This is a genomic window from Pseudomonas sp. DR48 (genome assembly GCF_019823085.1).
Taxonomy (GTDB): Bacteria; Pseudomonadota; Gammaproteobacteria; order Pseudomonadales; family Pseudomonadaceae; genus Aquipseudomonas.
Genome location: NZ_CP081946.1, coordinates 4,214,423 through 4,270,262, shown reverse-complemented (window position 1 = coordinate 4,270,262; position 55,840 = coordinate 4,214,423). Strand labels below are relative to the sequence as shown.

Annotated in this window: 57 protein-coding genes, 1 tRNA gene and 2 pseudogenes (1 of these 60 only partly in view); 24 read left to right on the top strand and 36 right to left on the bottom strand. The window is 56.9% G+C overall.

Features of this window, described 5'->3' with window-relative positions; translation table 11 throughout:
- The 7 genes in view from K5K95_RS19380 to K5K95_RS19350 are tightly spaced (at most 7 nt apart) and all read left to right on the top strand, a layout consistent with a single transcriptional unit that may run on beyond the window.
- A protein-coding gene (locus tag K5K95_RS19380) for a TIGR03745 family integrating conjugative element membrane protein (RefSeq protein ID WP_222585619.1) crosses the window boundary here: on the top strand, positions 1-94 show its end. Its footprint begins 278 nt before the window's first position; the window shows 94 of its 372 coding nt (coding positions 279-372); its start codon lies beyond the left edge, outside the window; its stop codon occupies positions 92-94.
- A gap of 7 nt (positions 95-101) precedes the next feature.
- Positions 102-515, top strand: coding sequence for a TIGR03750 family conjugal transfer protein (locus K5K95_RS19375; protein ID WP_222585618.1), 414 nt, complete (start codon positions 102-104; stop codon positions 513-515).
- Complete coding sequence (locus tag K5K95_RS19370) at positions 512-1,153, top strand: PFL_4703 family integrating conjugative element protein (protein WP_222585617.1); 642 nt, start codon at positions 512-514, stop codon at positions 1,151-1,153. The genes K5K95_RS19375 and K5K95_RS19370 overlap by 4 nt, the downstream gene beginning before the upstream one ends.
- Positions 1,150-1,962, top strand: a complete 813-nt coding sequence (locus K5K95_RS19365) for a TIGR03749 family integrating conjugative element protein (protein WP_222585616.1) — start codon at positions 1,150-1,152, stop codon at positions 1,960-1,962. Before K5K95_RS19370 ends, K5K95_RS19365 begins: the two co-directional genes overlap by 4 nt.
- Entirely contained in the window at positions 1,952-3,469 is a 1,518-nt protein-coding gene (locus K5K95_RS19360) for a TIGR03752 family integrating conjugative element protein (protein ID WP_222585615.1), read from the top strand. Before K5K95_RS19365 ends, K5K95_RS19360 begins: the two co-directional genes overlap by 11 nt.
- Positions 3,432-3,848: a TIGR03751 family conjugal transfer lipoprotein gene (locus K5K95_RS19355; protein ID WP_222585614.1), complete on the top strand. Its 417-nt coding sequence runs from the start codon at positions 3,432-3,434 to the stop codon at positions 3,846-3,848. Before K5K95_RS19360 ends, K5K95_RS19355 begins: the two co-directional genes overlap by 38 nt.
- Complete coding sequence (locus K5K95_RS19350; protein WP_222585613.1) at positions 3,848-6,601, top strand: conjugative transfer ATPase; 2,754 nt, start codon at positions 3,848-3,850, stop codon at positions 6,599-6,601. Before K5K95_RS19355 ends, K5K95_RS19350 begins: the two co-directional genes overlap by 1 nt.
- Positions 6,602-6,636: 35 nt before the next feature.
- On the opposite strand, the gene K5K95_RS19345 is transcribed toward K5K95_RS19350, so the two are convergent.
- The 3 genes from K5K95_RS19345 to K5K95_RS19335 form a co-directional block, all read right to left on the bottom strand.
- Positions 6,637-7,371, bottom strand: coding sequence for a zeta toxin family protein (locus K5K95_RS19345; RefSeq protein WP_222585612.1), 735 nt, complete (start codon positions 7,369-7,371; stop codon positions 6,637-6,639).
- A complete protein-coding gene (locus K5K95_RS19340) occupies positions 7,368-7,616 on the bottom strand; it encodes a hypothetical protein (RefSeq protein WP_020300912.1) in 249 nt (82 codons plus the stop codon). Before K5K95_RS19340 ends, K5K95_RS19345 begins: the two co-directional genes overlap by 4 nt.
- 364 nt (positions 7,617-7,980) lie before the next feature.
- Complete coding sequence (locus K5K95_RS19335; protein WP_222585611.1) at positions 7,981-8,238, bottom strand: LasR-specific antiactivator QslA; 258 nt, start codon at positions 8,236-8,238, stop codon at positions 7,981-7,983.
- 168 nt (positions 8,239-8,406) lie between these two features.
- Here K5K95_RS19335 and K5K95_RS19330 point away from each other — a divergent pair, with 168 nt between their 5' ends.
- From K5K95_RS19330 to K5K95_RS19310, 5 genes are all read left to right on the top strand, one after another.
- A complete protein-coding gene (locus K5K95_RS19330) occupies positions 8,407-8,661 on the top strand; it encodes a helix-turn-helix domain-containing protein (RefSeq protein WP_222585610.1) in 255 nt (84 codons plus the stop codon).
- 105 nt (positions 8,662-8,766) lie between these two features.
- Positions 8,767-9,723 carry a TIGR03756 family integrating conjugative element protein gene (locus K5K95_RS19325; RefSeq protein WP_222585609.1) on the top strand — a complete coding sequence of 319 codons (957 nt, stop codon included), beginning with the start codon at positions 8,767-8,769 and terminating at the stop codon, positions 9,721-9,723.
- Positions 9,720-11,102: an integrating conjugative element protein gene (locus K5K95_RS19320; protein WP_222585608.1), complete on the top strand. Its 1,383-nt coding sequence runs from the start codon at positions 9,720-9,722 to the stop codon at positions 11,100-11,102. The genes K5K95_RS19325 and K5K95_RS19320 overlap by 4 nt, the downstream gene beginning before the upstream one ends.
- A gap of 3 nt (positions 11,103-11,105) precedes the next feature.
- A complete protein-coding gene (locus K5K95_RS19315) occupies positions 11,106-11,414 on the top strand; it encodes a hypothetical protein (RefSeq protein ID WP_222585607.1) in 309 nt (102 codons plus the stop codon).
- A gap of 10 nt (positions 11,415-11,424) precedes the next feature.
- Positions 11,425-12,966 (top strand): conjugal transfer protein TraG N-terminal domain-containing protein, encoded by a 1,542-nt coding sequence (locus K5K95_RS19310; protein WP_222585606.1) that lies wholly within the window; start codon positions 11,425-11,427, stop codon positions 12,964-12,966.
- Here K5K95_RS19310 and K5K95_RS19305 read toward each other — a convergent pair.
- From K5K95_RS19305 to K5K95_RS19290, 4 genes are all read right to left on the bottom strand, one after another.
- Positions 12,955-13,353 (bottom strand): DUF3742 family protein, encoded by a 399-nt coding sequence (locus tag K5K95_RS19305; protein ID WP_222585605.1) that lies wholly within the window; start codon positions 13,351-13,353, stop codon positions 12,955-12,957. The genes K5K95_RS19310 and K5K95_RS19305 overlap by 12 nt on opposite strands.
- Before the next feature lie 279 nt (positions 13,354-13,632).
- Positions 13,633-14,118 carry an ester cyclase gene (locus tag K5K95_RS19300; RefSeq protein WP_261398000.1) on the bottom strand — a complete coding sequence of 162 codons (486 nt, stop codon included), beginning with the start codon at positions 14,116-14,118 and terminating at the stop codon, positions 13,633-13,635.
- A 66-nt stretch (positions 14,119-14,184) separates the two neighbouring features.
- Positions 14,185-15,663, bottom strand: coding sequence for an APC family permease (locus K5K95_RS19295; RefSeq protein WP_222585604.1), 1,479 nt, complete (start codon positions 15,661-15,663; stop codon positions 14,185-14,187).
- Between the two features lie 87 nt (positions 15,664-15,750).
- The gene (locus K5K95_RS19290) at positions 15,751-17,244 is read right to left on the bottom strand and encodes an aldehyde dehydrogenase (RefSeq protein ID WP_222585603.1); all 1,494 of its coding nucleotides are present in this window, start codon (positions 17,242-17,244) and stop codon (positions 15,751-15,753) included.
- A gap of 279 nt (positions 17,245-17,523) precedes the next feature.
- Here K5K95_RS19290 and K5K95_RS19285 point away from each other — a divergent pair, with 279 nt between their 5' ends.
- A complete protein-coding gene (locus K5K95_RS19285; RefSeq protein ID WP_222590372.1) occupies positions 17,524-18,258 on the top strand; it encodes a FadR/GntR family transcriptional regulator in 735 nt (244 codons plus the stop codon).
- A 105-nt stretch (positions 18,259-18,363) separates the two neighbouring features.
- Entirely contained in the window at positions 18,364-19,107 is a 744-nt protein-coding gene (locus K5K95_RS19280; protein WP_222585602.1) for a cache domain-containing protein, read from the top strand.
- Positions 19,108-20,025: 918 nt separating this feature from the next.
- Here the strand turns inward: K5K95_RS19280 and K5K95_RS19275 are convergent.
- The 4 genes from K5K95_RS19275 to glaH form a co-directional block, all read right to left on the bottom strand.
- Positions 20,026-21,447: an aspartate aminotransferase family protein gene (locus K5K95_RS19275; RefSeq protein ID WP_222585601.1), complete on the bottom strand. Its 1,422-nt coding sequence runs from the start codon at positions 21,445-21,447 to the stop codon at positions 20,026-20,028.
- Between the two features lie 100 nt (positions 21,448-21,547).
- On the bottom strand, positions 21,548-22,996 hold the full coding sequence (gene gabD / locus K5K95_RS19270; RefSeq protein ID WP_222585600.1) for an NADP-dependent succinate-semialdehyde dehydrogenase: 1,449 nt from the start codon (positions 22,994-22,996) through the stop codon (positions 21,548-21,550).
- A 13-nt stretch (positions 22,997-23,009) separates the two neighbouring features.
- A complete protein-coding gene (lhgO, locus tag K5K95_RS19265; protein WP_222585599.1) occupies positions 23,010-24,284 on the bottom strand; it encodes an L-2-hydroxyglutarate oxidase in 1,275 nt (424 codons plus the stop codon).
- Positions 24,285-24,371: 87 nt separating this feature from the next.
- On the bottom strand, positions 24,372-25,349 hold the full coding sequence (gene glaH, locus K5K95_RS19260) for a glutarate dioxygenase GlaH (protein ID WP_222585598.1): 978 nt from the start codon (positions 25,347-25,349) through the stop codon (positions 24,372-24,374).
- A gap of 194 nt (positions 25,350-25,543) precedes the next feature.
- On the opposite strand from glaH, the gene csiR reads away from it, so the two are divergent.
- The gene (gene csiR / locus K5K95_RS19255; RefSeq protein WP_222585597.1) at positions 25,544-26,242 is read left to right on the top strand and encodes a DNA-binding transcriptional regulator CsiR; all 699 of its coding nucleotides are present in this window, start codon (positions 25,544-25,546) and stop codon (positions 26,240-26,242) included.
- A 192-nt stretch (positions 26,243-26,434) separates the two neighbouring features.
- On the opposite strand, the pseudogene K5K95_RS19250 reads toward csiR, so the two are convergent.
- Positions 26,435-27,206 (bottom strand): annotated as a pseudogene (locus K5K95_RS19250) (IS5/IS1182 family transposase); the annotation flags it as partial.
- Between the two features lie 430 nt (positions 27,207-27,636).
- Between K5K95_RS19250 and K5K95_RS19245 the strand changes: the two are divergent.
- Positions 27,637-27,966, top strand: coding sequence for a hypothetical protein (locus K5K95_RS19245; protein WP_222585596.1), 330 nt, complete (start codon positions 27,637-27,639; stop codon positions 27,964-27,966).
- Positions 27,967-28,102: 136 nt separating this feature from the next.
- Positions 28,103-29,065: an ArdC family protein gene (locus K5K95_RS19240; RefSeq protein ID WP_222585595.1), complete on the top strand. Its 963-nt coding sequence runs from the start codon at positions 28,103-28,105 to the stop codon at positions 29,063-29,065.
- Between the two features lie 135 nt (positions 29,066-29,200).
- Here K5K95_RS19240 and K5K95_RS19235 read toward each other — a convergent pair.
- Positions 29,201-29,385, bottom strand: a pseudogene (locus K5K95_RS19235) (hypothetical protein).
- Positions 29,386-29,608: 223 nt separating this feature from the next.
- On the opposite strand from K5K95_RS19235, the gene mobH reads away from it, so the two are divergent.
- Positions 29,609-31,333, top strand: coding sequence for a MobH family relaxase (mobH, locus tag K5K95_RS19230; protein WP_222585594.1), 1,725 nt, complete (start codon positions 29,609-29,611; stop codon positions 31,331-31,333).
- A gap of 74 nt (positions 31,334-31,407) precedes the next feature.
- On the opposite strand, the gene K5K95_RS19225 is transcribed toward mobH, so the two are convergent.
- From K5K95_RS19225 to thrS, 12 genes are all read right to left on the bottom strand, one after another.
- Positions 31,408-33,201, bottom strand: a complete 1,794-nt coding sequence (locus tag K5K95_RS19225) for a hypothetical protein (protein WP_222585593.1) — start codon at positions 33,199-33,201, stop codon at positions 31,408-31,410.
- Positions 33,202-33,203: 2 nt separating this feature from the next.
- Entirely contained in the window at positions 33,204-33,629 is a 426-nt protein-coding gene (locus K5K95_RS33620; protein ID WP_409999704.1) for an ABC-three component system middle component 2, read from the bottom strand.
- Between the two features lie 53 nt (positions 33,630-33,682).
- Complete coding sequence (locus tag K5K95_RS19220; RefSeq protein WP_222585592.1) at positions 33,683-34,723, bottom strand: ABC-three component system protein; 1,041 nt, start codon at positions 34,721-34,723, stop codon at positions 33,683-33,685.
- Positions 34,724-35,228: 505 nt separating this feature from the next.
- A tRNA-Pro gene (locus tag K5K95_RS19215) sits at positions 35,229-35,305 on the bottom strand.
- 89 nt (positions 35,306-35,394) lie between these two features.
- A complete protein-coding gene (locus K5K95_RS19210; protein WP_003179985.1) occupies positions 35,395-35,751 on the bottom strand; it encodes a MerR family transcriptional regulator in 357 nt (118 codons plus the stop codon).
- Positions 35,732-36,034 (bottom strand): integration host factor subunit alpha, encoded by a 303-nt coding sequence (gene ihfA, locus K5K95_RS19205; protein ID WP_002553164.1) that lies wholly within the window; start codon positions 36,032-36,034, stop codon positions 35,732-35,734. The genes K5K95_RS19210 and ihfA overlap by 20 nt, the downstream gene beginning before the upstream one ends.
- A 3-nt stretch (positions 36,035-36,037) precedes the next feature.
- Entirely contained in the window at positions 36,038-38,419 is a 2,382-nt protein-coding gene (gene pheT / locus K5K95_RS19200; protein WP_222585591.1) for a phenylalanine--tRNA ligase subunit beta, read from the bottom strand.
- A gap of 26 nt (positions 38,420-38,445) precedes the next feature.
- Positions 38,446-39,462 (bottom strand): phenylalanine--tRNA ligase subunit alpha, encoded by a 1,017-nt coding sequence (gene pheS / locus K5K95_RS19195; RefSeq protein ID WP_007940232.1) that lies wholly within the window; start codon positions 39,460-39,462, stop codon positions 38,446-38,448.
- Positions 39,463-39,571: 109 nt separating this feature from the next.
- Positions 39,572-39,928 (bottom strand): 50S ribosomal protein L20, encoded by a 357-nt coding sequence (rplT, locus tag K5K95_RS19190; RefSeq protein WP_007905879.1) that lies wholly within the window; start codon positions 39,926-39,928, stop codon positions 39,572-39,574.
- A 28-nt stretch (positions 39,929-39,956) separates the two neighbouring features.
- Entirely contained in the window at positions 39,957-40,151 is a 195-nt protein-coding gene (rpmI, locus tag K5K95_RS19185; RefSeq protein ID WP_002553160.1) for a 50S ribosomal protein L35, read from the bottom strand.
- A 60-nt stretch (positions 40,152-40,211) separates the two neighbouring features.
- Positions 40,212-40,763, bottom strand: a complete 552-nt coding sequence (gene infC / locus K5K95_RS19180; protein WP_169857083.1) for a translation initiation factor IF-3 — start codon at positions 40,761-40,763, stop codon at positions 40,212-40,214.
- Positions 40,763-42,685, bottom strand: a complete 1,923-nt coding sequence (gene thrS / locus K5K95_RS19175; RefSeq protein ID WP_123403703.1) for a threonine--tRNA ligase — start codon at positions 42,683-42,685, stop codon at positions 40,763-40,765. The genes infC and thrS overlap by 1 nt, the downstream gene beginning before the upstream one ends.
- Positions 42,686-43,060: 375 nt before the next feature.
- On the opposite strand from thrS, the gene K5K95_RS19170 reads away from it, so the two are divergent.
- Positions 43,061-43,363 (top strand): hypothetical protein, encoded by a 303-nt coding sequence (locus K5K95_RS19170; RefSeq protein WP_222585590.1) that lies wholly within the window; start codon positions 43,061-43,063, stop codon positions 43,361-43,363.
- Positions 43,364-43,655: 292 nt separating this feature from the next.
- Positions 43,656-43,868, top strand: a complete 213-nt coding sequence (locus K5K95_RS19165; protein ID WP_003179963.1) for a cold-shock protein — start codon at positions 43,656-43,658, stop codon at positions 43,866-43,868.
- 72 nt (positions 43,869-43,940) lie between these two features.
- Here the strand turns inward: K5K95_RS19165 and K5K95_RS19160 are convergent, their stop codons facing one another.
- The gene (locus tag K5K95_RS19160) at positions 43,941-44,261 is read right to left on the bottom strand and encodes an I78 family peptidase inhibitor (protein WP_222585589.1); all 321 of its coding nucleotides are present in this window, start codon (positions 44,259-44,261) and stop codon (positions 43,941-43,943) included.
- A gap of 167 nt (positions 44,262-44,428) precedes the next feature.
- Complete coding sequence (locus K5K95_RS19155) at positions 44,429-44,734, bottom strand: hypothetical protein (protein ID WP_222585588.1); 306 nt, start codon at positions 44,732-44,734, stop codon at positions 44,429-44,431.
- A gap of 131 nt (positions 44,735-44,865) precedes the next feature.
- Between K5K95_RS19155 and K5K95_RS19150 the strand changes: the two genes are divergently transcribed.
- Complete coding sequence (locus K5K95_RS19150; protein WP_222585587.1) at positions 44,866-45,078, top strand: hypothetical protein; 213 nt, start codon at positions 44,866-44,868, stop codon at positions 45,076-45,078.
- A gap of 32 nt (positions 45,079-45,110) precedes the next feature.
- On the opposite strand, the gene K5K95_RS19145 is transcribed toward K5K95_RS19150, so the two are convergent.
- The 8 genes from K5K95_RS19145 to K5K95_RS19110 all read right to left on the bottom strand — a co-directional run bounded on the left by K5K95_RS19145 (position 45,111) and on the right by K5K95_RS19110 (position 52,700).
- Entirely contained in the window at positions 45,111-46,139 is a 1,029-nt protein-coding gene (locus K5K95_RS19145) for a nucleoside hydrolase (RefSeq protein ID WP_222585586.1), read from the bottom strand.
- A gap of 44 nt (positions 46,140-46,183) precedes the next feature.
- Complete coding sequence (gene rbsD / locus K5K95_RS19140) at positions 46,184-46,588, bottom strand: D-ribose pyranase (RefSeq protein ID WP_222585585.1); 405 nt, start codon at positions 46,586-46,588, stop codon at positions 46,184-46,186.
- A complete protein-coding gene (gene rbsK, locus K5K95_RS19135) occupies positions 46,585-47,502 on the bottom strand; it encodes a ribokinase (RefSeq protein ID WP_222585584.1) in 918 nt (305 codons plus the stop codon). Before rbsK ends, rbsD begins: the two co-directional genes overlap by 4 nt.
- Positions 47,503-47,524: 22 nt before the next feature.
- The gene (locus K5K95_RS19130; RefSeq protein ID WP_222585583.1) at positions 47,525-48,544 is read right to left on the bottom strand and encodes a LacI family DNA-binding transcriptional regulator; all 1,020 of its coding nucleotides are present in this window, start codon (positions 48,542-48,544) and stop codon (positions 47,525-47,527) included.
- Positions 48,545-48,547: 3 nt separating this feature from the next.
- A complete protein-coding gene (locus tag K5K95_RS19125; RefSeq protein ID WP_222585582.1) occupies positions 48,548-49,525 on the bottom strand; it encodes an ABC transporter permease in 978 nt (325 codons plus the stop codon).
- Positions 49,522-51,075, bottom strand: a complete 1,554-nt coding sequence (locus K5K95_RS19120) for a sugar ABC transporter ATP-binding protein (protein WP_222585581.1) — start codon at positions 51,073-51,075, stop codon at positions 49,522-49,524. The genes K5K95_RS19125 and K5K95_RS19120 overlap by 4 nt, the downstream gene beginning before the upstream one ends.
- Positions 51,076-51,130: 55 nt before the next feature.
- Positions 51,131-52,087: a sugar ABC transporter substrate-binding protein gene (locus tag K5K95_RS19115; protein WP_222585580.1), complete on the bottom strand. Its 957-nt coding sequence runs from the start codon at positions 52,085-52,087 to the stop codon at positions 51,131-51,133.
- 175 nt (positions 52,088-52,262) lie between these two features.
- Positions 52,263-52,700, bottom strand: a complete 438-nt coding sequence (locus K5K95_RS19110) for a hypothetical protein (protein WP_222585579.1) — start codon at positions 52,698-52,700, stop codon at positions 52,263-52,265.
- Positions 52,701-53,047: 347 nt separating this feature from the next.
- Between K5K95_RS19110 and K5K95_RS19105 the strand changes: the two genes are divergently transcribed.
- The 3 genes from K5K95_RS19105 to K5K95_RS19095 all read left to right on the top strand — a co-directional run bounded on the left by K5K95_RS19105 (position 53,048) and on the right by K5K95_RS19095 (position 55,289).
- The gene (locus tag K5K95_RS19105) at positions 53,048-54,136 is read left to right on the top strand and encodes an asparaginase (RefSeq protein WP_090182344.1); all 1,089 of its coding nucleotides are present in this window, start codon (positions 53,048-53,050) and stop codon (positions 54,134-54,136) included.
- Between the two features lie 168 nt (positions 54,137-54,304).
- Complete coding sequence (locus tag K5K95_RS19100) at positions 54,305-54,595, top strand: DUF1654 domain-containing protein (RefSeq protein WP_222585578.1); 291 nt, start codon at positions 54,305-54,307, stop codon at positions 54,593-54,595.
- Positions 54,596-54,599: 4 nt separating this feature from the next.
- Positions 54,600-55,289, top strand: a complete 690-nt coding sequence (locus tag K5K95_RS19095) for an endonuclease (protein WP_222585577.1) — start codon at positions 54,600-54,602, stop codon at positions 55,287-55,289.
- Between the two features lie 152 nt (positions 55,290-55,441).
- Here the strand turns inward: K5K95_RS19095 and K5K95_RS19090 are convergent, their stop codons facing one another.
- Positions 55,442-55,807 (bottom strand): SPOR domain-containing protein, encoded by a 366-nt coding sequence (locus tag K5K95_RS19090; RefSeq protein ID WP_222585576.1) that lies wholly within the window; start codon positions 55,805-55,807, stop codon positions 55,442-55,444.
- Positions 55,808-55,840 lie beyond the last annotated feature (33 nt).

Sequence of the window (55,840 nt, the reverse complement as noted above, 5' to 3'; positions counted from 1 at the left end):
GACCTGGAAGGACTTGGGTGCTGTAGTCGGCATCGGGGCCCTGTTGGTGGTGATCATCATCTGGTTCCTGACCAAGGCTGCCGCGATTCTGTGAGGTCAAGATGAACGACACTATCGAACGCCTTGCCGACGGCACCTTGGTTTTTCTACCAGAGCGACTCAATCGTGATCCTGCCGTATTGCGTGGTTTAACCAATGATGAAATGTGGGTGGCGCTCGGTGCCGGCGCAGTCATTGGCCTGATGCTGGGTGTTCCTCTGGCGATTGCCACCGCCTCCATTGCCGCGGCACCGACAAGCATAATCGCAAGCATGACGGTGGTGTTATTGGCCGGAGGCACGCTACTGCGGCGGGCCAAACGGGCTCGCCCCGAGACGTGGTTGTACCGCAAGCTCGAATGGATACTCGCCAGCCGTTGGCGCCTGGATCGCGGAAGTTTGATTCTCCACTCCGGCGCCTGGACGGTCCGTCGTTCGCGTCGACTGCGCCCTGCCCTGTCTCGGTGGCAGCGATGAGCCGGTTTCGGAACAAGGTGGATGCCCAGAACGCCCATATCTTCAGCCTGCGCCTGGCAGTGCTGATTCTGGCTCTGATCTGTGCCGGACTCTGGTATGGCTGGCGCTCGGCACCGACCGATCTGACCGTGCACGTGCCACCGGATCTGCGCTCGGGCAGCACTCGCAAGTGGTGGGATATCCCCTCAGAGAATGTCTATGCCTTTGCCCTGTACATCTTTGGCCAACTCAACCGCTGGCCCTCGGATGGCGAGCTGGATTATCGACGCGCCATCTATGGCTTGCAGTCCTACCTGACACCCGCCTGCAAAGCCTTTCTCGACGGCGATTATGAGTACCGCAAGGCTGCTGGCGAGCTGCGCCAGCGGGTGCGTGGCGTCTACGAAATTCTGGGCCGTGGCTACAGCGAGGATCCAGAACTCAGGGTCAAGCAACTCGACCGCGACAGCTGGTTGGTCAAGCTCGACCTCAACGCCGATGAGTATTACGCCGCCGAACCGGTGAAACGGGTGGTGGTGCGTTATCCATTACGCGTAGTGCGTTTCGACCTGGATCCTGAGCGCAACAAGTGGGGACTGGCACTGGATTGTTATCAAGGCACGCCGCAAAAAATCTCCCTGCCTGGAGTTGAGCCATGAAGTGGATGTCTACCCTGGGACTCACCGTCGCACTGATGCTATGGGGAGCTGCAGCGCAGGCCGTCGAGCTGATGCGCTGGGAACGCCTACCCCTCGCGGTCCCGTTGGTGATCAATCAAGAACGAGTGGTCTTTATCAATGAGGATGTTCGAGTCGGCGTACCCTCAACCCTCACGGGCAAGCTGCGCGTGCAATCAACTGGCGGCACGCTGTACCTGCGCGCGTCGCAAGCCATTGCCCCGACCCGACTGCAACTGCAATCGGTCGCGACGGGCGAGATCATCCTGCTGGATATCGCGACCACACCTGGTGATCAACCACTGGAGCCAGTGCGTATTCTCAAGAATGCTCAGGTGCAGGCTACCGAGACGGAATCTAGCACCGTCCCTGTTCCAGATCGTACGCCGATCCCAGTCGCTTTGACGCGCTACGCCGCACAGAGCCTGTACGCGCCGCTGCGCACCGTAGAATCCCTGCCCGGCGTACGCCACGTACCGCTCAAACTGCGCAGCGAACTGCCAACCCTGCTGCCGACCGAACATGTGTCCAGCACACCTATAGCAGCCTGGCGACTCGGTGATTACTGGGTGACGGCGGTGAAGTTGCACAATCATGGTTCAGCGACGGTGCAACTCGATCCGCGTCGGCTTCAGGCCACCCTGTTCGCCGCCACCTTCCAGCATGCTTTCCTCGGACCAGTCGGCAGCGCTGAAGACACCACGATTGCCTACCTCGTCACCCGCGGTGCTGGCCTCGAACGAGCCGTGCTGCTTCCGCACCTTGCGCGAGGTGCTGACGATGAAGGCTAACGTCTTGCTCAAATGGCTGGTACCGGCTGCGCTACTGGCCGTGGTGGTGATCATCCTGAAAACCTGGGTCGTGGGGAGTAGCACGCCCTCCCCAGAGCACCCAGTTGATCAGGGCAACCTTCAGTTATCCGCCGAGCAAGCCAAGTCGCTCGGCATTGCTGGCGATACCCCACGCGATACGGTCGCCACCCTGGTCGGTCAGGTGAAGGCCATGCGCAGCGACATGCTCGGGTTGAAGAAACACAACGATTCACTGCAGACGGAGAACAACCGCCTGCGCGAGCGGGAAAACAGCGTCGATTCGCGTATCCAGACCGCGCTTGGCAGCGTGACCCAGCAGGTCGACGAAGGCCGCCGACAAGCCAACGAGGCCCGACTCAAAGCGGAACAAGACAGCCGCCAGGCCCGTGGTCTGCTGACGCAATTGCAGGAACAGTTGTCGGGGCTGACCGGCAAAAGCAAGGACATGCCGATCGGATTGGGGCTTGAGCCTGGCGATGGGGCTCAGTTCGACGGGCAACATTCTGCCAATGATGCGCTGCAGTGGATTGAACCCTCGGATGCTCCGCCCACCGACGCCCGAGGCAAAACCAAGACCTCCTCCGCACTGAGTCTGCCTACCGCCTTCAACTCACTGGAGGGCTTGAAAGATAACGCTATTGATCGCAGCCAGAAACAGCTACGTGCGGTCACCCAGGGTGAACGTGACCTGACACGATCCGCTGATCGTACCGAAGGTGCGAAGCCGGTCTACACCATTCCTGAAAACGCGACATTGATGGGCTCGGTCGCCATGACCGCGCTGATCGGCCGAGTCCCGGTAGACGGCACAGTGAATGATCCCTATCCCTTCAAGGTGCTGGTCGGCCCCGAGAACCTGACCGCCAACGGCATCGACCTGCCGGACGTCGCAGGTGCCGTAATGAGCGGCACGGCGTCCGGTGACTGGACTCTGTCCTGCGTGCGCGGGCAAGTCGAGTCGATCACCTTTGTGTTTACCGATGGCACTATCCGCACGGTGCCTCAGCCAAAGGTGGTAGCCAGCCGTAATGCCTCCAACACCCAGAGTTCGAGCACCGACAAGATCCGTGGCGGACTCGGCTACCTGTCCGATCCGTATGGCATTCCTTGCATCACCGGCGAGCGCCGCTCGAACGCCCAGCAGTACCTCGGCAGCCAGAGCCTGATCACTGCGGCTGGTGCCGGTGTCGCCGCCTTGCTCGGGGATGAGCAGAACAACAGCAGTGTGATCAGTTCGGGTGGCAGTACGCTCGGGGTTACCAGCAGCAGTGGCAATAGCGCACTGAATTCAATCCTCAGTGGTGGGGTCAGCGACATCCGCGAGTGGGTCAACAAGCTTTATGGCGAGGCCTTTGCTGCGGTGTACGTGCCCCCGGCAGCACAGGTCGCACTCCACCTCGACCATGAAATCACCATCGACTACGAGCCCAAGGGCCGGAGTGTTCGCCATGAAAAAGACCATGCCTCTCTGCCTGACATGGATTAGCGTGTTCTGCTGGGTCCTGACGGGGTGTTCCACCGACAAGGGCACGCTTTTGCCCCATGGCGAGCAAACCATGCTGGACATCTGGAACAGTGCCGGTTCGCAAGGCACTCAGCAGCAACTGCTGGATGCTCGGCAACCGTTACGACGCCCGCTGGCTCAGGTAGATTTTTCCTCCTCTCTCCAGGAACCGTACACTCGCACAGCGGCGAACGAGATCCGCAACCTGTTCCCTCGCCTGCCCAATCCCGATTTGGTGTTGTACGTGTATCCGCATTTGAGTGGTACCGAGCAGGTACCGGTCCCGGGTTACTCGACCGTCTTTCCGTTCTACCAACGGGTGCAGTACGCATTGCCTGGTGAACGTCAGGATGACTTGTAGTGCGTACCGGCGATTCGGGTAACCGCACTCCCGCGGGGAAAGCCTGCCGCAACCCATTGCGCCCTCGCGCCACGTTGGCCGATGAAGCTGCACTGTATGCGCACAACCCCAGCTTCACCGATCACCTGCCTTGGGTCGAATACCTCGACACCGAACAGTGTTTTCTACTCGATGACAATCGCTCGGTGGGTGCGGTGTTCGAGTTACTGCCCATCGGCACCGAAGGGCGCGAACCTGATTGGCTGATGGCGGCCCGCGATGCCCTCGAGGATGCCCTGCAGGATAGCTTTGACGAGCTGGATCAAGCGCCTTGGGTGGCGCAGTTTTTCTGCCAGGACGACAACGACTTTAGCCCCTACATTACCCGGCTCACCAATTATATTCAGGACAGCGCGCGAGGCACGATCTTCACCGAGGCCTATTTGGAGCTTAGCCGCTGTCATCTGAAGGCCATCGCCAAGCCCGGAGGGCTGTTTGAGGATAAGGTGGTGACACGCCTGCCCTGGCGTGGCAATAACCGCCGGGTACGCCTGGTGGTCTATCGCTGGCTTGAGTCTGACGGTGAGGAAACGGGGCTCACCCCAGTGCAATTCCTGCAACAGACTTGCGAACGAATTGTGTCTTCGCTACAGACGTGTGGGGTGCAATCGACGCGAGTCGATGGCCGAGGTCTTTATGCCTGGCTGCTGCCCTGGTTCAATCCTGCGCCCAGGCTCACCAATGACGCACCCGAGGAGTTCTACCGCCGCGTGGCCTACCCGGAGTCGGGCGACGGTAAGTCGCTGGATCTGCCCTTCGATCACGATTTCGCCGAGCGCCTATTTTTCAATGAGCCGCATTCGGATGTGCAGCGCGGACTCTGGTGCTTCGATGGTCAACCCCATCGGGTGATGGTGGTGGACAAACTGCGACGGGCACCGTCGATTGGTCAACTCACCGGAGAAACTCGCAAGGGCGACGCGGTGAATGCGCTATTCGACCAGTTACCTGAAGGCACGGTGATGAGCCTGACCCTGGTGGTCAAGCCTCAGGACGTGCTTGAGGATCAGTTGAATCGCCTGGCGCGCAAAGCCATCGGTGAAAACCTGGCCTCGACTCAGACCCGCCAAGATGTTGAAGAGGCTCGTGCGATCATCGGCCGCCAGCACAAGCTGTACCGCGGCACCCTGGCGTTCTACCTGCGCGGTCACGATGAACAACATTTGCACCTGCGCTCGGTCAGCCTTGCCAACGCACTGTTGGGTGCGGGTCTGCAACCGGTACGCGAAGGCGATGAAGTCGCCGCCTGCAACAGCTACCTGCGTTGGTTACCAATGGCTTACAACCCGGCCCGCGACACGCGCAATTGGTACACCCGCCTGATGTTCGCCCAGCACCTGGCGAACCTGGTTCCAGTCTGGGGCCGCAGCACAGGCACCGGCCACCCGGGCATCACCCTGTTCAACCGCGGCGGTTCGCCGCTGAGCTTCGATCCGTTGTCACGCCTAGACCGGGCCATGAACGGCCACCTGCTGTTGTTCGGCCCGACCGGCGCCGGCAAGTCGGCCACATTGGTCACCCTGCTGATGCAGGTCATGGCCGTGTACCGCCCTCGCCTGTTTATCGTCGAAGCCGGCAACTCATTCGGCTTGCAGGGCGACTACTTCGCGACACAGGGCCTGTCAGTCAACAAGGTCCAATTGAAACCTGGTGCCTCGGTCAGCCTCGCCCCCTTTGTCGATGCTTGGCGTCTGGTCGAGCAGCCAGATCAGGTGGCAAGTCTGTCGGTTGATGAGTGGGACGATGAGGCGGTAGCCAGTCGCGAAGACCAGCGCGATATTCTCGGCGAATTGGAGATCACCGCCCGCCTGATGATCACCGGCGGCGAGGCCAAGGAAGAGGCGCGTCTGAGCCGAGCCGATCGCAGCTTGATCCGTGAGTGCATTCTCGATGCGGCGCAGACCTGTACCGCAGCAGGCCGTCAAGTACTTACCCGCGACGTGCGCGACGCCTTGCTGCGCGTCGCTGCTAACACACACTTGCCGGAGAAACGTCGCGAGCGCGCCCAGGAAATGGGCGAGTCCTTCGACTTGTTTTGCCAGGGTTTCGAGGGCGAACTGTTCGATCGCGAGGGCACGCCTTGGCCCGAGAGCGATGTGACCATTGTCGACCTAGCCACTTACGCTCGCGAAGGCTACGAGGCACAGATGTCCATCAGCTACATCAGCCTGATGAACACCGTGAACAATCTCGCCGAGCGCGATCAGTATCTGGGCCGGCCTATCATCATGGTCACCGACGAGGGTCATATCATCACCAAGAACCCGTTGTTGGCGCCGTTCGTGGTCAAGGGCACGAAGATGTGGCGCAAGCTTGGCGCGTGGTTCTGGCTGGCGACGCAAAACCTTGCCGACTTCCCCACTGCCGCGCAGACCATGCTCAACATGATCGAGTGGTGGGTTTGTTTGAACATGCCGCCCGCGGAGATTGAAGAAATCGCTCGCTTCAAGAAGCTCACCCCGGCACAAAAAGCCCTGTTGCTTTCCGCTAGCAAGGAACCGGGCAAATACACCGAGGGGGTGGTGCTGTCGAAAAAGCTCGAAACGCTGTTTCGGGCTGTGCCGCCCAGTCTTTACCTCGCCCTGGCCATGACCGAGCCTGAGGAAAAGGCCGAGCGCTGGACACTGATGCAGAACAACGGTTGCTCGGAATTGGAGGCGGTTTACCAGGTAGCTGAACGGATCGATAGAACGCGAGGAATAGAGCCAATATAAGGGGAAGTGACTCCCGGCTTTGGCCACCCCGGCTGCTAGCCGTTGGACACCTTTTCAACGTAGGCATCCATGAACCAGTCAGGGACCTCGTCAACCTTGAATTCAAGGTCAGTCCCATCCGTAACTTCGGCAAGCAGTACCAGGTCAGCTCCGGAGTTATCGAAGATGTAGGCCCGGTTCGAAGCGGCAATGGCCGCAGGCAGTAAGCTCAGGCAACGGCCGTAGCGCTGGACAATTTTCTCTGTGGGAACTGGGTGCCCACCTGCCGCTACACGGTTCCTGACCCTGTTGATATTGATGTCAGGGTCTTCAGTTGCCACGAAGTAGAGGTACGTGCGATATCCAGACGCTCTTGCCTTGAGCATAAAAGCGATTTTATCGTCGCTGGACATCACCGTTTCAAAGGTGAAAGACAGCTGCTCTTCCAGAAGCTTGTTCCGGATGAAGTCAGAGAGCACCGATGCAAAATAGGAGTTCATCGCGACCGTCTGGAAATTCAGGCCGTTGCTACTAAAGCCTATTTTGGCTACCTCCTCATCGAGCTGGGAGGACTTGACCAGTCGATGTTCCCTAAGAAAAGCGAGGACTTCATCGCCCTCAGCTTCCAATTGAAAATCACTAAACTCCAGACGACCGCTCTCTTTGGCAGCCTTCTCGATTTCATCCGGGTTAATGTAGATACCAATCAGATGGGAAGGGATGGCACTTTTCATCGTGCTCTTGCCGGAGCCATTGGGTCCAGCAAAAACCCTCAACCGGGGAACCGTCATGAGCAGCGGCGCACCTTAATTACGCCACCCAGAGTTACTTTGTGCTTGGGTTTTGCCACCCGAATGACTTTGTGCTTACCATCGGCAGTCGTTTCAACAAGCATGCCGTTCATGACTTCCATCACACTGCGGCCGGCAGCCAGCGCGTTGATATAGGCAGTATTGATGGCGCCTTCAGCCATGACCGGGATCTTATCCTCCAGTCGACTCACCAGATCGTCACTCAACACTCTTTTGGCTTTCATATCGCGCTCCACGTTCTCAGAGCGTGCAGAATCTGCACTTAATCAGAATCTTAGCTACGTAAACCTGTTTGTAACAGGGCGAAAGCTACTTCTGTCAGCCCCCATTCTAGAGGAATGGCGTCTGGAACCATACCTTTCAAGAGATTTTCCCGTTCGATGCATAACCGGCGGCATTTGAGGTAAGTACCGCCCTCAACCAAGGGAGGAAAGTGTGATTCCCTGACAAGTCTTTCAGCCGTTGGACAAAACGTGCAGCTAGAAGCGACGATCATTCTTAAACTGCAATCAGCTGGCCTGTACCGATATCGCCAGGTTGAAGGCGAACGGACGATCAATACGATGCAATCGCCTATGAGCAACAGGGTTACTGTGGCACGCTCCGAAGCCGCTGCTGAATCCTCAACAGGAATGCGGCTTCAAACGCATCTTGGCAATCACCGATAGGAAAGGTCTTGCGTGTTTGTGCCAGCTCCCACCACAGTGGAATCTCACCGGGCGCATCAAGCCAAGCCTGGGCGCATTGCACACCACGTTCGATCATTGGGGCGAATTCGTTGCCCCAAGGTGTCAGAAGACTTGGGCAACCATCCGCCGCAGGAATTGCAATATAGTTTTCGTCCATACACACCCTAGATTTCTGACTTTATTATTAGACGCTGGACCCAGCCTCGAAATCATAACGAAACCAAATGAATGCTTGATAACAGACTTCAGCTTCAAATGGCCTAGATCACACCAATGTAGACTATATCCCGTGGATTGAGAGTCCCTCAAGGCGCAATTTGCGCGCATGACTCAAGACTACGAACAGCTTCGTCTTCATCTGGCGGAAAACATCCGCTTGATGCGGCGCGTGAAAAACCTGACCCAGGAGCAACTGGCGCTCATGGCCGAGGTGGATCGCACCTACGTCAGTCAAATCGAACGATGCACGGGCAATCCGTCGCTGCTGGTCCTGTGCAAGCTCGCCAATATTTTCGAAATTACCGCCGATCAGTTACTTGTGGATTCCGATATCCTGCGCAGCGCCCTTCACGTCAAATAATAGTCTCGCGTCTCACAAATCCGATAGATCCACCTTCATAATTTCCACTGACAGTCTTCACTCCCTAACCGAACCTGCCCAGGCCATACACCGAGAGCCTGGATCATGCCTGTTGCCTGCTCGTCAATCCCGCCCACAAAGCTACGGCCCTTGGCGCTGAGCGTCCTGCTGGCATGCGGCCCAAGCATGGCGCTGGATACCGGTAGCATCACGTCCTCCGTGCTTTCTCCAAACTGTCTCGAATACAGGGTCGTCGGCATTTGTTTCTGGCTCCTCTGCACGCCTGTCGGCTGCAAGGTCAAAACCTCGACCAAGGTTCGTCATTTCATTCCGGAACTCGTGGTCTCGAGCTACGCCACAACCGGCGGCAACCCCTGGATAGAGATGGCCGCCCTCTCCTCTCCTATCAGTGGCGCGGAGGGTGGCGGCAATCTGATCACGCCGAACACCCGCCGCAACAACCTGCCCCGCTTCAAGAACGTCGATGGTATCGGCCACCCGGGTGGCTGGGCCGCCACGCAACTGGCCTCGCAATCCGGCTACGCCTGCGCCAGCGGTGCTACTGCGTTCATGCCCTACTACCTGAGCATCCTAGATTCGCTGGCCTGGCGCCATGGCATTCCGGAAGTTTTCTACCCCGAGTCGCTCATGCCGGGGATCCGTGAAATTGGTAGTCAGACCTCGGGAAACATGTGGGGCAACGTCTATCCCCGCCAAGGCTTTCTGGTACAGCCCGACGATTTCAAGGCGGCCGCAGTCATGGCGCAACGGGCCGGCGATGTGATTACCCGTAACGGGCAGCCGCATGTGTATGTACCGCTCACGCCCGCCAAGCACGACGGCTACTGGCCGCCTGGCCCGATCGTTGAAAACGAAGCTTCGACCCACAAATGGCAATTGCTCTACCCTCAGGTTCAGCCCACGTGCGCCATCTTCCCCAGCGATCCGGTACAGAGCGTGGATGGCGGCTACGCCTGGTCGCTGTGGCGTCCTTACAGCTGCTGCAAACGTGAGGGGCAGACCTTTCTGTTCAGCATCGACTTCGAAGGCCGTGCTTCATGAGTCGGCTTCTCACACGACCATGGTTGGGCGTGACGAGTCTGGTGCTCTGCGGACTGTTGACCATGGCCACGCATGTCCCCGCCGCCGAAGGCGATTACCGCCTGGGCACTCAAAGCGAAGTGCTCGACGACCGGGTGATGTACACCATCGGTGGTGGTTCGGCAGCGGGCTCACCGAGCTCGCTCTACCGACCCAGCGGTCTCGGCGTCGGCAGCTCCTGGCGAGCAAACATGATGTGCGGCAACATGAGCCTCACCAACACCCTGCAAAACCAACTGAATGGCGTCACCGAAGGCTTCCAGCAGATCATGGGCAGCATCGTGCAGAACGCGACCCAAGCCGTGATGTCGCTGCCAGCGTTGATCATCCAGCGCGCCAATCCCGGCCTCTATGAGTTGTTGAGCAACGGCGTCATGCAGGGACGTATCGACTTCGACCGCTCCAAGCTGACCTGTCAAGCCATGGCCGAAAAGATGGCGGACAAGGTCGGTCAAGCCGGCTGGGGCGCGCTAGCCAAGAACCAGGAGATGCAGAGTAATCTGGAGCAAACCGGCGGTGATGCAGTGGCCACGGTGAAAAATACCGAGTCCCATAACGGCAATAATGGGGTGTCCTGGGTTGGCGGTTCGAAGGCTGGTGGGAATGGGCAGACACCCATTCGGGTGACCTCCGACGTAGTGCGCGCGGGCTACAACTTGCTGCATAACCGGACGGTAGATGACAGTACGTCGATTAGTAGCAGTGACTGTTTGGGTGGAGCCATTTGCCAGACATGGGCTTCGCCCCAGGAGGAATCCGAATGGGCCGTTCGCGTGTTGGGCGAGAACGAAGTCGCGACCTGCGACACCTGCGAAACCCTGCGTGCTACCGCTGGCAGCGGATTGACGCCACTGATTCAGGAGGCCTACAGCGAGCGGCTGAAAGCCATACAAGGAATGCTGTCAGGTTCACTGCCGCCTACTCCTGACAACCTGGCTAAGGCCTCCAGCCCGATGCTGCCAGTGACCCGCGGTGTGATTGAAGCGCTACGCGACGATCCCGATCAGGATCTGTTAACGCGACGCCTGGCCAGTGAGACTGCTCTGTCCAGCGTGCTCGACAAGGCACTGCTGCTACTGCGCACGCTGCTGGCGGGTAGTCACGAACCGAACATCGCCTCCGCCGAGCCGGCACAAGCCGCCTTGACGAAAAACATCGACGTCTTGGAGCGCGAAATCCGCCTGTTGCAGGCCGAACTGCAGGTCCGGCAGATACTGGCCACCAACACCGCCAGCCTAGTGCTCGATCGGCATGCCGGTGGTGCCGATGCTTCGCGTACCGTCGAGCAAGGCGACCCCGAGCCCGGTCGACTCAATGATGCTGACGCCAGGCGCAAGTAAGCCATGAAACACTCACTGCTATTCACTTTGCTTTCGAGTCTGGGGATTGCCGCGGTGATGATTTTAACCGCTGCGCTGGTCGCATGGATCGGCCGCACTGCGCTGGGTAGTTTCGAGGTCTGGCAGCAGGCATTCGAATCCGTACGGCCCTATCTGCGGTGGTGGCGTGCCCTGCTCTACGGCGCCCTCTTTGTACTCTGGTGGGATCTGCTTCGGCGCTACCGACATCGACCACAGGATCGACTGCGCGTGAAGCGCATCGGAGCAATAGGGCTCGTGCTCTTTACCTGCGTCGAACTCACCCGATTGTGAGGCCACCACGATGCTCATGAGCACCAACAGCTACCTGGAGTTTTACCTCTCCCTGCTGGCCTGGATCATCAACAACGGCCTTTGGAGCATCCTGTCCGATACCGGGCTATTTGCCGCGCCCTTTGGTGCAATCATTTTGCAAGAATGGTTGTCGGCCCGTCAGCAAGGCGCGGATGAAGGCAACAAGGGTCTGCTATCGGTGCCGCGGATCGAGAACCGGCTGTGGCTGGCCTATATCGTCGTATTGTTCGGCTGCGCGCCCGTCTTTCCGTTGAGCCTCACCTCAATAGCGTTCGATGACGTGGCGAGCCAGCGCTGCGGTGTCAGTGTGGCCAAGCCAGCGGAAACTGCTTGGGGGGCGACCTTCAATACCATCGGCGAACGCTCCGCTAACGTGCCGATCTGGTGGTTTCTGGTGCATACCTTGAGCAAAGGCGTGACTGCGGCAGCTACTGCCTCTATCCCCTGCGCACCGGATATCCGGCAGATGCGCATGGAGATCGACAGTTCGCGCATCGACAGCCAGGTACTGCTGCAGGAAGTCGCCGACTTCACTCGCGACTGCTATGGCTATTCACGTTCTCGGCTATTCACCAACCGTCCGCAGTTGAACAAGGCACAAAGTCACGACGCATCTTGGATCGGCTCAAGCTATTTTCTCGACACGCCCGGCTACTACGATACGGATCATTCACGCACACCGCGAGTCAGCTGGCCGTATGACGAAAGCCGCGATGTTTCCTTACCTCGGCTGGAGAATGGCGCGGGCTACCCCACCTGCAAGCAGTGGTGGAGTGATAGCGGTGTTGGGTTGCGCGAGCGCTTGATCCAGCAGGTCGATCCTTCGTTGCTGACTCAGCTGAAAGGTTGGTTGACTGGTCGTTCGAGCAACGAGATCGAGGATGCCACCCTGCGTGAGCTGGTCAGCCCGCGCCAGCAATCGATGTCCATGCCGCCCGGACAGGTGTACCAGGACTATGGCTCCAGCGCTCGTGGCGGCTCGATCAATCAGGGGCTCAATAACCTGGCCACCAATACTGGGCTAGCCCTTGGCTCCTTCAGCAACTTCCCGGCGATGAATGCGTTACGCGCCGCGCTACCGATGGTGCAGGCTTTCCTTATCATGGGCGTCATCATCAGCTTGCCGCTGATTCTGCTGGTCAGTACCTACCAGTTGAAGACCGTCATGACGGTGACGTTCGCACTGTTCACGCTGCACATGTTGAGCTTCTGGTGGGAGCTGGCCCGCTGGGTCGACTCCAGCATGCTCGATACCCTGTACAACCAGGTGTCGGTTTCCAATCAAGTGCTGTTGTCGCTGCCCACATCCGGCTTCATGGATGGGACGGTCACGGCGCAGGTAATTGAGTATGTGATGGGGGCGATGTTCATCGTGCTGCCGATGCTGTTTCTAGGGGCCATGAGTTGGGCAGGATATTCAGTTGGCAACGGAATTCAAGGCATGTTGGCGAACGGTAGCAAAGCCGCAAGTGATTCAGCGAGCAAAGGTACGGATCAAATATTGGATGCTGCTAAGCGCTCAATTAGATGACTTGCTGTCACCTATATAATGCCCATTGTCGTCAAAGTCACCGATGTAGAGATCAGCACCTAGATAGTCTGGCCCTGGATTTTCCTCTTGATTATCGGAACCAATAAAGCCCCTGAACCATAGCAAAGTGATGACAGCCAGCGTCATCACAATAAAAGTAACCAGCCAAACACTAACAAAGAGCAGCCCCCCAACCAACGCCAACTTGGCAGTCAGGAAGCTCCCGCGAACAAGTAATTTACCTGCGGGCATACCTGCCGTCACCGCACGCTCAGCCACGCGGGACTCAAACGCTATCAACTTGAGATACCCGCGTTTTATCAACATGCCACAGGCATACGCCCAGCGGTGGGCACGTGAATTCTGATCCGATTGCTGAGTCGGCATGGTCTCGCCCTCTTCTGAGCGTTTTCATGGTTGAGACAGGAGTAATAGCCTACTACTGAAAGCAGCCCATGCCTGACCGCTTATCAGTTTGCCCAGCCGAAAAACCCTCACTGGACAACGTAAGACAAACCTCGCAACACAGCTTCTCTGCGGAGGTTACCCCACATAAAACGCTCCACTAAATACAAATACGGATCGCTATTATCGACAACACCCTGCCGTGGGCGACGTCACTGCGTAAGCTGGCTGCCGCTAATACTGCAAACTGTAACACCCCCGTCACCACCCCAATTGCTTGTTAAAACCAAGGGCGTCGTAGTAGTCATGCTGCGTGAGAATCTTGCCGTTCTTGAGATGTATGAAACTAACGCCCTTAAAGCTGAGACGGCGCTGAGTGGCCGGGGTCTCGGTACTCCAGGGGCCGGTATTGGTACCGTTGAATTCCCATTCGAAGGCAATGCTCTCGCCGTTGACAATCGGCTCGCCGAACATTTTCCATTGCAGATCTGGCACTGCCTGCATGAACACTTCAATGACCTGAGTCTTGGCGTTTTCGCGACCAACCTGAGGTGTGCCCACCGAGGCGTCGAGGAACTCAACGTTGTCAGAAAAGTACTCGGACGCGGCATCCGCATTATGGGCATTCCAAGCCTTCATGTAGTCATGGACCACATCAAGGGTCGTGTTTTGTCCAGCCGCAAAACTTGCATGACTGGCCAAAACCAGAAGCAGTCCGAACAGCAGTGAGTGGATTCGAAACATCATAGCCTTCAACCTTGTTGTCAGAAGATGGGGTTGCCTGCCGCGCTCAGCGGCAGGTATTGATGTCAATTAGCGGTTTTTCCAAGCATCCGAAGCTGGGGCCCTGCCCTTTTCATAGGGACGAAACAGGCTCATGTATAGGACTCCGACGAGGATGACGATGGCACCGACAAGTGCGATGCCGTAGTTCACGTACCAGGGCGCATCCGGGGTACGCGGCCAGGACATATTGACGATGGCGAACATGCCGTAGCAGAGGGCAGCGATGTTAACTACCCAACCCCAACGTCCCATGGTGAACTGGCCCTTGGGTCTCCACCCACGGATACGGGCGTACAGCGCACCGCCAACAATCATCTGGAACGCCAGGTAGATACCGATGGCGGCAAAGCTCACCACCAGCGCAATAGCGTTCTGAAGGTAGAAGCCCACACACACAATGATCGCCGGCAGCACCCCACACACCACCAGGGCTGCGGTCGGGACGTGCGTCGTAGGCGAGAGCTTTTTCAGCACATTACTGCCCATGAGCATTTCGTCTCGAGCATAGGCATAGAGCAAACGACTGGCAGATGCCTGCAAACTCAGCACGCAGGAAACGAACGAAACTGTAATCACCGCCATAACGACCCGAGAGCCAACAGGACCGAACGCCGCGCCGAATATCGTGGACATCGGGTCCTTGTCTTGTCCGGAAATAACTGCGGCCATGTCCGGCACTGCCAGGATCAATGCCAAGGCCGCAAAGATCGAGGCGGCGCCGCCGATCCAAATAGTCATCCGCATGGCCTTTGGAACCTGGCGGCTAGGATTTGGGGTTTCCTCGGCTACATCGCCACAGGCTTCAAAGCCGTAGTAGAGGAACATCCCCGCCAACGAGGCTGTAAGGAAGGCTGGCCAATAGGCCCCGTCGATGGAAATGTCAAAAGTGTCGAACAATACGCTCAAGGACTGGTGGCGTTCGAAGATCAGTAGGTATCCACCGATCAACAAAGCCCCGACCAATTCGCAAAGAAAACCAAACATCGCCACCCGAGCTAACAGCTTGGTACCACTGAGATTCAAGACCGTCGCCGTGGCCGTCAGAAATAGCGCGACCAATGTATTAGTCACCGGCGACGACTCGAAACCTAGAAGGTTAGCGATGTAGGGACCAGCACCCAGCGCGACGGCAGCAATGGTGACGCATAGAGAGATGGCATAGATCCACCCGACCATCCACGCCCACTTCTTGCCGACCAGACGACGGGCCCAAGGATAGACGCCACCGGAAATCGGGTATTGAGATACCACTTCGCAAAAAATCAGACACACCAGCATCTGGCCGAACCCCACCAGCAGGTAGGACCAAAACATTGGTGGCCCGCCGGCGGCCAAGCACAGGCCGAACAAGGTGTAGACCCCTACCACCGGGGACAGATAGGTAAACCCAAGGGCAAAGTTTTGCCACAGACTCATACTACGTTCGAAATTCGAGGTGTACCCAAGAGCACGGAGTTGCTCCGCATCCTGGTCCACAGCCACATTAGGACTTATTGAGCTGTTCATTCCAACATCCTTCAAAAAGGAATTTGTTTTAGTAGGCGTTGATCGGACGGCGCAATTCCGCCCGTAGCGCAGTTAACGAGCGTTGCCTCAGAGTTGTATCCAGGTGGCCTTGATCTCGGTGTACTTATCAAAGGCATGCAGGGATTTATCACGGCCATTACCGGACTGTTTAAAGCCGCCGAACGGCGCCATCATGTCACCGCCGTCATAGAGGTTGACCCAAACACTCCCGGCACGAAGTGCGCGGGCCATGTTGTGGGCTCGAGACAGGTCAGCCGTCCAGACGGCTGCTGCCAGTCCATAAGGAGTGTCATTGGCAATGCGTATCGCATCCTCGGCTTCGTCAAATTCGATCACTGACAGTACAGGACCAAAGATCTCTTCCCGGGCGATTTTCATCGAGTTGCTGACATTGTCGAACAGGGTCGGCTCGACATAACTGCCGCCGGTTTCTGCCAGTGCCGCATGTCCACCCAGCAATAGCCGCGCACCTTGTACCTGACCCTCTTGGATGTACTGCAACACCCCTTCCAGATGACGGCCGTCCACCAGTGCACCGACATTAGTATCAGGGTCGAGCGGATGTCCCGGCTTCCAGCCCTTCATGGCCTCGACAACCATTGGTACAAAACGCTCCTTGATTGACGCCTGCACGAGCAAACGTGAACCGGCGGTGCAAACCTCGCCCTGGTTGAAGGCGATGGCTGCCGCTGCAGCTTCGGCCGCCACCTGCAGATCAGGGGCATCGGCAAATACAATGTTGGGACTCTTGCCGCCGGCCTCGAGCCAGACCCGTTTCATGTTTGACTCACCCGCATAAACCAGTAATTGCTTGGCCACTTGGGTAGACCCGGTAAACGCCAAGGTATCAACGTCACCGTGCAAGGCCAACGCCTTGCCCACGGTGTTGCCATAGCCCGGCAGAACATTGAGGACACCCGCTGGCAGACCCGCCTCCAGAGCAAGCTGTGCGATGCGGATAGCGGTCAGCGGAGAACGCTCCGAGGGTTTGAGGATCACCGAGTTACCGGCAGCCAGCGCCGGCCCCAACTTCCAGGACGCCATCATCAGTGGGAAATTCCACGGCACGATAGTAGCGACCACCCCGACCGGCTCCCGGGTAACCAGCCCGAGCTGATCGACCGAGGTTGCTGCCACCTCATCGTAGATCTTGTCGATTGCCTCACCGCACCAGCGGATACTGTCAATGGTCCCCGGGAGGTCGACAGACAGCGAATCGGAAATCGGCTTGCCCATGTCCAATGTTTCCAGCAGAGCTAGCTCTTCGGCATGGGCCTGCAACAATTCGGAAAATCGCACCATCACGGCCTTGCGCATTGCAGGTGCTTGGCGTGACCAAACGCCGGACTCGAACGCCGACCGGGCGCTGGCTACCGCCAAATCGGCATCCGCCGCATCGCAACTCGCGACCAGGGCAAGCACACACCCATCGATAGGACTTATGCACTCGAAGGTTGCACCTGAACTGGCCGACACATATTCGCCATTGATAAAGGCTCGCCCTTCGATGCTCAGCGCCTTGGCTCTGGCTTCCCACTCTGATCGGGTCAACTGACTCATGGTTAAAAGTGCTCCTGGGTTCGGATGGATGCGATCTCAAATCGCCTTAAACCTATGGAACCATATCTTTTAATCCATGAGAACCCCAAAAAAGCGGATTGAAGGTGATTTTTTTGACTTTTTATGCGTTAAAACTCTAGAATCACCACACGAACATGTACAAAAACAACATTAAATATGAAATAGAATTTTAAAAGAAACACACATCCGGACGCGCTTGACGCTACATCGGACTATTGCCACAGGCGTAAAACGGCGCCGCCCATGAATGAATCAACCATGAGCCCTACTTCAAGCCTCATACGCCTTAACCAGGAAGGTAAAACGGAGTCTGTCACCCGTCGCCTGATAGAAATGATCGATCTGGGTTTGTTCACAGAAGGCGAACAGCTCCCCAATGAAAGTGTCCTGGCCACACAACTCGGCGTTGCCACGGTCACACTGCGGGACGCGTTGGCGGTCTTGCGCGAGCGCGGGGTTATCGAAACCCGTCGCGGACGCAGCGGCGGGAGCTTCATCTGCGCCGCGCCGCAAACCTCAGATCAGTCTCTGTTCGATCAACTTCGTGAAATCAGTACGCTTGAACTGCGCGACCTCGCCGATGAACACGCTGCCATTTCAGGCGCGGCCGCCCGACTAGCGGCTCAGCGCGCCGGGCCTGAGCAACATGCAAGACTGAGCAGCTTTGTCGACGCTCTGGCCAACGCTCAAGAGCGGCGAGACCGCCGACGAGCCGACGCCAGATTCCATATCGAAATAGCCGTGGCAGCGCAGTCTGTGCGCCTGACTCACAGCGAAGCGCGCTTGCAGGCGGAACTTGGGGAACTGTTATGGCTGCCGTTTGCCGGTCAACCGGATCCACAGACTATCGAACGGGAACATAGAGCTATCCTGGAAGCTATCGTAGCGAACGACGCCAATCTGGCGGGCGCCCTGGCAGAAGCACATGTAACAAGAGGCGTTCGCCGCCTAAGCACCCTACGACTACAACAAATGGCAGAAGGCGACTTATGAATGGAACGAAACTTGCTGAATTACTCGCTCGCTATGCAGCACGGCGTCGCATACCTCGCCGACTGCAGGCACCGCATTGTCTTCTCTGAGTCATGAGGTAGAGCCATGGCTAACGAAATGTCAGCAAACGAGTTGTCCCAATGTGCCACGTTGATCAACGCTTCCATTAGTAACGTATTCAAGGGGCTCAACGATATGAGCGCCCAAGTATTGAGCATTTGGGAACATCTGTGTTGCAACACAAAGCGCCCCAGCCAAGGCGACCTCAAGCCATTGCTGCCTATTATCCGGAAAATCCTGAACTCGGAGAGCCTCAAGTTTCATGGCGCCGGAGTTGTCTTCGCTCCTGGTGAGCTGGAAGATCGCGAGATGCATCTGGAGTGGTGGTGCCGAACCCAAAAAGAAGAGATCCAGCCTCTGACACTGAATTTTAATAGCCGTAGCGACCGTTTTTACGATTACCTGCACATGCCTTGGTACACCCGCCCCCAGCAAACCCGGCAGCCCTCCATAGACGGCCCATTTGTGGATTTGTACGGCACGGAGCAGTACATCGTTGCCTTCTCGGTTCCTATTTTTTTCGCAGATCGCTTCATTGGTGTAGCGGCTGCCGATATTTCTCTGCACTCCCTGGAACCCTTGCTCGTGCGCAGCCTTATGCGGGTCAGTAACGAGGCGTTGTTACTCAATGCCGAAGGTCGAGTGCTGGCGGCTAACACACCGAGTTGGCTGGCCGGTGATTTGATCCGAGGTACCCTGAGCCTGGACAACGAACAGGGTCGCGTCCTGAGCCTTATTGACACATCGTCATATTGGAGCGTCGTGGAGCGGCCTGTGCCAAGGTGCTGATTAAGACTCCATCTTGGTTTGAAGAACCAAATCTCAACCCATGCGTTTCAGGAAGAATCCCGTCGAATGAAAGCTCCTGCCATGGATGGCTGGTGGTCGCCATGCACTCCGCTACCGAAAGCGCCCCCCATCCAGCCGCCTATCCCGTCAAGCTATTGCACCAGAACCAACTCAACCAACTTGGCAAGGCTGTGCTCGCTCGCCGCGGCACTGGAAGAACACCACCTCTAGAAGGACTGTCATTCGCGTAGCCGCAGGTGGTCGCGCAGCCACTGAGGTTCTTCACGAAGCCCGGGAACGACAGAAACAAGAACTTTGATGCGTCATGCCACACGTTTCCTGCCTGTCGGACCTGTCTAAAACCCGCACCGCGGTCAGATCATTTTTCGAAGAATGGAGCCAGAGGACTGAGCTCAAATCGAGGCCGCTGCGGTGAACATGAATACAGCTTTTGACCTGGAGGTTAGCCAGCATTGCCTGAAAGCACGGTAGGCCTACAACCTTTTCTACGGGGTCATCAAATATGGCCGAGCAGTGATCAATCAGGTGCGAGTCGACGAGACCAATCGACTGCATCACAACAAACCTGCCCTATTAGGTTATCAAGCAAACCCGCTGTTTACTGCTGCACAATCCAGAGAACCTGAAGAAGACGGAACAACAGGTTCATCTAGAGGCATTGTGAGCCGGGTTCATTGGTCAATGCACACCGGTCAATTAAAAGGAATAAATCATGGTCATCAAACGGATGGTGTACGGCTACCGGGACAGCGAACTCTTTTTCATGAAGATCAAGAGCGTCTTTCCCGGTAATCCGTGAAGAATCATTTTTTTACTCACGAAACGAAGGTCGTGGCGCGACCAGCACCCTGCGCCGCGCCGATGACCGATACGACTTTATGACACCAAGTGACGCTATCAGGAGTTGTGCGTGTAGCCCTCCCACTGATGCCACATGCTTTGGTTGACACCCAGGCCAAACCAGCGGTCTGTGTCGTCGAGTGCACGGCTGAAAATATCAACCACGAGCTGTATTTCTTCTTTCGTGGAAATCAACGGCGGGCAGAATGCGATCGAGTCTCCCATCGCCCTTGTGATCATGCCGTACTCCTGCGCACGTCCCGCCAGGTAGCGCCCCAGCTTCCCAACCGTATCCATCGGCTCCTTTGTCCGACGATCCGCAACGAGCTCCACAGCAGCGATCAATCCACAGCCCCTAACCTCCCCTACCAACGGATGATCAGCAAATTGAGCCAGTCCGGCTTGAAGTTGTTCGCCCAACTCGCAGGCATGCTCGACAAGCCGCTCTTCTTGGATGATCTTTATGTTTTCCAGCGCAACTGCAGTCGCAACCGGGTGGCCGCTGCCGGTGAACCCATGGCCCAGAGTACCGAAGGTGTGGCTCTGATCGGCAATCCCCTCGAAGACCTTATCGTTGATCAGGACTGCCGCGATCGGTTGATACGAAGAAGATAATTGCTTGGAAACTACCATGACGTCTGGCTTGATGCCGAAGGTTTCGCAGCCAAACATCTTGCCGGTACGACCGAAGCCGCAAATGACTTCATCCGCGACAACCAACACATCATATTTGCGGCACACCGCCTGAACCTTGTCCCAATATGTGCGCGGAGGCACGATCACGCCGCCCGCCCCCATAAGCGGTTCGCCGTAAAAAGCGGCTACGGTATCAGGGCCCTCTCGGAGGATGACATTTTCCAGTTCAGTTGCCAGGCGATCAGCAAATTGTTCATCGGTCTCGCCAGGCTTGGCATTGCGATAGTGGTGCGGACAAGCGACGTGAAAGAAGCCGGGCAGCGGCACATCAAAGCCACGTTGGTTCGCCTGCAACCCGGTCAGACTGGCGCTGACAGCAGTAATGCCGTGATACGCATTGTGACGGCTGATGAACTTCTTTTTGCCAGGCTTACCAATGGCATTATTGCGATACCAGATCATCTTGACGACGGTGTCGTTGGCTTCAGAGCCTGAGTTAGTAAAGAAGACCTTGCTCATCGGCACCGGGGCGAGTTCGATCAGCTTCTCGGCCAATTCGATACTGGGTGTGTGAGCCTTGTGGCTGAAGAGGTGATAAAAGGGAAGTTTGCGTAGCTGCTGCTCTGCCGCCTTGATCAAGCGCTCATTACTGAACCCCAGCGCCACACTCCAAAGACCTGACATCGCTTCGAGATAACGCTTGCCCTGGTTGTCATAGACGTAAATGCCCTCGCCACGCTCGATGATCAGCGGGCCTACTTCCTGGTGCAGACGCGCATCCGTGTAGGGGTGGAGTTGATGCTGAACATCCTTTTCGGCGAGAGAAAGATACGAGTGATTCATGTTAAGGAACTCCGGGGAATGACGGCCATATGGCGTTGTTGCAGGCTTTGGTGGGTGTTCATTTCCACCCCTCTTGACGCTTGATGAATGTCCGCCGTGATCACACGCCGATACAGAGGTATTTGATTTCCAAATAGTCCTCAATGCCGTACTTGGAGCCTTCACGCCCCAGACCTGAGGCCTTGATGCCACCGAACGGCGCCACTTCGTTGGAGATGGTCCCGGTGTTGACGCCGACAATGCCGTATTCCAGGGCTTCGCCCACACGGAACACCCGGCTCAGGTCGCGGGCATAGAAGTAGGACGCCAAGCCGAATTCGGTGTCGTTGGCCATGGCGATCACATCGGCTTCATCCTTGAAGCGGAACAGCGGTGCCAGCGGACCGAAAGTTTCTTCCTTGGCAACGGCGGCGTTGCGCGGTACATCAACCAGTACGGTCGGTTCGAAGAAGGTCCCGCCCAGGGTATGTGGCTTGCCGCCGGCAACCACGCGAGCGCCTTTGCTGACAGCGTCTTCAATGTGCTCCTGAACCTTGGCCATGGCTTTGGCATCAATCAGGGGGCCGGTGGTGATGCCGTGTTCCAGGCCATTACCAATGTTCAACTTGGCCACGGCCGCGGTGAGTTTTTTGACGAAGGCATCGTAGACACCATCCTGGATATACAGACGATTGGCACAGACGCATGTCTGGCCATTGTTACGGTACTTGGAGACCAGCGCGCCCTCGACGGCGGCGTCCAGGTCGGCGTCATCGAACACGATGAAGGGGGCATTGCCACCCAGTTCCAACGAGACCTTCTTGATATCCTTGGCGCACTCGACCATCAACTGACGGCCGATTTCGGTGGAGCCGGTGAAGGTCAGCTTGCGCACGAGCGGGTTACCGGTCAGCTCGCTGCCGACTTCGCCGGCACTGCCGGTGACCACGCTGAACACACCTTTCGGAATACCGGCGCGCTCGGCCAGCTCCGCCAAGGCCAGGGCCGAGTAAGGCGTTTGCGAGGCCGGCTTGAGGACCATGGTGCATCCGGCGGCCATGGCCGGACCGGCCTTGCGGGTGATCATCGCCGAAGGGAAGTTCCACGGAGTGATGGCGGCGGTAACACCGATCGGCTGCTTGAGCACCATCAGTCGCTTGTCGACCTGGTGACCGGGGATCATGTCGCCATACACGCGCTTGGCCTCTTCGCCGAACCATTCCAGAAAGGAAGCAGCGTAAGCGATTTCGCCACGTGACTCGGTCAGCGGCTTGCCTTGTTCGAGGGTCATCAGGCGGGCCAGGTCTTCCTGGTTGACCATCATCAGATCGAACCACTTACGCAGTTTGTTGGCTCGTTCCTTGGCGGTCAGGGTACGCCAGGCCGGCAGCGCCCTGTCGGCGGCTTCGATGGCTCGACGGGTCTCGGTAGCGCCCATCTTCGGCACGCTGCCGATGATTTCACCGGTGGCCGGGTTGTTGACCTTAAGCGTCTGGCCATTGTCGGCATCTACCCAGGCACCTTCGATATAGGCTTGCTGGCGGAACAGTTTCGGATCGTTGAGTTGCACGCGAAATTCCTCATTAGCGGGTTGCGACGGAGGCCGCCATCGGGGCGGTCCGAGTGGAGTTGGCGGATTTGACAAAACTGACGCCTGTGCTGGCGAGCTGCTCTCGGACCTTATCGACGATGTATGCGCCGATCGGGATCGCGGAGGTCGCTGCGGGCGACGGGGCGTTGCAGACGCTGACGCTACGGGCGGTGTTGACGAACAGGAAGTCGTCGATCAACTTGCCGTCCAGCGAGACCGCCTGGGCGCGCACACCGGCCGGGTAAGTGGTGAGGTCGCTCTTGTTGATGCTCGGGCAGTACTTCTGTACTTCCTTCAGGTAGCCGCCCTTGAACAGTGAGTTTTTCATCTCGATCAGGCCGGGACGCAGGTTCTTCATCAGCACCTTGAGAATGCCCGGGGTGGTCAGGGTTTCGAACATGTCCGACAGCGAGAAATCGGTCTTGAGATAGCCTTCGCGCTTCATTGCCAGCACCGCGTTGGGGCCGACGGTGACGGTGCCGTCGATCATGCGGGTCAGGTGCACACCGAGAAATGGCATGGCCGGATCCGGGATCGGGTAAATCAGATGGTTGACGATCTGATTATGCTGTTTGGGCAGCAGATAATACTCGCCGCGAAACGGGCAGATGATGAAGTTGGGCTTGATCCCGAGCATGCGCACCACGCGGTCAGCCATCAGGCCCGAGCAGGTGATCAGGAAACGCCCGTGGTGCTCCAGAGTGTCAGTGCGCACCACTACTTCATCCGGACGCTCATCGATGGCAACCACTTCGCTGTTGTAGCGGATCTCGCCACCAGCGGCTTCGAATTCCCGCCCCATGGCCGCGGTGACCTCGGCGTAGTTCACGATGCCGCTCGAAGGCACGTAGATACCGCCCAGGCCGACGATATTCGGCTCGCGCTCGCGCAGCTCGGCGGCCGACAGCCATCCACGCCTCAGTCCATTGGCTTCGGTGCGGTCCCACAACGCGCTCATGCGCTGCATTTCCAGCTCGTTGGTGGCCACCAGTAGCTTGCCGCACTCGTCGTAACGGATGCTGTGCTTGTCGCAGAAGGCCTTAGTGGCCTCGTTCCCTTCCAGGCAGAAACGTGCCTTCAGACTGCCGGGGGTGTAGTAAACACCGGCATGGATCACTCCACTGTTGTGGCCGGTCTGGTGCTTGGCCGGGCCGGACTCTTTCTCCAGCAGGAGGATTTTTGCGTCCGGGTAAACCTGGGTCAGTTGCATGGCCGTGGACATGCCCACAATGCCGCCACCGATGATGATGAAGTCGTACGCAGCCATTAGTGCACCCACTTGAGTTACATTTTTGTTGGTAGCACGACGAGGGCCGTACGTCGTGGCCCTGGTCGTTTCAGCGTTTGGCAAACCTTATTGGCCGCGTTGGTACATGGTTTTCTGGTAGCTGATGTAGCCGCGCTGGCGCATCAGTTCACGACGCAGGCCCGGGTGGGCGGTGAAGCGATCACGGCCGTGCAACCAGAACATGTTATTGACCAGCACGAAGCTGCCGACCGGCACCGGTATCGAAACCTTCTTCTGGCTGCCTTCCAAGGATTCGCTCATGGCAGTCAGCCAGATGCCTTCCTCGAAGTCCTTAGGCTGCACAAACTGATCGATGTAGCGCATGGTCGGGCGGCCTTCGGCGTCGTTATCGAACACCGCGTGGAATACGTCTTCACGCACGTTCTTACTCGGTGGCGCAGTGAAGCGCATTTCACGGCGGGCCAGTGGGTGCGTGTAGTAGTGGTTGAGGTCTTCCCAGTCGTCCAGGTGCAGCAGCAGGGTGTTGCCGCCTTCCATGTTCTGCTCGTCGATCTTCATCATCAGCACGTAGTCGGTACGTTCCTGAACGAAGGTGCCGTCGTTGTGCAGTTCCATGACCCGGTGTGGCTGGCGCAGGTAACTGTCGGAATTGTCGGTGTTGACCACTGCGAAGCGCGCGTAGAACTGTCCGCTCATGGCATCGAAGTTGGACCGACCGATCAGGTGTGCGACGGCGGAGGAGAACTTGACCATGTCATCGGCTTGGGTCACGTCATTCAAACCTTCAGGCGTGATCAGCATGCCGCCGGTGGTGCGGTCCAGAATGGTGTTGACCAACACCGGGCGCAAGGTGCCTTCGCACAGCTCGTCAAGGATCTGACCGACCCGGAAACGCAGGAACGACTTGTACTCCAGAGCCTGGACCGGCCATTCAGCCACCGCCTTGACGAATGCGTCGACGGTTTCCTTGGCGAATTTCAGCTCAAGCAGGCGCGGCGACTGGCTGGAAGGGGTAAGGATGAAGCCCTTAGTTTCCGATGGGAGTGGCATCACAAGGTCCTGAATCTGAGTAAAGGCGTTCATGGCAGTTCCTAGGCAGAAGGTAGGGATTAGCCCCTCCAGCATTGATCTGGATCAGGCGCAGAGAAAAATATCGCCATAAATTAATAATGTCTACATTTTTATTGTTGATCGACAAAATCACATTCCGTCTTGCATTTCTCGTATGACAGCTGTTTAGGTATGATTGGACCTTGTCGATATCAGGAGCAGTACCTTTGGATAGCCTCGCCCCCAAGCAGAACTCTGCATTTAGCGGGTATGAGCGGCTCAAACAGGACATCATTCGTGGTGTCTTCAAGCCCGGTGAGAAGCTCCTCATGAGCGGGCTCAAGGAGCGTTATGACCTGGGTGTCGGCCCGCTGCGAGAGGCGCTTTCGCAATTGGTGGCCGAGCATCTGGTAGTGGTGATCAGCCAGAAGGGCTACCGGGTCGCGCCCATGTCGTTGCAGGAAATGCAGGACATCTACGACGCCCGCGCCAACCTCGAGGCGATGATCGTAGGCTTGGCTATCGAGCGCGGTGACGACGCTTGGGAGGCGCAGATCCTGGCCCAGTCCCACACCCTGTCCAAAGTCATGGACGTGAAAACCCGAGAGCAGGTCTTGGATGTCTGGGACGAACGGCACAAGGCCTTCCACACGGCCATCGCCGCCGGTTGTGGCTCAAAACACCTGTTACAGGCGCGCGGTTATTTGTTTGACCAGGCCGAACGTTACCGCCACCTTTGGCTGACCCGGACAGTCTTCTCCGAAGAAGCACTAGCGTTGAAGCGCAAGGAACATGCCGCGTTGGTTGAAGCTATTCTGGCGCGCGATGCGCAACGGGCCAGCACTATGATGCGCACTCACCTGATGACGCCGGTGCCGATCATCGCCGAGATCATGCTGGTGCAAGGAATGGGCAGCGCCGCATAAATTTGAGATTAAACGGGTCGGCCAAAGCGAGCATACCCGCCCTCTCTAGCTGAAGCATTGGCGACGCCTGCAACCCCCTTACTTCGCGCAGCCCTCCACGCAGGCTCCCCTGCGGGACAGCACTGCGTGGCTATCAATGCCGTAGCACAACGCCGCACTGCAACCGCATGGCCAGAGCGCATTGCCTGGATCGTAAGAGATGGTGTTGGCTTTGGTGACGTGCGAACGCAGTTTTTTGAAGGCTCGCCATGTGCTGCACAAAGCATTGCCAGTTGGGCAGCGGTATTCCTCAGCCTCTTCATTCCAGTGGAAGTTATTGCTCGAGAGACTGCCGTTGTTGCGCTCCGTTTTGTCCCACACCAGTACATGCTGCTCGACGCTTTTTTCCATCGACGCCGTACCATAGGTGGTGTCGCCGACGAGCTGCTCTGGCTTAATATCGAATGGCTCTTCGACACGCTCAACCATGGTATTGGTACTTTCGACTCAGCCGTTCGATGAGCCGGTGTGGGTTCCACATCCACGATGACACTGTGCTCGGTATCGATCAGGTAGTTCGTAGAGTAGGCGAAAATACTGGGCCGTCCGGAGTGGCGGTCCCGCGGGCTTGAGGATCTGTCCGCGATAGGCGCTTCGGTAGCATTTCGGTCAGGGCCTCCTCATCCAGTGCCTCAAGGTACTCATGCACAGCCCGGGAGCTCAGGGCCGGATCGCTCCAGTTGATCTGTTCATCTCCCGGTACACCGCGCTGCCGACTCGCATCCGCTTTGATGATGCTGGCATCCACGGCAGATCCTTCGCTTTTGGCCTGCGCCCATCTAGCGACGCAGCACTTCATTGGATAACAGCGAAACAGATTGCTGCCCCGAAAACAGCCGTGTCGATTTTTGGAAAAAAGTAGAGTGATTGGGTACTTCATTTCAAGGTTCAACCAGCAAAACCAGCGATACGTCAGATTCAAATGGTCCCCCGTAGTGACCTACTCCTGTTCAGGTCAAAAGCAATTTCACACTTGACCGTCTATCAGTTCACTCGCCTGGAAAATCCACTCTGGAAACGAGTAGACAACTTTCGTGAGATAGCTCCTCTGAAGTGGTTGATCCGCATAACCCCCTAAGCTAAATATGAGTACGGATCGCTGTTATCGACAGCACCTGCCCAGGTAGCCAGAGCCTTCAAGGCTACGTCACTTCCGTGGTGGTTCTCCCCAAGTGCGATTAGCGTTCGGTGGCTCGCACGGTGACCGTTTCTACGGTGATGAACGCCTACTGCTCTCCAGAGCGCCTTTCGAGCGCTGCTCGCCAAGCAAACCTTCTTGTTTTTCTTCAACCCACTGCCGGGAAATTCTTTCCCGCACGGGACAGGTTTCTTCGCGTTTTCAACGGAGGTACACCATGTCCGACTCACTTACACCGGATGCACTGAACACTCTTCGGCTGCCCATTGTGTTCACGCCTGGAGCTTGGCAACACGCAGTACTGTTCGAGCGCTCCGTTCATCCTGAGAAGCTGCAGGTCGATCGGCTGAGCAACATATTGCGCGCAGCCTTCGAGGCTCACCTGGCCTATCCACACGAGCCCTATGTGGTGTTCGAGGTAGCCCACATCGCATCAACGGGGCATCCCGACCATGATCTGTTGCTGCAGCTGAGCCTCCGCCTGCTCCTCGAGCCAGAGCAGCCTGACGCCTTGCTAATCGCTCTCGTGGGAGAGCATCAGCGCTAAACGCCTACGGCCGTACTCGGCCCCCAGATCCACACTTAGATGGCATGCAAGTCCTGCATCAATCCACCCATCACCCAACCGGGGAACCCTCCCCGACGGGCAAGGCGTTCCTCCGTCTTCTCTCGAGGAAAATGCCATGCGCGATATCTACCAAGACGTGACTGATAAGATCGTTACTGCGTTAGACCAAGGCGTTGCCCCCTGGATCAAACCCTGCTCCTCAAGTGGCTCAGCTGACGTCGGTCATCATCACCCCTACCCCATCAACGCCATCACGCGGCGTCCCTACTCGGGTATCAATTTACCGTTGCTCTGGGCCGAGGCCAGATTGCAGGGATTCACTCAAGATCGTTGGCTGACCTTCAATCAAGCCAAAAAGGCCGGTGGGCACATCCGTAAGGGTGAGCACAGTACTCTGGCTGTGCTCTACAAGCCGATGGAGCGCGAGGAACAGACCGAGTCAGGCCAACCCGTACTCGATGAAAACGGTCAGCCCAAGGTCGCTCACTTCGGTATTCTCAGGACGCATTTCCTGTTCAACATCGAGCAAACAGAGGGACTCGAAATGCTCAATGAAACCCTGCTCGAGACGGAACAGAGTGATCCCTTCCAGCCCAACAGCGCCGCGGAAAATCTGCTGTTAAGTTCAGGTGCACACATCGTTCATCGATCTGCAGACGAAGCCTTTTACCACCCGATCAGGGATCTCATCCAACTGCCGACAAAAGCGCAATTCCACGATGAAGGTGGGTACTACGCCACCGCACTTCACGAGCTGATCCACTGGACCGGGCATCACTCTCGGTTGCAGCGCGAAGGCGTGACGTCATCCTGTCCGTTCGGCTCGCCAGGCTACGCATTTGAGGAGTTGATCGCCGAAATGGGCGCTGCGTTTTTATGTGCCTACACCGGTATACAGGGAGAACTTAGGCACGAGGGCTACATTGACTCCTGGCTCGGCCTGCTCAAGGCTGACAAACGCGCGATCTTCCGCACCAGTGGCCAGGCCCGAAGCGCCTCGGAGTATGTACTCAACCTGGAGCAGCAACTAAAGCAAGCGGTCGTGGATGACTCACTATGCATGAACGATGGAGCTTGATCGTTACCTCACCGCTGCAAACGCTTCACAGGGCCCAACGCGAGTTGAGCCCTTTTTTCTGCGCGCAGAAAATTCCCATGCCGCAGGACCCTGACGTAAAAAATAAGAGAGGCGGCGCACACACGCAGCATGCCGTTACGTATCCAGGTTCTGCGCCAGAAAATCCACCAGCTCGAGCGGGCTTCGGCTGTCGATCACTTTGTAGATCAGATCGCGTTTACTGCGCGGCAACTGCTCTTCGCCGAGGCCCTGACGGCTTCGTCGGTCCCATGGATACGTGCTGCGAGCAGCAACACGAGCGTGGCGTCAGTGAGGTTCATAGCAAGACCCAAAAAATATGCACCGCAGTGTACCGACTCCTTTCTTTGCAGTACCAGCCCCCCAACAAAACGATGTCGAGCAGTATCCATATTCCGATTGCGGTACAAAGGGACACGAGCCAAAAGGGTGAGTAAGGGTTGGAAGGGAATGGGGACTCAAGGGTAAGAGCTCTATCCGAAAAGGCTAATAGGCCACTGACCCAACCACCTCCCGGAGGTCACGATGCTCAGCCTGTTTCGCCCCAAAAGGCAGAAGCCCCCTCCGCCGCCGACCGTGAACGTCGCCGACGGTTACCTGCCCATCGAGTCAGCCCACAGCTTGTTAGCAACGGAGCACCGCCGCCAGTTACTCGATCGCATCTGGCAGTACACCGCCCTCTCCCACGCCCAATTCACCCAGCTCTATTTAAATCCGATCCATCGCTATGCCGAACTGGTCCAGCAACTCCCGGCCAGCGAGACACACCACCATGCGTATCTCGGCGGCATGCTCGACCATGGCCTGGAGCTGATCGCTTGCAGTTTGAAACTGCGTCAGTCGTATCTGCTTCCCACTGGCGCCGCGCCCGAAGACCAGGCTGCCCAGACCGACGCTTGGTCCGCAGGCATCGCCTATGGTGCGCTGCTGCATGACATCGGCAAGATCGCCGTGGACCTGCTGGTTGAACGCCAGGACGGTAGTCCTTGGCATCCCTGGCAGGGGCCACTGGATCAGCCCTACCGTTTTCGCTACCTCAAAGGTCGTGACTACCACCTGCACGGCGCCGCCGCAGGTTTGCTCTACACCCAAATTCTCGACCGACCTATCTTGGACTGGCTGAGTGGATTTCCGCCACTATGGGCCAGTCTGCTGTATGTCCTGGCCGGTCAGTACGAACGTGCTGGAGTGCTCGGTGAGTTGGTGATGCAGGCCGACCGTGTCTCCACCGCGCAAAACATCGGTGGCAACCCAAGCAAGGCGCTGCAGGCCCCGATTCATTCGCTGCAACATCACTTGATCAGCGGACTGCGTCATCTGGTTCAGCACGAGCTGAAACTCAACCAGCCAGGTGCCGCAGGATGGCTGACACAGGACGCACTCTGGCTCGTCAGCAAGACGGTCACGGACAAGCTGCGAGCCTATCTGCTGTCGCAAGCGATTGAAGGCATTCCCTCATCCAACACCGCTGTGTTTGACGAGCTGCAATCGCATGGGCTGGTCGAGCCCACACCAGAAGGCAAAGCTATCTGGACTGCGCAAGTGACACAGGGAGAATGGCAGCAGAGATTTACCTTTCTGCGCCTTCAACCGGCGTTGATTTGGGGGAGCGAAATTCGGCCTGATGCCTTCAGCGGAACGGTGGGCGTTATAGCTGATGACCACTCGAATGACGCTTCGGCATCACCACCGGCGCCGAAGATTGTCAGTACAGGATCGCGTCAGAGCTCTTCGCCGAGAGATCCCATGGCGATGGAAGATACCGACTACCTCGGAACTCTGCTCGATATGTTCGAGTTGGAGGGGCCAGAGGCCAGTGACTCGCCGTCAGAAAGCCCACCCGAAACCTCCCCCCTCCCATCGGATGACCCTGGCCAGGCATTCCTAAATTGGGTCAGAGAAGGCATCCAGAATCACAAGCTGATCATCAATGACAGCAAAGCTAAAATCCACACAGTGTGTGGCAGCGTATTTCTGGTCACACCTGGCCTCTTCCAACGCTACGCGCAGGAGTTTCCTGGTATCTCACAGGGGGCCGATCAAGAAGTTGAAGAATGGCGCTGGGTGCAGAAGCAGTTTGAGAAGCTGAAGATCCACAGGAAGCGAGACAACGGTCTGAATATCTGGGCGTGCCAAGTGCAAGGCCCTAGGAAGAAAACCATCCTGAAGGGGTATCTAATTAAGGAGCCGAAACTATTTTTTGAATTGATACCACCCGATAACCCTTTTCTTAAAATCGAAACAGATTAATTCCCGTGGTGCTCAATGGCTGTCATTAATCCCTTTGTTTTCTCGACCTGCATAATTTCAATACCTGTTTGACCCTACGGGTAAAAACCAGTACGTCCCTCGTCCCCTGCATCTCCAACAAACTCAATAGGTTTAAGCAATTCACGCGCGATCTGCTTCAGATCCTGATTTTCAAGAATGATGATCTGGCCCGGGCCGGACCAATTTGCAAGCCAGCTATAGAAGCGGTCAGTTACCGTGAGGACTGCAACATCTCGCTGCTCCTTACTTTTGGGGTCCGCATAAGACTTTAAAGGCGAGTCAATGACGACGAATCCGAGATGCGGGTACCCCTTTTCTATAGCATGAGCCATTACGGCAACGGTTAGCGCTGCCAAGAAAATGGATCGTTTACCTGCACCAAAATCAAGGCGTGCACGACCGTTAATGGTGAGGTCGCATACATTCGCATCTAGCAATACAGAATCGATCAGTTCAAAACCCCAAGCATGCAAATACTCCTTTGCAAGCGAAGCTACATCTGTGGCGGCATCGCCGACATTACGCTCGAGACGCGTTTGCTTGCCGCCTTTGAATTTTGACAGGCGTTCAATTTCGGCGATTAGGTGGCTTTCCTCTTCGAATTTGGCTAGATATTCAGAAAGCTCACTGCGACGCAAGGCTAGAGACTTAGGATCTCCGCTGAACTCCTGATGCGTTGATGCTGAACGTTTACGCTCTTCTTGTTCCAACTGTTTAAGGCTTTCGCTCCACTCTCGGCTTTGGGCATCAATCTCCGAAACGCGTTGGAGCTCGCGTTTCAGGGCATCAGCCAATCCGTGACGTAAAACAGAGATTTTTTCCAGCTCCACCTTCAGGGCTCGTCTGTAGAGATCTTGATTACCTTGAATAAGCTGTCGCTGATCGGTTTGCACTCCAGGCGGAGCGCAGCACAAGGGGCATGGCACCTCAGTTAGCGCTTGAAACATAGACACACCCTCCCAGGTTGCGCCTAGCCGCTCACTATCACTACGATACTTTTCATCAAGCAACTCAAAACGGTCGGCCATAGCTCGACTGTGCTCACGTTTGGATCGAGCATCGATCAGTTGTCTTTCGACACTATAAATCTGCTCACGAACATCACGCAGATGCGACGCCCGCTCATCATAACGTTGTGTCATGGCTCCTAGAACGCTATCCACCCTTTCAAGAGCATCGACTATCTCGTCACGGCTCTGATCGGATGGCAGTTCCGATCGCACTCGTTTTAAGCTTTCTTCGGCTCCTAATACTTTCCCAACAATCTGTTGTTTTTCCGCGTTTGACTTGGTCAGCTCAATCGCAGCGTCATCGCTGCCAGTGATGAACATGTGGAATGCGGCAATACGCTGAGTCGCCGATACCACCTGGCCACTAGTCGGGTCTTCACTGATCATGTTCGGCTGCGATAGAAGAAACCAGTGACGTAAATCCCCGCCCGTTACAGATCCCTTTTTTGCACGAGATCGAAGTAAAAGCTTGCCAGCAGCACCCGACATTTTTACAAGAAAATCACCTATATCTTCTTCAAGCTCCTCACGAGCATGCGCACCGTCCGCGGCTAATGTAAGTGAGCTCAGCCTTGTTTCCGCTCCAGCCAATGCCCGGCGAATTTCATACAACTGCCCATCACCATCCAGCTGCAAGGTAAGGGTGTCGTATCCGGTTGCCTGAGGGATTTTCTTGGGGTTTTTCTCGCCACCAAGGAGTACCCATAAACAGTCGCGAATGTAGGATTTACCCGTGTCACTTGGCCCACGGACGAGTGTTGCTGGAAACTTAAAATCAATGAGCGCGTCTGGCTTTCCCGGTCCGGATGCCTTCAGCTGAATAAGCGCGACAGCCATGTCTACAATAGCCTCCTTACGGTCTCAAGTTCGGCACCCCACAGGTGCCCTTTTTCAGCGAACTCACTCTGCAACGCGCTTGACTCTTTTGCTCCGAATCGAGTTGCAACCCACCTGCATCTAGTCTCGAGCTCTCGCCAGTACTTTGAGGATAGGGAGCCAACCATCGTGAAGCTGCTTGGCCCAGCCACATAGGTCATACCTCGATCATCCAGTACAACATCGACCAAGCCACGCGTGCTCATCAGGTACAAACCCTGCTCGATTCGCTCACGTCTGCTGAACAACTCGGCGTTACGAAAGGGTACTGGAGTATGAAGACTATCGGGCCCTCCAACGTCGCTCGAGTACACAATTGCATAATCCAATAACACCAATTTTTGAAGATCAGCGCCTTCAGGTCGAAGCGCTGACAGCAGGTAAACCATCCTTAGCCCCAGCTCGAAAGGGGTATTGAACAGTTCGGGTTGCTTCCTTGATTTTATCGAACCCATTTTAAGTGCTTGTCATTAACTAAGTGATGGCATGTGCCCGGCAAATCTCCGCCCCGAAGTCGAGGATGCAGAGCACTATCTGTGAGAGCGACGCTACTAACTGCACCTATGGCTGCATCATGGCGCTCCATCCCCGTTTTTAAACTTGGGCTGTACACCTTTAGCTTGATCCCTTTTCTAACCATATCGAGAAGTTTTGCGAACTCGTCCTCTAGGTAAATATCGCGGCTAAACCGTTTTAGCCCTTCCGCAGAGTAAAAAGTCTCGCGAGCAGCAGCAAAATGGTCGTTGTAAATTTCTGAGTCGAGAACATCCTTCAATGATATTGGCGTACCATCGAGCTCACCATACAAATTAAGGAGCTCAGTCACATACACCATCTCGTATGCTTGAGCTTCATTCGGCACTTCGGGATCGTCACCGCGCTCAGGCTCGATGCCGAATAGCTTGTAGTGTGCGGAGGAATCTTGCTCGTGCCATGCGAGGAGGTCATGAACCAAGCACTCTTCGAAACGGCTGAAATCGAACGCGATCACAAACGCCTCCATCTCTGGAGTCAGCTTCGCCTTCTCAGGCCCTAGGCCCTGGGAACCCGACCTCCATGCAGTAAGAAACGTTTCGCGAAGCTTTTGAGGGTCAGCCAGCAAATCATGAAGATCAGGCCCTGCATTAAGAGGGGCACAAAAATAATACTTACGAGGAACCGGGTAACTTTTCGACAGTAAATGGCCAAGAAATTTAGCTATTTCCGGAAAGGCTTCACTGGGCGTCAATCGGTCTTTATAGTGTTTTGCTTGAAAAAGGTCCCAACCATCAGCCACAAGCGCACCCTGGAAGCGCGCTTCTACATCCCGTCCTTTGTCATTGGCATTACCCAGCCGCTTAACCTGAATATACCTTCCGCCATGCCGGCACGCATCCTCGATAAAAAGCTCCCATTCTTTATCCGATATATGCATCAGATACACTGAGGGAGGGACTGCTCCGCGCTTGACGACGAGTTGATTTGGGGCCGGTTTCTTGGGCATGAGGAGCTTCGGCAATATTCTTTTTCGGCGTTGCGCCCACGTTGCGAGCATGCAACAGACTTGTGCTACCACTATGCCATATTGCCATTCAATGGAACACATCGGGCTTGCTTGAGTGGAGCCGACTGCCAAAGCCCTCCTTAGGCTCACGCCGCTTAGAATTAGAAAGCCCCGAAAACCGCCACGTGAATGCATTATTCCATAACTGTCGGTACTCGGTGCCGCGGACCAGCTTGTGAATCACCAGCATGTTCGGATGCAGCGAGGACTAAAGGCTACATTTGGTAGTTAGCATCCTGTCGCGACCGGTAGCTCGGCCACAAGCGGGCTCCAACCTGTAGCACTGACAGGCGTAGATCAGCAGAGACAAGGCAGTGCCCCATTACACTCCCTCAGACGTCGAAGCTAACTAGATCCAGAATATCCGTGGGAGTAAATGTGGGAGTATTTTTTCAGACATGAAAAAGCCCAATCTTTTCAGATTGGGCTAAGTCATTGAAAAATATGGTCGGGACGGAGTGATTCGAACACTCGACCCCTAGCACCCCATGCTAGTGCGCTACCGGACTGCGCTACGCCCCGACTAGGCGTGTAACTTGTCCTTCTTCTCGAAGAACGCTCAAGAATATATCGCAAGCGTTTGAAAACTGGAAGTATTCAAACGCAGGAAATTATTTCTTGAGTACAACCAGCACATCTTCCAATTCAGCAATCATCTGCCGAATCATTTGCTTGTACTGGGTGGTGTCGTCTTTGGCTTCATCGCCGGACAAACGCAAGCGAGCGCCGCCGATGGTGAAACCTTGATCGTATAGGAGCGCGCGGATCTGCCGGATCATCAGCACGTCTTGTCGCTGATAATACCGGCGGTTTCCGCGGCGTTTGACGGGGTTGAGTTGAGGAAACTCCTGCTCCCAATAGCGCAGCACGTGCGGTTTTACCGCACACAGCTCGCTGACTTCACCGATGGTGAAGTAGCGTTTGCCTGGGATGACGGGTAGCTCGTCGTTATGACTTGGTTCCAGCATAAGCCTCAACTCGGGCCTTCAACTTCTGCCCTGGACGAAAGGTGACCACACGGCGAGCCGTGATCGGGATTTCTTCACCCGTTTTCGGATTGCGGCCAGGCCGCTGGCGTTTGTCCCGAAGGTCGAAATTGCCGAAACCGGACAATTTGACTTGTTCGTTGTCTTCAAGAGCGTGCCTGATTTCTTCAAAAAACAGTTCGACCAATTCCTTGGCCTCCCGTTTATTCAGGCCCAACTCCTCATACAGACGTTCCGCCATCTCAGCTTTCGTCAGAGCCCCCATACGTCACTTCCTTAACGTGGCGTTCAACCTTTGTTCGAGCGAGGTGAGGATGTTTTGCGTCGCGGTATTCACCTCATCGTCATTAAGAGTGCGCGATGGATGCTGCCAGGTCAAGCCGACTGCAAGGCTTTTTCTATCAGGATCAATGCCTTTACCCTGATACACGTCAAATAGCCTGAGGTCCGTGAGCCATTCGCCTGCATTTTCACGGATTACATCCAGTACAGCACTGGCTGCGACGTCCGTGGCCGCAATGAGTGCCAAGTCGCGACGCACTTCAGGAAAGCGCGACAACTCGCTGAATTTCGGCATTTTCCCCAACGCCACTTCGGCCAGGACCAGCTCGAAAACGAAGACCGGACGGTCGAGACCGAGGGTTTTCGACAATTCAGGGTGGATAGCGCCGACGAAACCGACCAGACGACCTTCACGTTCGATGCGCGCGGTTTGACCCGGGTGCAGCGCCGGGTGTTTGCCCGGCACGAATGTGAACGAATCCAAAGCACCGGCAAAGCCCAGCACCGCTTCCACGTCAGCCTTGATGTCGAAGAAGTCCACGACATCGCGACCCTGCGCCCAACCTTCCGGCAGACGACTACCGCACACAACACCGGCCAGCATTGGCTCTTGCTTCAGGCCTTCCAGCTGACCCACGAAGCGCAGGCCACTCTCGAACAAGCGGACGCGATCCTGTTGACGGTTCAGGTTGTGCTGAAGTGCCTTGACCAGACCAGGCCACAATGACGAACGCATGGCAGCCATGTCGTTGGAAATCGGGTTGGCCAGCAGAAGCGGCTCTACACCTGGATTAAACAGCTCGAATTGTTTCGGATCGATGAAGCTGTAGGTGATCGCTTCCTGATAACCGCGAGCAACCAGCAGACGACGCAGCTCAGGCAGGTCGCTACGCGCTTCAGCCTTGGCTTGCGGCGCCAGACGGGCTTGCGGGTAACGAACCGGCAAACGGTTGTAACCGTACAGGCGAGCCAGCTCTTCGATCAGGTCGACTTCCAGACTGATGTCGAAGCGATGGCTTGGCACTTCAACGCGCCACTGCCCTGCCCCATCGGCAGAAATCTTCAGACCCAGACCACTGAGCAGACGCTCGACTTCAGCCGACTCCATCTCCATGCCCAGCATCTGAGTGATGCGCTGCGCACGCAGGGTGACTGGAGCAATTTTCGGCAAATGCTGTTCGCTGACGGTCTCGACGATCGGCCCGGCTTCACCGCCAGTGATTTCCAGCAGCAGGCCAGTGGCGCGCTCCATGGCTTCACGGGCCAGTTGCCAGTCCACACCACGCTCGTAGCGGTGCGAAGCGTCGGTGTGCAGGCCGTAGGAACGGGCCTTGCCAGCGACAGCAATCTGATCGAAGAACGCGCTTTCCAGGAAAATATCGCGAGTGGTCGCGGTATTGACGCCGCTATGCTCGCCGCCCATAACGCCGGCAATCGCCAGGGCGCGAGTGTGGTCGGCAATGACCAGCGTATCGCTACGCAGGCTGACTTCCTGACCGTCGAGCAGTACCAGCTTCTCGCCTTCTTCGGCCATGCGCACGCGAATGCCACCGTTGATTTCGGCGAGATCGAAGGCGTGCAGCGGCTGACCCAGCTCCAGCATCACATAGTTGGTGATGTCGACAGCCGCGTCGATGCTACGCACATCGCCACGACGCAGACGCTCGACCATCCACAGCGGAGTAGGCCTGGACAGGTCGACGTTACGGATCACGCGACCCAGGTAACGTGGGCAAGCGGCTGGCGCCAGCACCTCGATAGAACGCACTTCGTCATGCACGGCCGGCACGACAGCCACCACCGGACGGGTGACTTCAGCGGCGTACAGCGCGCCGACTTCACGGGCCAGACCGGCCAGGGACAGGCAGTCACCGCGGTTCGGAGTCAGGTCGACCTCGATGCTGGCGTCGTCCAGGCCCAGGTATTCACGAATGTCCTGACCGACCGGCGCATCGGCCGGCAATTCCATCAGGCCATCGTTGCCTTCGCCGACTTGCAGCTCGGCTTGCGAGCACAGCATGCCGTTGGACTCAACGCCACGCAGCTTGGCTTTCTTGATCTTGAAGTCGCCTGGCAGTTCGGCGCCAATCATGGCGAACGGAATCTTCAGGCCCGGGCGCACGTTGGGCGCACCGCAAACAACCTGGAACGTCTCCGCACCATTGCTGACCTGGCAAACACGCAACTTGTCGGCGTCCGGGTGCTGCTCGGTGCTCAGCACCTCGCCCACCACCACACCGGTGAATTCGCCGGCGGCCGGCGTAACGCTATCGACCTCAAGACCGGCCATCGACAGACGAGCAACCAGCTCGTCTCGACTTACCTGCGGGCTTACCCAGCCACGCAGCCATTGTTCACTGAATTTCATCCTGCTCTCCTAAGAATTCGTTACGACTAGCGAAATTGCGCGAGGAACCGCAAGTCGTTGTCGAAGAACAGACGCAAGTCGTTCACGCCGTAACGCAGCATGGCCAGACGCTCAACGCCCATGCCGAAGGCAAAGCCCGAAAACTCTTCCGGGTCGATCCCGGACATGCGCAACACGTTCGGGTGAACCATGCCGCAACCCATCACTTCCAGCCAGCCAGTCTGCTTGCAGACACGGCAGCCTTTGCCGCTGCACATCACGCATTCCATGTCGACTTCAGCGGATGGCTCGGTGAACGGGAAGTACGATGGGCGGAAACGCACCGCCAGTTCTTTTTCGAAGAACACGCGCAGGAATTCTTCGATGGTCCCTTTCAGGTCGGCGAAGTTGATATCGCGGTCGACCAGCAGGCCTTCGACCTGGTGGAACATCGGGGAGTGGGTGATATCGGAGTCGCTACGATACACACGGCCTGGGCAGACGATGCGGATCGGTGGCTGTTTCGATTCCATGGTGCGGACCTGTACCGGCGAGGTATGGGTGCGCAGCAACATGTTGGCATTGAAATAGAAGGTGTCATGCATCGACCGGGCCGGGTGATGGCCTGGGATGTTGAGCGCTTCAAAGTTGTGGTAATCGTCTTCCACCTCTGGGCCTTCGGCGATGCCGTAGCCGATATGGGTGAAGAATTGCTCGATTCGTTCCAGAGTGCGAGTAACCGGGTGCAGACCACCGGAGGTCTGACCGCGGCCAGGCAGGGTCACGTCAATGGACTCGGCAGCCAGTTTGGCGGCCAGATCAGCCTCTTCAAACAGCGCCTTGCGGGCATTGAGAACCTCTGTGACACGCTCCTTGGCAACGTTGATCAGCGCACCGACTTGTGGGCGCTCTTCTGCCGGCAAATTCCCCAGGGTCTTCATCACCTGAGTCAATTCACCCTTTTTGCCAAGGTAGTGAACCCGGATTTGCTCCAGGGCATTGATATCTTCAGCGCTTTGCACAGCCTCTAGTGCTTGAGAGACGAGCGCATCCAGGTTTTCCATGTACAGACTCCAGATACAAAATAGGGGAAGAGCTTGAAGGCTCTTCCCCTATTTATGACGTTTAACACCTGGCCCCACAGAGGTGAGGCCGGGTGACTGTCGGGGGTACTTAAGCCAAGGTGGCTTTAGCTTTCTCGACAATCGCAGCAAACGCCGCTTTTTCGTTCACTGCCAGATCAGCCAGAACCTTACGGTCGATCTCGATGGACGCTTTTTTCAGGCCGGCGATGAAACGGCTGTAGGACAGACCGTTGATACGTGCACCAGCGTTGATACGAGCGATCCACAGAGCGCGGAACTGACGTTTTTTCTGACGACGGTCACGGTAGGCGTATTGGCCTGCCTTGATTACCGCTTGCTTGGCAACACGGAATACGCGCGAGCGAGCGCCGTAGTAGCCTTTAGCAAGTTTCAGAATTTTTTTGTGACGTTTACGGGCAATGACGCCACGCTTTACACGAGCCATGAGTTACTTCCTCTATTCTTGACTAAAATTAACGAAGGCGCAGCATGCGCTCGACTTTTGCCACGTCAGACGGATGCAGCAAGCTGCTACCGCGCAGCTGACGCTTACGCTTGGTCGACATTTTAGTCAGGATGTGGCTCTTGAAAGCGTGCTTGTGCTTGATACCGTTAGCAGTTTTCAGAAACCGCTTAGCAGCACCACTTTTAGTTTTCATCTTTGGCATGTTCGGATACTCCGCATTCAGTTGATAAACATAATCGCAAGGCCTGCCGTGCCCTGTTGATTACTTCTTCTTTTTCGGGGCGATGACCATGATCAGCTGGCGTCCTTCCATCTTAGGATGCTGTTCGACCGAACCGTACTCGAGCAAGTCACCTTCAACTCGCTTGAGGAGTTCCATCCCCAGCTCCTGGTGGGCCATCTCACGGCCGCGGAATCGCAAGGATACCTTGGCCCTGTCCCCATCACTCAGGAAACGTACCAGGTTGCGCAGTTTTACCTGGTAATCCCCTTCCTCCGTCCCTGGACGAAACTTGATTTCTTTAACCTGAATCTGCTTCTGGTTTTTCTTGGCCGCGGCAATCTGCTTCTTCTTCTCGAAGATCGATTTGCCGTAGTCCATCAGTTTGCAAACAGGGGGTACTGCATCGGCGGAAATTTCCACCAAATCCAGTTTGGCCTCTTCAGCCTTAAGAAGCGCGTCTTCAATTGACACAATCCCAAGCTGTTCACCTTCAGCCCCAATTAACCGAACCTCGCGTGCCGAGATATTCTCGTTGATCGGGGCTTTCGGTGCAGCTCGTTTATCTTGTCTCATTTCACGCTTAATAGTAATTACTCCGAATCTGGGCGACCACGCCGGGAAACCGCTTGCGCGAGAAACTCAGCGAACTGGGCGACGGGCATCGAGCCCAGGTCAGCACCTTCACGAGTACGCACAGCGACAGTCTGCATCTCGACTTCCCGATCTCCGATAACCAAGAGATAGGGGACCTTGAGCAAAGTATGCTCGCGGATTTTAAAGCCGATCTTTTCATTTCTCAAGTCAGACTTGGCACGAAATCCGCTTTCGTTGAGAGTTTTTTCAACTTCGGCGGCAAAATCGGCCTGTTTATCAGTGATGTTCATGATCACTGCCTGGGTCGGAGCCAGCCACGCAGGGAATGCACCCTCGTAGTGCTCGATCAGGATTCCGACGAAACGTTCGAAGGATCCGAGGATCGCCCGGTGCAACATAACCGGGTGCTTGCGACTGTTGTCTTCAGAGACGTATTCGGCTCCCAGACGGACAGGCAGGTTAAAATCGAGCTGAAGGGTACCACACTGCCAGACACGGCCCAGGCAATCTTTCAGCGAGAACTCGATCTTCGGACCGTAGAACGCACCCTCGCCCGGCTGCAAATCGTACGGCAGGCCCGCGCTGTCAAGGGCTGCAGCCAGTGCAGCTTCGGCGCGATCCCACAGTTCGTCGGAACCGACGCGTTTTTCCGGACGAGTGGACAGCTTCATTTCGACTTCTTTAAAGCCGAAGTCGGCATAAACGTCCATGGTCAGCTTGATAAACGCGGCGGACTCGGCCTGCATCTGCTCTTCGGTGCAGAAGATGTGGGCGTCATCCTGAGTGAATGCACGCACGCGCATGATGCCGTGCAACGCACCCGATGGCTCGTTACGGTGGCAAGCACCGAATTCGGCCAGACGCATCGGCAACTCGCGGTAGCTTTTCAGGCCCTGATTGAACACTTGCACGTGACACGGGCAGTTCATCGGCTTGATGGCGTAGTCGCGGTTTTCCGACTGAGTGGTAAACATGTTGTCGGCGTAGTTGGCCCAGTGCCCGGATTTCTCCCACAGACTGCGGTCAACGACCTGCGGAGTCTTGATCTCCAGGTAGCCGTTATCGCGCTGAACCTTGCGCATGTACTGCTCGAGCACCTGATACAGGGTCCAGCCGTTCGGGTGCCAGAACACCATGCCCGGCGACTCTTCCTGGGTGTGGAACAGGCCCAGGCGCTTGCCGATCTTGCGGTGATCGCGCTTCTCGGCTTCTTCAATGCGCTGGATATAAGCCGCCAACTGCTTCTTGTCAGCCCACGCGGTGCCGTAAACGCGCTGCAATTGCTCGTTCTTGGCATCGCCGCGCCAGTAGGCGCCGGACAACTTGGTCAGCTTGAAGGATTTCAGGAAGCGCGTATTCGGCACGTGCGGACCACGGCACATGTCGACGTATTCTTCGTGATAGTACAGGCCCATCGCCTGCTCGTTCGGCATGTCCTCGACCAGGCGCAACTTGTAGTCTTCGCCACGGGCCTTGAACACTTCGATCACTTCGGCGCGCGGAGTGACTTTCTTGATCACGTCGTAATCTTTCTCGATCAGCTGCTGCATGCGCTGTTCGATGGCCGCCAGGTCGTCCGGAGTGAAGGGACGCTCGAAGGCGATGTCGTAATAGAAGCCTTCGTCGATGACCGGCCCGATGACCATTTTAGCGGTCGGGTACAACTGCTTGACCGCGTGGCCGACCAGGTGAGCGCAAGAGTGGCGAATGATCTCCAGCCCCTCTTCATCCTTTGGCGTAATGATTTGCAGCGTGGAATCGCTGTCGATGATGTCGCTGGCGTCGACCAGCTTGCCATTGACCTTGCCGGCCACGGTGGCCTTGGCCAGGCCTGCACCAATGGATGCGGCGACCTCGGCTACGGAAACCGGGTGATCGAATGAACGTTGACTGCCGTCGGGAAGAGTAATAGTTGGCATGGCGCCTCCTCTCCTAGTGGTGACCCCTACCAAAGGTCACGTGGGTTGGGATGAGCCAGTACAAGATCCGATCCAGGCCATTCAATGACGAACGCCTGCCTTACAGCGGCAGGAGCCTTGCGGCCAACCGGAAAACCGAACCAGAGTGACTGGGATTCAAATCAGGGTTATTCGCGCAATTGCCGCCACCGGGACTCAAAGTCATCCGGAGCCTGCAAACGCCCGAGCGAGGCATGCTAGCACAGATGAACGGTCGTCGATGCAACGAGGCTCGCGACCGAGGTCAATCCGCTATTTTTATGCCAGAGTGCTGAACTTGAACCCTGCTTTACCCATCAGATAAACCAGACATTGACCCACAAGGAGCATCCCAGCATGCGTCTGAATCGTTTGTTCGCCGTAGTCGCCCCCCTCGTTCTGCTGCTACCACTAACCGCCCATGCCGAATGGCCAAAAGACCTGCGCGCAAAGTACATGGAGCAATGTACGCCGGCAGCGGCAAAGCAGATCGGTGATGCGGCCGCCAAGGCCCACTGCGCTTGTGGTGCCGATGCCATCAAATCGTATCCAGCCAAGGACCTCCAGGCCCTGATGGACAACACGGCCAGCGATGCCCTGAAGCAAAGCGCGCTGACAAAAATTTCCGCGTGCAAAGCCGATTCCAAAGAAAAAAAATAAGCCTGATGACGGGATTTTTACCCCGCCGGCGACAGTAAAAAGCTTCTGAAAACCGCTTTTTTTTACAATTTATGCAGGTTTTACAGGTTTTTTTATTGTCTTTACTTTTGGCTGAAAGCCTTCTAAAACGGGGCTTACAGCGAAATAAAGCAGCAAATAGAACGCAGCTGCAGGGCAAACAGCACGTCCGGGGGGCTCCCAAATCGAACATTTCGACTATGATAGTCCCGTGTGCCCAGTTGGCCTGAGCAGCACAGCACTACTGAAAATATAAGTTTCTTGGAGATACACCATGTCTAATCGCCAAACCGGCACCGTTAAATGGTTCAACGATGAAAAAGGCTTCGGCTTCATCACTCCTCAAGGTGGCGGTGACGACCTGTTCGTACACTTCAAAGCTATCGAAAGCGACGGTTTCAAAAGCCTGAAAGAAGGCCAAACCGTTTCCTTCGTGGCTGAGAAAGGCCAAAAGGGTATGCAAGCTGCACAAGTTCGCCCAGAGTAAGTTTCTGGCGCACTAAGAAAACCCCGTCCATGTGACGGGGTTTTTTATGGGCGATACAAAAGCCTGAGCCGATCAGCCGCAGTTGATGCGTGTCACCACCCGGTTGGCATCGGTATTGAGATTCAGGCGATCAGAGCGGTATTCCAGAGTCACCATATCGTTCGGCCCCAGGAACCGTGCATTCTGTGCACCAGCGCGCGTACGCGCCTGTTCCAGCAGCGCCGGGGACGCCGCTTTGCCGATGGCGAATTCTGCCGCCTTGGCCTCACAACGGCTGTGGCCAGTGTCAGTCGTCGTAACGGGGTCTGTCGCAGACTGCGAAGTCGAACTGCTGCAACCCGCCAGCAGCGTGACAGCGAACAAAGTACCCAATGACGCGAGCTTCCAAGGCATGAAGCCTCCTTTTTTCCAATAGTTAAGCTGAGATCTTGCGACCGCCAATCCGGCGTTTGGTTTCAAGGTGAGCGTGCTCGCCCTGCCCTTGACCCGCACAAGCGTTGAGTTTGCCTGAGCAGCGCTCTGTCATTCATCACTCAATCGTGACTGAATATGAACGCCGCTCAATAGACGTCAATGTAATCGAAGGGTGGGTTCGGCCAGTTTTCCTTCAGCGCGTTGAAGATCTGCATGACCCAGACCTCGTCGCTGGCCGCGACCAATCCCACGTACCCGGAGCCCTTGGCCCAGGTCTCCAGTCGAAACAGCAGCCCGTTGATATCGGTGCCACCCACAACGCCGGAAGAAATGTAGGCCATCCCGTCCTTGGTCACACGCAACTGCGTATGTTCGTCATCACTGGCAGCGGCCAGCAGCTGGCGTACCGTCTCAAGGGTCAAGCCGTCAGGGGTGTTCAAATCGATCTGCACAGCGCGGTCCTTGAAAATCGGTCAAAGACCAAGTGTCGCATAGCCCTACCCTCATGCCTAAGTCGGAGTGCCAAATCTCGTGCAAAATGGTTAACTCGACATTCAGACTTTCCGACTTTTCGAGCGCAATCATGACCACCGTAAGTATCGACGCCAACATCACCGTCAAGTGGCCACAGGGCCACAGCTCTTACAGTCCAGGCAGTCCGGAAGAGCTGGCAATCATTGGTATCGATCTATTGGTCAAGGCACTCGGAGCCGAATCAGCCCAGTCATTCATCAAGCAGGTTTTCGAGAAATACCCTGCTGACCTGAATGACACTGTGGAAACCGAGAGAAAATAAAACCCCGCAGGCTGGCACCTGCGGGTCATCGCTTACTTCAGACGAGCCAGTCGCTGGGTCAGCAGATCGAAGAAGCCCTGGGCATCGCCACTTTCAACCCAAAAAGCATTCTTTGGCGCTTTGAGGCCGTCATACCAGTCGACGATGGTTTGACCAAAGGTTGGTCCTTCGCGGCTATCTACAACCACATTGACCGAACGCCCGGTGAACAACTCAGGCTTGAGCAGGTAGGCGATGACGGTCGCGTCATGTACCGGGCCACCCGGAATACCATAGTGCTCCATGTCGCCTTTGACATATTCGTTGAGAATATCGCCGACCAGCTTGCTGGCGTTGTTATTGAGCGCTGCGATTTGCTTCAAGCGCGCCTCACTGGTGAGGATCTTGTGGGTCACGTCCAGAGGCAGATACGTCAGCTTCACGCCGCTTTTGAGCACGACCTCTGCCGCCTCCGGGTCGGCGAACAGGTTGAACTCGGCCACAGGGGTAATGTTGCCTCCATTGAAGTGCGCACCACCCATGATCACCACTTCCTTGATGCCCTGAACGATTTCAGGTTCCTGGATCAACGCCAGGGCCAAGTTGGTCTGTGGGCCCAGCATGGCGATGGTGATGCTGTGAGGCTTGGCGGCTTTCAAGGTATCGATCAGGTAATTGACCGCATTGCCTTCGGCCAGGCCTTTCTTCGGCTCGTGCACGGTGACGCCCGACAAGCCTTCCTTGCCGTGGATGTTCTCGGCGTAAATCGGTGTACGCATCAATGGTTTCGGCGCACCGGCATAGACCGGCACCTCTTCGCGCCCCGCCCACTCGCGAGCCAGTCGTGCATTTCGTGAGGTCTTGTCCAGACGCACGTTGCCGGCGACGGTGGTCAACGCAAGAATGTTCAACTCTTGCGGCGATGCCAGCGCAAACAGCAACGCGACTACGTCGTCCGCGCCGGGATCGGTGTCGATGATCAAGTCGATCTTTTCCGCCGCCTGGGCGCTCGTTGCAGTAATCAGGGACAAAAGCAGCAGACTCCGGAGCATGTGGTGCAGTTTCTGAGCATAGCGGTGCATATCGCACTCCTTGTGCGTGGGGAAACGAATGTCGGTAAGCCGCGTTAGAAAGTCACTCCCGAGACCAGCACGATGTTGCAGTACGGCGCACATTCGCCGGTCCGGACAATCGCCCGCGCCTGGCGGCTGAGGACTTTGAATTGCTCATGGCTGAGCAGCTCCCGCTGGCCCAGCGCGCCTTCGGCGTTCAGCTCATCCAGCGCGCTCAAGGCTGGCGGTTGCTTGTCGAGAATTTCCTGGGCCAATACATGCCGTTCAACCTGCATTTCACTGAGCACGACCTTCAAAGTGCTGACGAAATCGGGAATCCCTTGAGTCAGAGCCAAGTCGATCAGCTCAACGCCCGGTGGTACAGGCAGGCCGGCATCGCCAATCACGACCATGTCACCGTGGCCAAGGGAGGCGATCAACCGGGACAGCGCAATGTTGAGTAATGGTGTTTTTTTCATGGTGCTTTGAACGCCTGTACTTCTGACAGAGTGGGAATCGAGGGTTGTGCACCGGCCCGGGTGACGGACAGCGCAGCAGCAACCTGGCCAAAACGGATTGCCTCGGCCTCGCTTTTGCCGGACGCCAGAGCGGCGGCGAAACCTCCGACGAACGTATCACCGGCAGCGGTGGTATCGACCGCCTTCACCTGCGAGGCCGGGAAATGTTCAAAGCCTGTGCCGTTGGCGAACAGCGACCCTTGAGCGCCGAGGGTGATGATGACTTTGCCGGCACCCAGGGCGATCAGAGCGCTCGCTGCCGTTTCAGCGGACTGCAGAGAGTCCACCGGCACACCGCTCAGGGCGGAGGCTTCGCTTTCGTTGGGAATCAGGTAATCAATGGACGCATACCAGTCCGCTGGCAGTGGTCGACTGGCCGGCGCCGGGTTGAGAATCACGGTTTTGCCGAGCTCACGGCCGCGCTTGAGGGCGTAGCCCACGGTGGCATCCGGCACTTCCAGCTGACAAATGATCACATCCGCCGCCTGCAACACCGCATCGAACTGGTCGATCACCTGAGGCGTCAGCGCCCCGTTCGCGCCGGCAACGATCACAATCGCGTTCTGACTGTTGTCATCGACCACGATCAAGGCTACGCCGCTGGCGCCTTCGACAGTACTGACCGCCTGGCAATCGATCTGCTCGGCCAACAACGCGCCGCGCAGCTCTTGGCCATAGGCATCGCTGCCGATACAACCGACCATCGAGACCTGCGCCCCAAGTCGCGCCGCAGCGACGGCCTGGTTTGCGCCCTTGCCGCCGGACACTGTGGCAAATGACTCGCCGATCAGCGTTTCACCGCCACGGGGCAACCGTGGAGCGCGGGTTACCAAGTCCATGTTCAGGCTGCCTATTACCACTACTTTTGCTGGCATACATCACTCGTCAAATTCGGTTTCAGCGGTATTCGTCGAACACACCGGCGAGCGGTGCAGTCGATTCTCGCAGGACAATACTGGGCGTCACGATCCGTTGATCGGTGGCCATATCAGGTGATGCGATCCGTCGCAACAGCACCTCGGCCGCCATCTCACCGAGCTGCAGGATCGACTGCCCCACGGTGGTCAACGCCGGGTAGACATAACGACTCATCTGGATATCGTCGAAGCCGATGACCGACAGTTCGGTCGGCACACGCACATTGCGCTCGGCAGCCGCTCGCAGCACACCGATGCCGATCATGTCGTTACCGGCGAAGATCGCGCTCGGCGGATTTTTTTCCAGCAAAATCGCAGCGGCGTTGTAGCCACCCGTGCTGGTGAAGTCGCTTTCCAGCATGCGCTCGCGATGCACTTCCACGCCCGCCTCTTGCAAGGCACGGCAATAACCGGCCAGACGCATCTGTGCGACGCTGGTGCCCGCCGGGCCGCCGATAGTGGCGATATCCCGATGGCCCAGTTCCAGCAGATGACGGGTGGCCAGATAGGCGCCGTATTCGTGGTCGATGCGCACCAGATCGGCATTCACGCCTTCCAGCCCACGGTCGACGATGACCATCGGCGTGCGCACACCGGCGAGGCCTTCAGCCAGTCCAGCATCGCCGCCGGCGGATGCCACGATCAAACCGTCGATGCGCTTCTCCAGCAACACGCGCAAGTAGCTGCGTTGTTTGTCCGGATTGTCGTCCGAGTTGCAGAGGATCACGCAGTAGCCATTTCGCTCACAGTAATCCTCGATGCCACGCGCCAGCTCGGCGAAGTACGGGTTGAGGCTATTGGGCACCAGCAAACCGATGGTCGCGGTGGTCTTGGCTTTTAACGAACGAGCCACGGCGCTTGGCACGTAGTCCAGGGTCTTGATCGCCTCCTCGACTTTGATCCGCACTTCTTCGCTGACCGGCCGGGTCTTGTTCACCACATGGGAAACCGTCGTGTAGGAAATCCCCGCGAGTGCCGCCACATCTTTTATCGTTGCCATGACTCAGCTCCGCCGGCTTGCGCGCTGGCTGCGATACGTATCCAGCACCACCGCCACCACGATCACCGCGCCAGTGATAATGCGCTTGGTAGGCTCGGTTGCGCCGATCTGCGCCAGCCCCGCCGCCAACACGGAAATAATCAGGACCCCGAAGAATGTGCTGATGACCGAACCACGGCCGCCCATCAAACTGGTGCCACCGATCACTACAGCGGCGATCACCTGGAGTTCCAGCCCTGAACCGGCATTCGGATCCGCCGCTTCCAGTCGGGAAATCTGGAACAGTGCAGCAATCCCGGCCAACAGCCCCATCAGGCTGAACACCAGGATCTTGTAGGGCTTTGGATTGATCCCGGCCAGACGCACGGCTTCTTCGTTGGTGCCGATGCCGATCAGGTAGCGACCGAACACCGTACGGGTCAACACTGCCTGGGCAATGATGATAATCAGCAAGGCAATGATGAACGAGGGCGAGATGCCGAATGCGATGGGGTTGGACAACCACGCGAAAGCATCACCGATATAAGCGGTGCGCGAACCGGTCATCTGGTACGCCACGCCTCGGGCCATTTCCAGCACGCCGAGGGACACGATGAACGACGGAATCCGCCATGCCACGGTGATCGAACCGGTGATGGTCCCGGCCAGGGCCGCAACCGCCATTCCGAGTACCGCCGCGGGCAGGACACTCCAGCCCCAGCCGAGAATCGCCACGCTGACCGTCGACGCCGCGAGCGCCAGGACCGAGCCGACTGACAGGTCGATGCCACCGATGATCAACACGAAAGTCATGCCGACCGCCAGCACCATCAAATCGGGAATCTGGTTGGCGAGGGTGCTGAATGTGTCGTAAGACAGAAAATGGCTGCTCAATACCGAGAACAGCGCAACCATCGCCAGCAAGGCACCGGCCAGGCCCAGATAGGTGCCCAGGCCGTAGAAATTGCCACTACGTTTGCCGGCAGAAGATGCAGTTTTCATGGAAGATCCCTAGGCGCTGCTTCATTGAGCAACGCATCACGTTTTTGGTAGCCGGCGAACGCGGCGGCAAGCAAATCATCCTGGGTCCAGCTGTCGCGCTCGAAGGTGTCGATCAGACGTCCCGCCGACAACACGCCAATCCGGTCGCAAATCAACATCAGTTCACGCAGGTCGCTGGACACCACCACCAGCGCTTTGCCCTGCCGCGTCAGCTCACCGAGCAGCGCATAAATGTCGAACTTGGCGCCGACATCGATGCCACGGGTCGGCTCATCGAACAACATCACTGAACAGTCGCGCTCCAGCCAGCGGCCGATCACGACCTTCTGCTGGTTGCCGCCCGACAACTCGGACACCAACTGCGTCGGGCTTGAACTGCGGATGCGCATGGCGTCGATCTGACGCTGGGCCAGGGACATTTCGGCGGCGCTGTTGACCAAACCGCCGCTGGAAATCTCCGGCATATTACCCAACGCAATGTTGGCGCTGATCGATTGGGTCAGCAGCAGGCCTTCGCCCTTACGGTCTTCGGTAATCAGGGCAATGCCGTGACCGACCGCATCGGCCGGCGAACGGATGCTCACCACTTGAGGCGGCGACCCCAAGGCGACGGTGCCACTGTCCGCCGTGTCCGCACCGAAGATCAGGCGCAGCAACTCGGTGCGCCCTGCCCCGATCAATCCGGAAATCCCGTAGATCTCGCCGGCACGCACTTCAAAGGACACATCGCGAACCTTGTCGGAGCGGGTCAGGCCTTTGACGGTCAACGCTGGAACGCCAATCTTGCGCGGCCCCAGGTCAATGTGTTCGCCGAGTTCACGGCCCACCATCAACGTCACCAGTTGCTCACTGTTGTAATTGGCCATCGGCTCGACGCACACCAGGTTGCCATCGCGCAAAACCGCAATGCGCTGGGCGACCCGTGCCAGTTCTTCGAGGCGGTGGGAGATATAGATGATCGAGACGCCACGGGCCTGCAGACGCGTGATTTGCTCGAACAGCATTTCGACTTCGCGAGCGGTGAGCATCGCGGTCGGTTCGTCGAGGATCAATACGTGGCAATCGCCGATCAGGTTGCGGGCGATCTCAACCATTTGCTGGTGGCCGATGCCGAGTTCGCCGACCAGTGTGTCCGGGTCGATCGCGTCGAGCCCGACCTGAGCCATGGCCTCGATCGCCGCCTTGCGCAGTTGCTTGCGACTGATCCAGCCGCCGCTACTGGGCAAGTTATCGAGAAACAGGTTTTCCGCCACCGACAGGGTCGGCAACAGATTGAGTTCTTGCATGACCATGCGGATGCCGAGGTCTTCGGCCTGGGTGCGGCTGCCGGGGCGGTAATCCTGCCCCTGGAATTGCATGTGGCCGGTGGTCGGCGTGACCAGTCCGCCAATGATTTTCGACAGCGTGCTTTTACCGGCACCGTTCTCACCGGTCAACGCCAGCACTTCACCGCGCATCAGCGTCAGGTCGATGCCGGTCAGCACGGGTTGGGCGTAGGTCTTGCCGATGCCGCTCACCGAGAGGACAGCGTTCGGGGCGCAAACTGACATAAAAATCTCCATGTGCTCGCCCCGACGGGCGAGCACCCTCGTGTTGCTGGAAGGATTATTTGGTGACCAGTTCCACCGGCGTTTCGATCACGCCATTGGTGCCGCTGTCGACCTTCTCGCCCTTGATGATTTTCAGCGCAGTCTCGATACCGAACACGGCTTGCTTGGCGGCAAACTGGTCAGCGGTGGCCAGGACGCGACCATCCTTGAGCATCGGCTTGATGGCGTTGATGTTGTCGTAACCGACCACTTGCACCTTGCCAGCCTTGCCCGCTGCACGCACCGCGGAAACGGCGCCGACGGCCATGCTGTCGTTGCCGGCCAGCAACGCTTTGACCTCGGGGTATTCGCTGAGGATCGAGGCGGCAACCTTGTTACCCTTGTCGATTTCCCAGTCGCCGGATTGCACAGAGACAATCTTGATCTGCGCCGCTTCCATCGCATCCTTGAAACCCGCCGTACGGGCCTGGGCATTGGTGGTCGTGGACACACCCTCGATGATGCCGACTTCGTCCCCGGCCTTCAGCTGCTTGGCCAGGTATTCGCCGACCAGACGCGCACCTTTGCGGTTATCCGGCCCTACGAACGGTACATTGATGTTTTTGCTTTTGACCACGGCCGGGTCCAGCTGGTTATCGATGTTGATCACGGTGATACCGGCATCGATGGCTTTCTTGATCACCGGCACCATGGCCTTGGAATCGGCCGGAGCGATGACCAGCGCGTTAACCTTGGCCAGGATCATTTGCTCGACGATGCGCGTCTGGCCGGAGGTGTCGGTTTCGTCCTTGATGCCGTTGGAAATAAGCTCGAAATCGCCGGAGTGGTCTTTCTGATAAGCCTTCGCGCCATCTTCCATGGTCAGGAAGAATTCGTTGGCCAGGGATTTCATGACCAGGGCGACTTTGGGTTTTTCAGGCGTCTCGGCGAAGGCCGATGAGACAGGCAGCGCGGCGGATGCGGCAGCCAGCATAGCGACAGCAAGAAGACGTCCAGCGAATGGCAGCTTCATGGGTTCACTCCGATCTTATGATTATTGTGAGCAACGCTTGCGCTGGCGAAGATTGCCGTGCGTCCACCGATGGATCAATCCATCGAGAACGGCGCGCAAACGTTTGCGTAGACCGAACTATGCGAACCCTGCCTGGATTTGTCAACGACCTGTATGGGTATGACCGCCGCGCACCTTACGCTGTCGTGCTGACCAGGGCGCCAGCGCTGGAGTCTTTGGCCAACTCTTTCACCAGGCTGCCCGCCACCTGCGCCAAAGCACCGTTCGTATCGGCTATTTGCCCCTGAATCGCCATGACCGCCGTGGCCTTGGCTTCCGGGGTCGGGTAAGACGCTGCCTGAGCCGCCGCCAGTTGTTGCTGCTCTTCACGCAACTGCTTCTGCAGTTCTTGCATGCGTTTGAGCAGCACCTGCACGGCAATACTTTGGGTGCTTTTGCTTTCTGATGGGCTCTTCTCCGGTGCGGCACCACCGGTTCTCACCTGGTTCTTATCCTTATCGGCCAGCGGAGTCGTGGCGTCGGCTGCTGTGTCGTTCAGGGCATTGATCGTCGCCGAGGACTTGCCTCCGATGGTGACTGCGCTTGGATTTGGAAAACCGACAGATAAAGACATGTTCACTCCCGAAAAGAAAAAATCCCTTGAAGGGGCATCGGCTTGTGCGCCGGTTTCTTTAGCACGGATTTTTCATCTGGCAAGGCGACTTGCGCACCAGAGGTCGTAGGCCTTTTCGGAGAGCCGAACGAGAATCCTCAACTTATTCGGAATCCCGGACAACACAGCGTTTAACGCCTGTAGTCCACAAGATTAATATTCATATAAATCATCGAGTTAAAAGTTTTTCTCATTCAACGTAGGGCTGGTACAGATCCTGCTCTTCTCCTGCACCCCCGGCGTTCAGATCTGCCTGGGGCGCATCTAGATGAACCTGCATCAGCACCGTCACTACTAGAGAGAAAATAATGAAATCTGCCTTCAACACTTTTATTCCGGGCGCCTTGGCCCTCTTGCTACTGCTGCCTACCGCGCTTCAGGCAAAAGAAGTCGAAACTCAACAGAAACTGGCCAACGTGGTGATCCTCGCCACTGGTGGCACCATCGCCGGAGCCGGCGCGAGCGCCGCCAACAGCGCGACCTACCAGGCAGCGAAAGTAGGTATCGATCAACTGATCGCCGGGGTTCCCGAACTCAGCCAACTGGCCAATGTGCGTGGCGAACAGGTCATGCAGATCGCCTCTGAAAGCATCACCAACGACAACCTGCTGCAACTGGGTCGTCGCGTGGCTGAACTGGCTGACAGCAAAGACGTCGATGGCATCGTGATCACTCACGGCACCGACACGCTGGAAGAAACCGCCTACTTCCTGAACCTGGTGGAAAAAACCGACAAGCCGATCATCGTGGTTGGTTCGATGCGTCCTGGCACCGCGATGTCGGCGGACGGGATGCTGAACCTGTACAACGCGGTCGCCGTCGCCAGCAGCAAAGAAGCACGCGGCAAAGGCGTGCTGGTGACCATGAATGATGAGATCCAGTCGGGTCGCGATGTCAGCAAAATGATCAACATCAAGACCGAGGCGTTCAAAAGTGCCTGGGGTCCACTCGGCATGGTGGTTGAAGGTAAATCCTACTGGTTCCGCCTGCCGGCCAAGCGTCACACCATGGATTCGGAATTCGACATCAAAACCATCAAGAGCCTGCCTGACGTAGAAATCGCCTATTCCTACGGCAACGTCAGCGATACGGCCTACAAAGCGCTCGCCCAGTCAGGCGCCAAAGCGATCATCCACGCCGGCACTGGCAATGGCTCGGTGTCCTCGCGCGTGGTTCCAGCCCTGCAAGCCCTGCGCAAGGACGGCGTTCAAATCATTCGCTCGTCCCACGTCAACGCTGGCGGTTTCGTACTGCGCAACGCCGAACAGCCTGACGACAAATACGACTGGGTCGTGGCGCATGACCTGAACCCGCAAAAAGCCCGCATCCTGGCGATGGTCGCGCTGACCAAGACCAACGACAGCAAAGAGCTGCAACGGATGTTCTGGGAATACTGATTCGCCCTCGCCCGACCGGTTCCGGTCGGGCACTTTCTTCACCCCTTGCCAGCATTGGCGAGGGGTTCATACCGCACCTTCCCTCCTCCTGAAAAACTCCCTTTGTCCTACACCAAACGGTAAAAACTGCTGTCAGAGGAATTTCTTGAATTTTAAGCAGTTGCGAAAATGCCTACAGTTAAATACTGTATGCACGTACAGCTTAATAAGGATAATTCCGTGGCCACTACCTCTGCCTCTCCTGACACCTACGCACGCATGGGCCTGCGCGTTCAGAAAATCATCAATTCTCCCACCGCTCAGAAAGCCAAAGCCGCGCTGATCTTCCGGTTGCCGGACGAACCCGTGGATGAGTGGGAACAATTGCTCGAGGAAATCGACGAGAACGATAACGTCACCCTCGCCTATCGCGACGACGGCGGTGTGCAGATTTTCTGGGTTGTGCCGAAGGAAGATTGAGTCGATGAGTGTCCGCTGTTTTGCTTTGCTGTTTCTGTTCATCACCCTCAGCGCCCAGGCTGGCGCGCCACGCACCTTCAACGAAGCCAAGAAAGTCGCCTGGAAGCTGTACGCGCCGCAATCCACCGAGTTTTATTGCGGCTGCAAATACACTGGCAACAAAGTCAATCTGGCGGCCTGCGGGTACGTGCCGCGCAAGAATGCCAAGCGCGCGGCGCGCATTGAGTGGGAGCACATCGTTCCCGCCTGGCAGATCGGCCATCAGCGTCAGTGCTGGCAAGCGGGCGGACGCAAGAACTGCACACGCTACGATCCAACCTATCAAAAGGCCGAAGCCGACCTGCACAACCTGGTGCCAAGCATCGGTGAGGTAAACGGCGATCGCAGCAATTTCAGTTTCGGCTGGCTGCCTGTGCAATCGGGTCAATACGGTTCTTGCCTGACCCAGGTCGACTTCAAGGCCAAGAAGGTCATGCCTCGCCCTTCCATTCGCGGAATGATCGCCCGGACCTATTTCTACATGAGCAAACAGTACGGTTTGCGCCTTTCGAAACAGGATCGCCAACTGTACGACGCCTGGAACAAGACCTACCCGGTCGAAGCCTGGGAACGCCAGCGCAACCAGAGCGTGGCGTGCGTGATGGGTCGGGGCAACGAGTTTGTCGGGCCCGTGAACCTGAAAGCCTGCGGCTAATCGATCGCAGAAACGAAAAGGCCTCGGATTAATACCGAGGCCTTTTCGTTTCTGTACACCCTGGACCAGTCAAGTCACGCGCATCAAATGAGCATGAGATTTTCTTGCGCCCGTTCAAGGTGTCCCGATGAAATGCTCCGTGAGAAACACTATTATTGGGCTGCAGGGCGTTCAAGGACCAACAGTTCAACGTTCTGTTTCTTTGCCCGGGTAAGCGCTGCTGCCACTTCTGCCTGCTTGGCCTCAGCCTCGGCTTTGGAACTGAATGGCCCGACCAGGATGCGCGCCTTGCCGTTTTCCACGACGACATTGGAAACAAAACTGTGCTCGATCAACCAGCCGCTCAGGTCGCTGACAGCCTGAGTCGTTTCGCCCCGCACTTCGAGATCCCATTGCGGCCCGATTGCCGCCGCAGGAGCGGAAACGAGTGCCGGTTTCGGCTTTTGAGCGTCAACACCCTTACCCTCGCCGCATCCAGCCAACGCCAATACTGCGATTACCAAGACCATTTTGCGCACAACGGTTCCCTCTGAATGCCGAAAGCAGCGATT

Coding starts and splice junctions, on each gene's coding strand:
- K5K95_RS19375 (WP_222585618.1), top strand. CDS start 102: ATGAACGACACTATCGAACGCCTTGCCGACGGCACCTTGGTTTTTCTA.
- K5K95_RS19370 (WP_222585617.1), top strand. CDS start 512: ATGAGCCGGTTTCGGAACAAGGTGGATGCCCAGAACGCCCATATCTTC.
- K5K95_RS19365 (WP_222585616.1), top strand. CDS start 1,150: ATGAAGTGGATGTCTACCCTGGGACTCACCGTCGCACTGATGCTATGG.
- K5K95_RS19360 (WP_222585615.1), top strand. CDS start 1,952: ATGAAGGCTAACGTCTTGCTCAAATGGCTGGTACCGGCTGCGCTACTG.
- K5K95_RS19355 (WP_222585614.1), top strand. CDS start 3,432: ATGAAAAAGACCATGCCTCTCTGCCTGACATGGATTAGCGTGTTCTGC.
- K5K95_RS19345 (WP_222585612.1), bottom strand. CDS start 7,371: ATGACGGTTCCCCGGTTGAGGGTTTTTGCTGGACCCAATGGCTCCGGC.
- K5K95_RS19340 (WP_020300912.1), bottom strand. CDS start 7,616: ATGAAAGCCAAAAGAGTGTTGAGTGACGATCTGGTGAGTCGACTGGAG.
- K5K95_RS19335 (WP_222585611.1), bottom strand. CDS start 8,238: ATGGACGAAAACTATATTGCAATTCCTGCGGCGGATGGTTGCCCAAGT.
- K5K95_RS19330 (WP_222585610.1), top strand. CDS start 8,407: ATGACTCAAGACTACGAACAGCTTCGTCTTCATCTGGCGGAAAACATC.
- K5K95_RS19325 (WP_222585609.1), top strand. CDS start 8,767: ATGCCTGTTGCCTGCTCGTCAATCCCGCCCACAAAGCTACGGCCCTTG.
- K5K95_RS19320 (WP_222585608.1), top strand. CDS start 9,720: ATGAGTCGGCTTCTCACACGACCATGGTTGGGCGTGACGAGTCTGGTG.
- K5K95_RS19315 (WP_222585607.1), top strand. CDS start 11,106: ATGAAACACTCACTGCTATTCACTTTGCTTTCGAGTCTGGGGATTGCC.
- K5K95_RS19310 (WP_222585606.1), top strand. CDS start 11,425: ATGCTCATGAGCACCAACAGCTACCTGGAGTTTTACCTCTCCCTGCTG.
- K5K95_RS19305 (WP_222585605.1), bottom strand. CDS start 13,353: ATGCCGACTCAGCAATCGGATCAGAATTCACGTGCCCACCGCTGGGCG.
- K5K95_RS19300 (WP_261398000.1), bottom strand. CDS start 14,118: ATGATGTTTCGAATCCACTCACTGCTGTTCGGACTGCTTCTGGTTTTG.
- K5K95_RS19295 (WP_222585604.1), bottom strand. CDS start 15,663: ATGAACAGCTCAATAAGTCCTAATGTGGCTGTGGACCAGGATGCGGAG.
- K5K95_RS19290 (WP_222585603.1), bottom strand. CDS start 17,244: ATGAGTCAGTTGACCCGATCAGAGTGGGAAGCCAGAGCCAAGGCGCTG.
- K5K95_RS19285 (WP_222590372.1), top strand. CDS start 17,524: ATGAGCCCTACTTCAAGCCTCATACGCCTTAACCAGGAAGGTAAAACG.
- K5K95_RS19280 (WP_222585602.1), top strand. CDS start 18,364: ATGGCTAACGAAATGTCAGCAAACGAGTTGTCCCAATGTGCCACGTTG.
- K5K95_RS19275 (WP_222585601.1), bottom strand. CDS start 21,447: ATGAATCACTCGTATCTTTCTCTCGCCGAAAAGGATGTTCAGCATCAA.
- lhgO (WP_222585599.1), bottom strand. CDS start 24,284: ATGGCTGCGTACGACTTCATCATCATCGGTGGCGGCATTGTGGGCATG.
- glaH (WP_222585598.1), bottom strand. CDS start 25,349: ATGAACGCCTTTACTCAGATTCAGGACCTTGTGATGCCACTCCCATCG.
- K5K95_RS19245 (WP_222585596.1), top strand. CDS start 27,637: ATGTCCGACTCACTTACACCGGATGCACTGAACACTCTTCGGCTGCCC.
- K5K95_RS19240 (WP_222585595.1), top strand. CDS start 28,103: ATGCGCGATATCTACCAAGACGTGACTGATAAGATCGTTACTGCGTTA.
- mobH (WP_222585594.1), top strand. CDS start 29,609: ATGCTCAGCCTGTTTCGCCCCAAAAGGCAGAAGCCCCCTCCGCCGCCG.
- K5K95_RS19225 (WP_222585593.1), bottom strand. CDS start 33,201: ATGGCTGTCGCGCTTATTCAGCTGAAGGCATCCGGACCGGGAAAGCCA.
- K5K95_RS33620 (WP_409999704.1), bottom strand. CDS start 33,629: ATGGTTTACCTGCTGTCAGCGCTTCGACCTGAAGGCGCTGATCTTCAA.
- K5K95_RS19220 (WP_222585592.1), bottom strand. CDS start 34,723: ATGCCCAAGAAACCGGCCCCAAATCAACTCGTCGTCAAGCGCGGAGCA.
- K5K95_RS19210 (WP_003179985.1), bottom strand. CDS start 35,751: ATGCTGGAACCAAGTCATAACGACGAGCTACCCGTCATCCCAGGCAAA.
- ihfA (WP_002553164.1), bottom strand. CDS start 36,034: ATGGGGGCTCTGACGAAAGCTGAGATGGCGGAACGTCTGTATGAGGAG.
- pheT (WP_222585591.1), bottom strand. CDS start 38,419: ATGAAATTCAGTGAACAATGGCTGCGTGGCTGGGTAAGCCCGCAGGTA.
- pheS (WP_007940232.1), bottom strand. CDS start 39,462: ATGGAAAACCTGGATGCGCTCGTCTCTCAAGCACTAGAGGCTGTGCAA.
- rplT (WP_007905879.1), bottom strand. CDS start 39,928: ATGGCTCGTGTAAAGCGTGGCGTCATTGCCCGTAAACGTCACAAAAAA.
- rpmI (WP_002553160.1), bottom strand. CDS start 40,151: ATGCCAAAGATGAAAACTAAAAGTGGTGCTGCTAAGCGGTTTCTGAAA.
- thrS (WP_123403703.1), bottom strand. CDS start 42,685: ATGCCAACTATTACTCTTCCCGACGGCAGTCAACGTTCATTCGATCAC.
- K5K95_RS19170 (WP_222585590.1), top strand. CDS start 43,061: ATGCGTCTGAATCGTTTGTTCGCCGTAGTCGCCCCCCTCGTTCTGCTG.
- K5K95_RS19165 (WP_003179963.1), top strand. CDS start 43,656: ATGTCTAATCGCCAAACCGGCACCGTTAAATGGTTCAACGATGAAAAA.
- K5K95_RS19160 (WP_222585589.1), bottom strand. CDS start 44,261: ATGCCTTGGAAGCTCGCGTCATTGGGTACTTTGTTCGCTGTCACGCTG.
- K5K95_RS19150 (WP_222585587.1), top strand. CDS start 44,866: ATGACCACCGTAAGTATCGACGCCAACATCACCGTCAAGTGGCCACAG.
- K5K95_RS19145 (WP_222585586.1), bottom strand. CDS start 46,139: ATGCACCGCTATGCTCAGAAACTGCACCACATGCTCCGGAGTCTGCTG.
- rbsD (WP_222585585.1), bottom strand. CDS start 46,588: ATGAAAAAAACACCATTACTCAACATTGCGCTGTCCCGGTTGATCGCC.
- rbsK (WP_222585584.1), bottom strand. CDS start 47,502: ATGCCAGCAAAAGTAGTGGTAATAGGCAGCCTGAACATGGACTTGGTA.
- K5K95_RS19130 (WP_222585583.1), bottom strand. CDS start 48,544: ATGGCAACGATAAAAGATGTGGCGGCACTCGCGGGGATTTCCTACACG.
- K5K95_RS19125 (WP_222585582.1), bottom strand. CDS start 49,525: ATGAAAACTGCATCTTCTGCCGGCAAACGTAGTGGCAATTTCTACGGC.
- K5K95_RS19120 (WP_222585581.1), bottom strand. CDS start 51,075: ATGTCAGTTTGCGCCCCGAACGCTGTCCTCTCGGTGAGCGGCATCGGC.
- K5K95_RS19115 (WP_222585580.1), bottom strand. CDS start 52,087: ATGAAGCTGCCATTCGCTGGACGTCTTCTTGCTGTCGCTATGCTGGCT.
- K5K95_RS19110 (WP_222585579.1), bottom strand. CDS start 52,700: ATGTCTTTATCTGTCGGTTTTCCAAATCCAAGCGCAGTCACCATCGGA.
- K5K95_RS19105 (WP_090182344.1), top strand. CDS start 53,048: ATGAAATCTGCCTTCAACACTTTTATTCCGGGCGCCTTGGCCCTCTTG.
- K5K95_RS19100 (WP_222585578.1), top strand. CDS start 54,305: ATGCCTACAGTTAAATACTGTATGCACGTACAGCTTAATAAGGATAAT.
- K5K95_RS19095 (WP_222585577.1), top strand. CDS start 54,600: ATGAGTGTCCGCTGTTTTGCTTTGCTGTTTCTGTTCATCACCCTCAGC.